Origin of the sequence: Burkholderia sp. 4M9327F10, assembly GCF_005503145.1 — a bacterium.
In the GTDB taxonomy this organism is placed as follows: Bacteria; Pseudomonadota; Gammaproteobacteria; order Burkholderiales; family Burkholderiaceae; genus Paraburkholderia.
Genome location: NZ_SCNV01000029.1, coordinates 1 through 55502, shown reverse-complemented (window position 1 = coordinate 55502; position 55502 = coordinate 1). Strand labels below are relative to the sequence as shown.

Annotated in this window: 53 protein-coding genes, 1 other RNA gene and 1 pseudogene (1 of these 55 running past the window's edge); 28 read left to right on the top strand and 27 right to left on the bottom strand. The window is 63.9% G+C overall.

The window, feature by feature from the left end:
* On the bottom strand, window positions 1-1673 hold the 5' portion of the coding sequence (recG, locus tag FFS45_RS23950) for an ATP-dependent DNA helicase RecG (protein ID WP_137957110.1). It extends 679 nt beyond the left edge of the window; only the first 1673 of its 2352 coding nucleotides appear in the window; the start codon lies at window positions 1671-1673; the stop codon falls past the left edge of the window.
* Window positions 1674-1829: 156 nt separating this feature from the next.
* Between recG and queA the strand changes: the two genes are divergently transcribed.
* The 5 genes from queA (at window position 1830) to secF (ending at window position 8001) form a co-directional block, all read left to right on the top strand.
* Window positions 1830-2879 (top strand): tRNA preQ1(34) S-adenosylmethionine ribosyltransferase-isomerase QueA, encoded by a 1050-nt coding sequence (queA, locus tag FFS45_RS23945; protein ID WP_137957109.1) that lies wholly within the window; start codon window positions 1830-1832, stop codon window positions 2877-2879.
* Between the two features lie 162 nt (window positions 2880-3041).
* Window positions 3042-4277, top strand: coding sequence for a tRNA guanosine(34) transglycosylase Tgt (tgt, locus tag FFS45_RS23940; protein ID WP_249362904.1), 1236 nt, complete (start codon window positions 3042-3044; stop codon window positions 4275-4277).
* A 252-nt stretch (window positions 4278-4529) separates the two neighbouring features.
* On the top strand, window positions 4530-4853 hold the full coding sequence (gene yajC, locus FFS45_RS23935) for a preprotein translocase subunit YajC (RefSeq protein WP_137957108.1): 324 nt from the start codon (window positions 4530-4532) through the stop codon (window positions 4851-4853).
* 139 nt (window positions 4854-4992) lie between these two features.
* Window positions 4993-7032: a protein translocase subunit SecD gene (secD, locus tag FFS45_RS23930; RefSeq protein WP_137957107.1), complete on the top strand. Its 2040-nt coding sequence runs from the start codon at window positions 4993-4995 to the stop codon at window positions 7030-7032.
* An 18-nt stretch (window positions 7033-7050) separates the two neighbouring features.
* Entirely contained in the window at window positions 7051-8001 is a 951-nt protein-coding gene (secF, locus tag FFS45_RS23925) for a protein translocase subunit SecF (protein ID WP_137957106.1), read from the top strand.
* Window positions 8002-8119: 118 nt separating this feature from the next.
* Here the strand turns inward: secF and FFS45_RS23920 are convergent, their stop codons facing one another.
* The 4 genes from FFS45_RS23920 to FFS45_RS23905 form a co-directional block, all read right to left on the bottom strand.
* Window positions 8120-9397, bottom strand: a complete 1278-nt coding sequence (locus FFS45_RS23920; protein WP_137957105.1) for an MFS transporter — start codon at window positions 9395-9397, stop codon at window positions 8120-8122.
* 125 nt (window positions 9398-9522) lie between these two features.
* The gene (locus tag FFS45_RS23915) at window positions 9523-10089 is read right to left on the bottom strand and encodes a YceI family protein (protein ID WP_137957145.1); all 567 of its coding nucleotides are present in this window, start codon (window positions 10087-10089) and stop codon (window positions 9523-9525) included.
* 76 nt (window positions 10090-10165) lie between these two features.
* Window positions 10166-10729 (bottom strand): YceI family protein, encoded by a 564-nt coding sequence (locus FFS45_RS23910; protein WP_137957104.1) that lies wholly within the window; start codon window positions 10727-10729, stop codon window positions 10166-10168.
* An 8-nt stretch (window positions 10730-10737) separates the two neighbouring features.
* On the bottom strand, window positions 10738-11298 hold the full coding sequence (locus FFS45_RS23905) for a cytochrome b (RefSeq protein ID WP_137957103.1): 561 nt from the start codon (window positions 11296-11298) through the stop codon (window positions 10738-10740).
* 445 nt (window positions 11299-11743) lie between these two features.
* Between FFS45_RS23905 and FFS45_RS23900 the strand changes: the two genes are divergently transcribed.
* The 6 genes from FFS45_RS23900 to FFS45_RS23875 all read left to right on the top strand — a co-directional run bounded on the left by FFS45_RS23900 (window position 11744) and on the right by FFS45_RS23875 (window position 19333).
* The gene (locus FFS45_RS23900) at window positions 11744-12451 is read left to right on the top strand and encodes a paraquat-inducible protein A (RefSeq protein WP_137957102.1); all 708 of its coding nucleotides are present in this window, start codon (window positions 11744-11746) and stop codon (window positions 12449-12451) included.
* Between the two features lie 7 nt (window positions 12452-12458).
* Entirely contained in the window at window positions 12459-13226 is a 768-nt protein-coding gene (locus tag FFS45_RS23895; protein ID WP_349292327.1) for a paraquat-inducible protein A, read from the top strand.
* On the top strand, window positions 13219-14877 hold the full coding sequence (locus tag FFS45_RS23890; protein WP_137957101.1) for an MlaD family protein: 1659 nt from the start codon (window positions 13219-13221) through the stop codon (window positions 14875-14877). The genes FFS45_RS23895 and FFS45_RS23890 overlap by 8 nt, the downstream gene beginning before the upstream one ends.
* Window positions 14874-15674, top strand: coding sequence for a PqiC family protein (locus FFS45_RS23885; protein WP_137957100.1), 801 nt, complete (start codon window positions 14874-14876; stop codon window positions 15672-15674). Before FFS45_RS23890 ends, FFS45_RS23885 begins: the two co-directional genes overlap by 4 nt.
* Before the next feature lie 204 nt (window positions 15675-15878).
* The gene (locus tag FFS45_RS23880) at window positions 15879-17978 is read left to right on the top strand and encodes a site-specific recombinase (protein WP_137957099.1); all 2100 of its coding nucleotides are present in this window, start codon (window positions 15879-15881) and stop codon (window positions 17976-17978) included.
* Window positions 17979-18049: 71 nt separating this feature from the next.
* Window positions 18050-19333, top strand: a complete 1284-nt coding sequence (locus tag FFS45_RS23875; protein ID WP_137957098.1) for a class I SAM-dependent RNA methyltransferase — start codon at window positions 18050-18052, stop codon at window positions 19331-19333.
* A gap of 81 nt (window positions 19334-19414) precedes the next feature.
* On the opposite strand, the gene FFS45_RS23870 is transcribed toward FFS45_RS23875, so the two are convergent.
* The 3 genes from FFS45_RS23870 to FFS45_RS23860 are packed head-to-tail and all read right to left on the bottom strand — an operon-like array spanning window position 19415 to window position 20647.
* Window positions 19415-19861, bottom strand: a complete 447-nt coding sequence (locus FFS45_RS23870; protein WP_137957097.1) for an SRPBCC family protein — start codon at window positions 19859-19861, stop codon at window positions 19415-19417.
* Window positions 19861-20337, bottom strand: a complete 477-nt coding sequence (locus tag FFS45_RS23865; RefSeq protein WP_137957096.1) for an SRPBCC family protein — start codon at window positions 20335-20337, stop codon at window positions 19861-19863. Before FFS45_RS23865 ends, FFS45_RS23870 begins: the two co-directional genes overlap by 1 nt.
* Entirely contained in the window at window positions 20330-20647 is a 318-nt protein-coding gene (locus tag FFS45_RS23860; protein WP_137957095.1) for a winged helix-turn-helix domain-containing protein, read from the bottom strand. Before FFS45_RS23860 ends, FFS45_RS23865 begins: the two co-directional genes overlap by 8 nt.
* Window positions 20648-20874: 227 nt before the next feature.
* On the opposite strand from FFS45_RS23860, the gene FFS45_RS23855 reads away from it, so the two are divergent.
* Together FFS45_RS23855 and FFS45_RS23850 are read left to right on the top strand one after the other, a co-directional pair.
* On the top strand, window positions 20875-21261 hold the full coding sequence (locus FFS45_RS23855; protein WP_137957094.1) for a VOC family protein: 387 nt from the start codon (window positions 20875-20877) through the stop codon (window positions 21259-21261).
* Between the two features lie 117 nt (window positions 21262-21378).
* Complete coding sequence (locus tag FFS45_RS23850) at window positions 21379-22065, top strand: YafY family protein (RefSeq protein ID WP_137957093.1); 687 nt, start codon at window positions 21379-21381, stop codon at window positions 22063-22065.
* Window positions 22066-22077: 12 nt separating this feature from the next.
* Here the strand turns inward: FFS45_RS23850 and FFS45_RS23845 are convergent, their stop codons facing one another.
* The 3 genes from FFS45_RS23845 to FFS45_RS23835 are packed head-to-tail and all read right to left on the bottom strand — an operon-like array spanning window position 22078 to window position 25024.
* Window positions 22078-23532, bottom strand: a complete 1455-nt coding sequence (locus tag FFS45_RS23845) for an NAD(P)(+) transhydrogenase (Re/Si-specific) subunit beta (RefSeq protein WP_137957092.1) — start codon at window positions 23530-23532, stop codon at window positions 22078-22080.
* Entirely contained in the window at window positions 23529-23870 is a 342-nt protein-coding gene (locus FFS45_RS23840; protein ID WP_137957091.1) for an NAD(P) transhydrogenase subunit alpha, read from the bottom strand. Before FFS45_RS23840 ends, FFS45_RS23845 begins: the two co-directional genes overlap by 4 nt.
* Before the next feature lie 11 nt (window positions 23871-23881).
* The gene (locus FFS45_RS23835) at window positions 23882-25024 is read right to left on the bottom strand and encodes a Re/Si-specific NAD(P)(+) transhydrogenase subunit alpha (protein WP_137957090.1); all 1143 of its coding nucleotides are present in this window, start codon (window positions 25022-25024) and stop codon (window positions 23882-23884) included.
* A gap of 204 nt (window positions 25025-25228) precedes the next feature.
* Here FFS45_RS23835 and FFS45_RS42445 point away from each other — a divergent pair, with 204 nt between their 5' ends.
* The 3 genes from FFS45_RS42445 (at window position 25229) to FFS45_RS23820 (ending at window position 28682) form a co-directional block, all read left to right on the top strand.
* Window positions 25229-25786 (top strand): NUDIX hydrolase, encoded by a 558-nt coding sequence (locus tag FFS45_RS42445; RefSeq protein ID WP_137957089.1) that lies wholly within the window; start codon window positions 25229-25231, stop codon window positions 25784-25786.
* A complete protein-coding gene (gene mnmA, locus FFS45_RS23825) occupies window positions 25783-26928 on the top strand; it encodes a tRNA 2-thiouridine(34) synthase MnmA (RefSeq protein ID WP_249362903.1) in 1146 nt (381 codons plus the stop codon). Before FFS45_RS42445 ends, mnmA begins: the two co-directional genes overlap by 4 nt.
* Window positions 26929-27071: 143 nt before the next feature.
* Complete coding sequence (locus FFS45_RS23820) at window positions 27072-28682, top strand: FMN-binding glutamate synthase family protein (protein ID WP_137957087.1); 1611 nt, start codon at window positions 27072-27074, stop codon at window positions 28680-28682.
* Window positions 28683-28807: 125 nt separating this feature from the next.
* Here FFS45_RS23820 and FFS45_RS23815 read toward each other — a convergent pair whose 3' ends face one another.
* Window positions 28808-29422: a glutathione S-transferase C-terminal domain-containing protein gene (locus tag FFS45_RS23815; protein ID WP_137957086.1), complete on the bottom strand. Its 615-nt coding sequence runs from the start codon at window positions 29420-29422 to the stop codon at window positions 28808-28810.
* 202 nt (window positions 29423-29624) lie between these two features.
* Between FFS45_RS23815 and FFS45_RS23810 the strand changes: the two genes are divergently transcribed.
* The 6 genes from FFS45_RS23810 (at window position 29625) to ruvC (ending at window position 36191) form a co-directional block, all read left to right on the top strand.
* The gene (locus FFS45_RS23810; RefSeq protein WP_137957085.1) at window positions 29625-31034 is read left to right on the top strand and encodes an aminopeptidase P N-terminal domain-containing protein; all 1410 of its coding nucleotides are present in this window, start codon (window positions 29625-29627) and stop codon (window positions 31032-31034) included.
* Window positions 31035-31052: 18 nt separating this feature from the next.
* The gene (locus FFS45_RS23805) at window positions 31053-32285 is read left to right on the top strand and encodes a UbiH/UbiF/VisC/COQ6 family ubiquinone biosynthesis hydroxylase (protein WP_137957084.1); all 1233 of its coding nucleotides are present in this window, start codon (window positions 31053-31055) and stop codon (window positions 32283-32285) included.
* A 264-nt stretch (window positions 32286-32549) separates the two neighbouring features.
* Window positions 32550-33614, top strand: coding sequence for a tRNA dihydrouridine synthase DusB (gene dusB, locus FFS45_RS23800; RefSeq protein WP_137957083.1), 1065 nt, complete (start codon window positions 32550-32552; stop codon window positions 33612-33614).
* The gene (locus FFS45_RS23795) at window positions 33611-33844 is read left to right on the top strand and encodes a Fis family transcriptional regulator (RefSeq protein ID WP_007180440.1); all 234 of its coding nucleotides are present in this window, start codon (window positions 33611-33613) and stop codon (window positions 33842-33844) included. The genes dusB and FFS45_RS23795 overlap by 4 nt, the downstream gene beginning before the upstream one ends.
* 56 nt (window positions 33845-33900) lie before the next feature.
* On the top strand, window positions 33901-35466 hold the full coding sequence (purH, locus tag FFS45_RS23790) for a bifunctional phosphoribosylaminoimidazolecarboxamide formyltransferase/IMP cyclohydrolase (protein ID WP_137957082.1): 1566 nt from the start codon (window positions 33901-33903) through the stop codon (window positions 35464-35466).
* 182 nt (window positions 35467-35648) lie between these two features.
* A complete protein-coding gene (gene ruvC / locus FFS45_RS23785) occupies window positions 35649-36191 on the top strand; it encodes a crossover junction endodeoxyribonuclease RuvC (RefSeq protein ID WP_137957081.1) in 543 nt (180 codons plus the stop codon).
* Window positions 36192-36255: 64 nt separating this feature from the next.
* Here ruvC and FFS45_RS23780 read toward each other — a convergent pair whose 3' ends face one another.
* Window positions 36256-36891, bottom strand: a complete 636-nt coding sequence (locus FFS45_RS23780; RefSeq protein WP_137957080.1) for a LysE family translocator — start codon at window positions 36889-36891, stop codon at window positions 36256-36258.
* A 213-nt stretch (window positions 36892-37104) separates the two neighbouring features.
* Here FFS45_RS23780 and ruvA point away from each other — a divergent pair, with 213 nt between their 5' ends.
* A complete protein-coding gene (ruvA, locus tag FFS45_RS23775; protein ID WP_137957079.1) occupies window positions 37105-37686 on the top strand; it encodes a Holliday junction branch migration protein RuvA in 582 nt (193 codons plus the stop codon).
* A 129-nt stretch (window positions 37687-37815) separates the two neighbouring features.
* Window positions 37816-38880, top strand: coding sequence for a Holliday junction branch migration DNA helicase RuvB (ruvB, locus tag FFS45_RS23770; RefSeq protein ID WP_137957078.1), 1065 nt, complete (start codon window positions 37816-37818; stop codon window positions 38878-38880).
* Between the two features lie 129 nt (window positions 38881-39009).
* Here ruvB and FFS45_RS23765 read toward each other — a convergent pair whose 3' ends face one another.
* The 3 genes from FFS45_RS23765 to tyrS are packed head-to-tail and all read right to left on the bottom strand — an operon-like array spanning window position 39010 to window position 41456.
* On the bottom strand, window positions 39010-39684 hold the full coding sequence (locus FFS45_RS23765; protein ID WP_137957077.1) for a histidine phosphatase family protein: 675 nt from the start codon (window positions 39682-39684) through the stop codon (window positions 39010-39012).
* 16 nt (window positions 39685-39700) lie between these two features.
* A complete protein-coding gene (dtd, locus tag FFS45_RS23760; protein ID WP_137957076.1) occupies window positions 39701-40162 on the bottom strand; it encodes a D-aminoacyl-tRNA deacylase in 462 nt (153 codons plus the stop codon).
* A gap of 46 nt (window positions 40163-40208) precedes the next feature.
* Complete coding sequence (tyrS, locus tag FFS45_RS23755; protein ID WP_137957075.1) at window positions 40209-41456, bottom strand: tyrosine--tRNA ligase; 1248 nt, start codon at window positions 41454-41456, stop codon at window positions 40209-40211.
* Between the two features lie 177 nt (window positions 41457-41633).
* Between tyrS and FFS45_RS23750 the strand changes: the two genes are divergently transcribed.
* Window positions 41634-42767, top strand: coding sequence for an anhydro-N-acetylmuramic acid kinase (locus tag FFS45_RS23750; RefSeq protein ID WP_137957074.1), 1134 nt, complete (start codon window positions 41634-41636; stop codon window positions 42765-42767).
* Window positions 42768-42899: 132 nt separating this feature from the next.
* On the opposite strand, the gene erpA is transcribed toward FFS45_RS23750, so the two are convergent.
* The 3 genes from erpA to rplM form a co-directional block, all read right to left on the bottom strand.
* Window positions 42900-43265, bottom strand: coding sequence for an iron-sulfur cluster insertion protein ErpA (gene erpA, locus FFS45_RS23745; protein WP_117335900.1), 366 nt, complete (start codon window positions 43263-43265; stop codon window positions 42900-42902).
* Window positions 43266-43500: 235 nt separating this feature from the next.
* Window positions 43501-43893, bottom strand: a complete 393-nt coding sequence (rpsI, locus tag FFS45_RS23740; protein WP_137957073.1) for a 30S ribosomal protein S9 — start codon at window positions 43891-43893, stop codon at window positions 43501-43503.
* An 11-nt stretch (window positions 43894-43904) separates the two neighbouring features.
* Entirely contained in the window at window positions 43905-44333 is a 429-nt protein-coding gene (rplM, locus tag FFS45_RS23735; protein WP_007587440.1) for a 50S ribosomal protein L13, read from the bottom strand.
* Window positions 44334-44937: 604 nt separating this feature from the next.
* Here rplM and FFS45_RS23725 point away from each other — a divergent pair.
* Window positions 44938-45360 (top strand): OsmC family protein, encoded by a 423-nt coding sequence (locus FFS45_RS23725; RefSeq protein ID WP_105509556.1) that lies wholly within the window; start codon window positions 44938-44940, stop codon window positions 45358-45360.
* A 77-nt stretch (window positions 45361-45437) separates the two neighbouring features.
* Here the strand turns inward: FFS45_RS23725 and rnpB are convergent.
* The 3 genes from rnpB to pyrC form a co-directional block, all read right to left on the bottom strand.
* Window positions 45438-45849: RNase P RNA component class A (gene rnpB, locus FFS45_RS23720), an RNA gene on the bottom strand.
* A 133-nt stretch (window positions 45850-45982) separates the two neighbouring features.
* Window positions 45983-46816, bottom strand: coding sequence for a DUF3025 domain-containing protein (locus FFS45_RS23715; protein ID WP_137957071.1), 834 nt, complete (start codon window positions 46814-46816; stop codon window positions 45983-45985).
* A gap of 25 nt (window positions 46817-46841) precedes the next feature.
* Complete coding sequence (gene pyrC, locus FFS45_RS23710) at window positions 46842-47903, bottom strand: dihydroorotase (protein ID WP_137957070.1); 1062 nt, start codon at window positions 47901-47903, stop codon at window positions 46842-46844.
* Between the two features lie 185 nt (window positions 47904-48088).
* Between pyrC and FFS45_RS23705 the strand changes: the two genes are divergently transcribed.
* The gene (locus tag FFS45_RS23705; RefSeq protein ID WP_137957069.1) at window positions 48089-49024 is read left to right on the top strand and encodes a class II glutamine amidotransferase; all 936 of its coding nucleotides are present in this window, start codon (window positions 48089-48091) and stop codon (window positions 49022-49024) included.
* Between the two features lie 139 nt (window positions 49025-49163).
* On the opposite strand, the gene FFS45_RS23700 is transcribed toward FFS45_RS23705, so the two are convergent.
* The 5 genes and pseudogenes from FFS45_RS23700 to FFS45_RS23680 form a co-directional block, all read right to left on the bottom strand.
* Entirely contained in the window at window positions 49164-49889 is a 726-nt protein-coding gene (locus FFS45_RS23700) for an amino acid ABC transporter ATP-binding protein (RefSeq protein ID WP_137957068.1), read from the bottom strand.
* A 4-nt stretch (window positions 49890-49893) separates the two neighbouring features.
* A pseudogene (locus FFS45_RS23695) lies at window positions 49894-50031 on the bottom strand (amino acid ABC transporter permease); the annotation flags it as partial.
* Between the two features lie 27 nt (window positions 50032-50058).
* Window positions 50059-50952, bottom strand: a complete 894-nt coding sequence (locus tag FFS45_RS23690; protein ID WP_137957067.1) for a glutamate/aspartate ABC transporter substrate-binding protein — start codon at window positions 50950-50952, stop codon at window positions 50059-50061.
* A 320-nt stretch (window positions 50953-51272) separates the two neighbouring features.
* Window positions 51273-52577 (bottom strand): Glu/Leu/Phe/Val dehydrogenase, encoded by a 1305-nt coding sequence (locus FFS45_RS23685; protein ID WP_137957066.1) that lies wholly within the window; start codon window positions 52575-52577, stop codon window positions 51273-51275.
* A 202-nt stretch (window positions 52578-52779) separates the two neighbouring features.
* Window positions 52780-53736, bottom strand: a complete 957-nt coding sequence (locus FFS45_RS23680; protein ID WP_137957065.1) for a LysR family transcriptional regulator — start codon at window positions 53734-53736, stop codon at window positions 52780-52782.
* A 199-nt stretch (window positions 53737-53935) separates the two neighbouring features.
* Between FFS45_RS23680 and purB the strand changes: the two genes are divergently transcribed.
* On the top strand, window positions 53936-55324 hold the full coding sequence (gene purB / locus FFS45_RS23675) for an adenylosuccinate lyase (RefSeq protein WP_137957064.1): 1389 nt from the start codon (window positions 53936-53938) through the stop codon (window positions 55322-55324).
* The last annotated feature ends 178 nt before the right edge of the window (window positions 55325-55502 follow it).

The window sequence follows — 55502 nt, the reverse complement described above, 5'->3', positions numbered from 1 at the left end:
CGCGCGTCGGAAACGAGCTTGGTGAGAATCGGCGTGCGGCCTGGCGGCAGCTCGTCGATGGTCGAGACGTCGAGGTCGGCGTAATAGGTCATCGCCAGCGTGCGCGGGATCGGCGTGGCGGACATCATCAACTGGTGCGGCTGAAAATCGCGCACGCCGTCCAGCGCTTTGTTCTCCGAAGGGGCGCCTCCCGGGGGACGCGCCTTGGCACGCAGCGCCAGCCGCTGGGCGACGCCGAAACGGTGCTGTTCGTCGACGATCACGAGGCCGAGCTGCGCAAACTCCACCGTGTCCTGGATGATCGCGTGAGTGCCGATCACCAGTTGCGCGGTGCCGAGCGCCGCGGCTTCAATTGCGGCGCGCTTTTCCTTGGTCTTCAGACTGCCGGCCAGCCATGCGACGCTGACGCCGAGCGGTTCCAGCCAGCCGCGCAGCTTGCGCGCGTGCTGTTCGGCGAGGATTTCGGTGGGCGCCATCAGGGCCGCCTGGTAGCCGGCGTCGATGGCCTGCGCGGCGGCGAGCGCGGCGACGATGGTCTTGCCGCTGCCCACGTCGCCCTGCAGCAGGCGCTGCATCGGATGCGGCTGGGTCAGGTCCAGCGCGATTTCTCCGCCCACGCGCTCCTGGGCGCGGGTCAGCGAGAACGGCAGCGCTTTCAGCAGACGCGCCACCAGCGAGGCGGGATCGTCCGCAGTCCGGCGCGGCATGCCCGGCGCCGCGCGGGTGCGCCGCTCGTCATGGGCACGCTTTAACGACATCTGCTGAGCAAGCAATTCCTCGAACTTGATGCGCACCCAGGCCGGATGCGTGCCGTCCATCAGCGCGGTTTCGTCCGAATCGACGCCGGGGTGATGCAGCATACGCACCGCCTGCAGCAGCGGCGGCACGCCAAGCGGGTCCAGATAGGTCCGCGCGACCGCTTCCGGCAGCAACTCCGGCAGCGCCGTGCGCGAGAGCGCGTTGTCGATCGCCTTGCGCAGATAGGCCTGGCTCACGCCCGCGGTGCTCGGATAGACCGGCGTCAGCACCTGCGGCAAGGGCGTGTCTTCATCGACCACGCGCACGGCAGGGTGCACCATCTCCATGCCGAAAAAGCCGCCGCGCACGTCGCCGCGCACGCGCAGCCGCGCGCCGATCGCCATCTGCTTGACCTGCGAGCCGTAGAAATTCAGAAAGCGCAGCACCAGTTCGTCACCGGCGTCGTCGCGTAGTTTGACCAGCAACTGGCGGCGCGGACGATAGGCAATTTCGTTGTCGAACACCACGCCTTCGGTCTGCGCGATGCCGCCCGGCAGCAGGTGCCCGATTGGCGTCAACGAGGTTTCGTCCTCGTAGCGCGTCGGCAGATGCAGGACCAGATTGATGTCGCTCGTGAGGCCGAGTTTGGCGAGCTTGTCGGCGGTTTTGGCGAGCGCCGGGGCGGCTTTGTCAGTTTTATCGGCCTTACCGGCCTTCTTGTCCGCCTTCTTGTCCGTCACCACGCCAGCTCTGTCCGCCTTGATGGCTTTGCCGGCTTCGGCCGCGCCAGCCGGCTTGGCTGATCGGGCGCCTCTGGCTGCGTTGTCCGGCCCGGCCTTGAGCAGTTCCCCACCCTTGCCGCGGGCGGCGGGGCGCTTCGGCTCGGCGCTCACTTCGTCGGTAGCGGAGGGCAAACGGCGGTCGGACAAAGGCATGGGTTGCTTCGCAAGTACAATATCGGCTTTCAGGGGTTTCGCGGCGCCGCAGCGGCGTCCCGCAATCATAGCCGCACGCCGTGAGGCTTCGGTGCAAATCCGCCCGGCTTCGGGCCAATTCAGTTTCGTTTCACGTCCAGTATCCAGTCAGTCCGCATGTTCACGCTTTCCGATTTCGATTTCGATCTGCCGCCCGAGTTGATCGCGCAAACCGCGTTGCCAGAGCGCAGCGCCAGCCGTCTGCTGGAAGTCGACGGCCTCGCCACGCCCACGCGTCTCACCGACCGCCGCTTTGCGGAGCTGCCCGAGTGCATCGCTCCCGGCGATCTGCTGGTGTTCAACGATACCAAAGTCCTGAAGGCGCGCTTCCTCGGTCAAAAGGCCAGTGGCGGCAAGATCGAAGTGCTGGTGGAACGCCTGACGGGCGCGCGCACGGCGCTCGCGCAGATTCGCGCCAGCAAGAGCCCCGCGCCCGGCACGACGCTGCGTCTGGCGGATGCCTTCGACGTAACGGTCGGTGAGCGCGTCGAGCCGTTCTATACGCTGCACTTCCCCGACGACTGCCTGACGCTGATCGAGCAATTTGGCCGCCTGCCGCTGCCGCCCTACATCGAGCACGACCCCGACGCGACCGACGAGACCCGCTATCAGACCGTGTTCGCGCAAAATCCGGGCGCAGTGGCCGCACCGACCGCGGGCCTGCATTTCGACGACGCGTTGCTGGCGCGCCTGACCGAACAAGGCGTGGAGCGTGCGACGCTCACGCTGCACGTCGGCGCCGGCACGTTCCAGCCGGTGCGGGTGGAAAACCTCTCCGAGCACAAGATGCACAGCGAGTGGTACCAGTTGCCGCAAAATCTGGTGGACCGGATCGCCGAGACGAAGGCGCGCGGCAACCGCGTGATCGCAGTCGGCACGACCTCGATGCGCGCGCTCGAAGCCGCCGCGCGTGACGCGGAAGCCGCCGGCCGGCCACTTGCCGCGACCGCCGCCGAAACCGATATCTTCATCACGCCGGGCTACAGATTCCGGGTGGTGGACCGGCTGGTGACGAATTTCCATTTGCCGAAGTCGACGCTGCTGATGCTGGTGTCGGCGTTCGCGGGCATCGAGACGATCCGCGCGGCTTACCGGCATGCAATCGAGGAGCGCTATCGCTTCTTCAGCTACGGTGACGCAATGCTGCTCACGCGCAACGACGGCTAAGGGCCAGTGCTGCGCATGGCAGTCATATGCTGTGGCAGCGTTGCATGCTGGCGCGGCTCACGGTAGTCTGCCGCACCTCGTTTTTCTTTACCCAGCCGCCGTGGCACGCCCGGCGGCATTCATTTGCGCCGGACTGTTTTCCGGTTGCACAGGAGTCCCCTCATGACCGAAGGTCATCACCACGGCACGGGCACGCCGGGCGCCGATTGCCCCGTTTGCGCCAATCACAACGACAACAGCGCCGAACGCCCTGCCAACGGCCTCAAGTTCGAACTGCTCGCCACCGACGGCCAGGCCCGTCGCGGCCGCCTGACGCTGAATCACGGCGTAGTCGAAACGCCGATCTTCATGCCGGTCGGCACCTACGGCACCGTGAAGGCGGTGCAGCCGCGCGAGCTTGAAGAGATGCACGCGCAGATCATCCTCGGCAACACCTTTCACCTGTGGCTGCGCCCAGGACTCGAAACAATCGGCGCGCACGGCGGCCTGCACCGCTTCATGGGCTGGAATAAGCCCATCTTGACCGACTCCGGCGGCTTTCAGGTATTTTCGCTAGGCGATCTGCGCAAGATTACCGAAGATGGCGTCACGTTCGCCTCGCCGATCAACGGCGACAAGCTGTTCCTGTCGCCGGAAGTGTCGATGCAGATCCAGAAGGTGCTGAACTCGGACATCGTCATGCAGTTCGACGAGTGCACGCCGTACGCCACCAACAACGTGCCCACGTCGCACAAGGACGCCGCCGACTCGATGCGCATGTCGATGCGCTGGGCCCAGCGGTCCATCGACGAATTCAACGGCCTCGGCAACCCAAACGCGCTGTTCGGAATCGTCCAGGGCGGCATGTTCGAGGACCTGCGCGACGAATCGCTGGCGGGTCTGGCGGAGATGGACTTCCACGGCCTGGCCATCGGCGGCCTGTCGGTCGGCGAGCCGAAGGAAGACATGATGCGCGTGCTCAACCATATCGGCCCGAAGCTGCCGGCTCACAAGCCGCACTACCTGATGGGCGTGGGCACGCCGGAAGACCTGGTGGCCGGCGTGGCGGCGGGCGTCGACATGTTCGACTGCGTGATGCCGACCCGCAACGCCCGCAACGGCTGGCTTTTCACCCGTTTTGGCGACATCAAGATCCGCAACGCGACCCACAAGAACTCGCTGCGCCCGCTCGACGAAAGCTGCGGCTGCTACACCTGCCGGAATTTCACCCGCGGTTACCTGCATCATCTGCATCGGGTCGGCGAAATTCTTGGCGCGCAACTCAATACGATCCACAATCTGCACTACTACCTCGAACTGATGGGCGAAATCCGCGCATCCATCGAGACGCAGTCGTTCGAGGCGTTCCGCAAGCGCTTCCACGAAAACCGGGCACGGGGTGTCGAGCAGGCCGTCTAGAGCGCGCCTACGAGAAAACCATCACAAAAAGAGCATTTAAATGCCCCGCTGAAGGCCCACAATAGCGCCCGCTGGCGGATTCTTCCGACGAATCCGCCAAGCCTGCAACCAAAACATTACAATTTTATTTCGCGATAGCCGGAAGGGGCTTTAACAGCTTGATCGGAAAGCCCATTTGCCGCGCCTTCGTACCAAATGCCGGTGGTAGAATAATCGGCTGATTTTTTTGATCGTTATAACGGAGAGACCAACGTGTCGTTCATTTCAAGCGCCTTCGCTCAAGGCTCAGGCGGTGCAGAATCGAGCCTGATGAGTTTCCTGCCGCTGATCCTGATGTTTGGCGTGCTGTACTTCATCATGATTCGTCCGCAAATGAAGCGCCAGAAGGAACATCGCAACATGCTCGCTGCGATGGCCAAGGGCGATGAAGTGGTGACGAACGGCGGCATCGTCGGCAAGGTGACCAAGGTTAGCGACGCGTATGTCGGCGTCGAAATTGCTGAAGGCACGGAAATCACCGTGCAAAAGGCATCGGTCACGACGATTCTCCCGAAGGGCACGATCAAGTCGCTGTAAGGCCTGCTCTCTCGCGTCCGGCGCGGCCTCGCGGAACTCAAGCCAGCATGCCTGCCATGCCCTTCATGCAAACAGGTATGCGGCCGCGCTCATCGCCGGACGCATCGCTTCCAAGCCAACCTTCCCGTTGGACCACTCCATGAATCGTTACCCCCTCTGGAAATATGTCGTGATGGTCGTGGCGCTTGCCATCGGCCTCATCTACACGCTGCCCAATTTCTTCGGCGAAGCGCCGGCGGTGCAGGTGTTGAGCGGCAAGGCAACGGTCAAGCTCGATTCGACAACGCTGTCGCAGATCGAAGCCGCACTGGCTGCCAATCAGATCACTGCTTCCGACGTGACGTACGACAACTCGTCGAGCAACGCGAACATCCGCGTGCGTCTGTCGGATACCGACACGCAGTTGCGCGTGAAGGATCTGCTGTCGAAGACGCTGAACAGCGACCCGACCGATCCGAACTTCGTCGTCGCACTGAACCTGCAAAGCGCCTCGCCGCGCTGGCTCACAGCCCTGCACGCGCTGCCGATGTACCTCGGCCTCGACCTGCGCGGCGGCGTGCACTTCCTGCTGCAGGTGGACATGGCGGGCGCGCTGAACAAGAAGCTCGATTCGGACGCCTCGGACGCGCGCACGCTGCTGCGCGACAACAACATCCGCGACGGTGGCGTGAACCGCGTCAACCAGACGGTGGTGATCAATTTCGCCGACAAGGACACCGCAGACGCTGCCTCCAAGCAACTGTCGCGCAGCGTCAGCGAACTCCAGTGGGCCACCCAGACGGCGCCTGACGGCAGCTATCAACTGGTCGGCACGTTCACGCCGGCGGTGCAGAAGACCGTCGAAGACGCCGCGCTCAAGCAGAACATCACCACGCTGCATAACCGGGTCAACGAACTTGGCGTGGCCGAGCCGGTGATCCAGCAGCAAGGCTCCGACCGTATCGTGGTCGAACTGCCGGGCGTGCAGGACACGGCGAAGGCAAAGGACATTATCGGCCGCACGGCAACGCTCGAAGCGCGCCTCGCCGATCCGGTCAACACCCACCCACAGCCTACAGACCCGGTGCCGCCGGGCGACGAACTGTTCACCGAAGGCAATCAGACGCCGGTGCTGTTGAGAAAGCAGGTGATCTTTACCGGCGACCGCATCATCGACGCATCGGCCGGTTTTGACGAGCACCAGCGTCCGTCGGTCAACATCCGCCTCGACTCGGCCGGTGGCCGCGCCGTGGCTGCGGTGTCGCGCGACAACATCGGCAAGCCAATGGCCATGGTGCTGTTCGAGAAGGGCAAGGGCCAGGTGCTGACGGTTGCGACGATCCAGTCGGAACTGGGCGACCGCTTCCAGATCACCGGCCAGCCGACCCCGCAAGCCGCCGCCGACCTCGCGCTGCTGCTGCGCGCCGGTTCGCTCGCCGCGCCAATGGACATCATCGAAGAACGCACGATCGGCCCGAGCCTCGGCGCCGATAACATCAAGAAGGGCTTCCACTCGGTGGTCTGGGGCTTTGCCGCCATCGCCGTCTTCATGATCGCGTACTACCTGCTGTTCGGCGTGATCTCGATGATCGGCCTGTCGGTCAACCTGTTGCTGCTGGTAGCCGTGCTCTCCATGCTGCAGGCCACGCTGACCTTGCCGGGTATCGCCGCTATCGCGCTGGCGCTCGGTATGGCCATTGACGCGAACGTGCTGATCAACGAACGGGTGCGTGAAGAACTGCGCAACGGCGCGCCGGCCCAACTGGCCATCCAGAACGGCTACGCCCATGCCTGGGCGACGATTCTCGACTCGAACGTGACCACCCTGATTGCGGGCCTCGCGCTGCTTGCGTTCGGCTCGGGCCCGGTCCGCGGCTTCGCGATGGTGCACTGTCTCGGCATTCTGACCTCGATGTTCTCCGCGGTGTTCTTCTCGCGCGGTCTCGTGAACCTCTGGTACGGCGGCAAGAAGAAGCTGAAGTCGCTGGCAATCGGCCAGGTCTGGAAACCGGCAACACTCGAAGGTGCCGGCGCTGCTGCGTATCTCGGCAACGACGACGCCGCAACCGACACGGCACGTGCGGTCAGTGCCGCCTCGGCCAAGCCGAAAGCCACGGCCCAGACCCGCCCCGGCAAGCCGACGGTGCGCCGTCGCAACAGCCCCGGCAACACGCCGCAAAAACCGGGTTCATCCCGCTGAGTCCCGGAGAACAAGACCATGGAATTTTTCCGCATTCGCAAAGATTTGCCGCTCATGCAGCGCGCGTTGGTGTTCAACGCGATCTCGCTGCTGACGTTTATCGCTGCCGTGTTTTTCCTGCTGCATCGCGGGCTGCATCTGTCGGTGGAGTTCACCGGCGGGACGGTCATCGAAGTCCAGTACCCGGCCACCGTGCCGCTCGAGCCGGTGCGTGGCACGCTCGCCAAGCTCGGCTATCCGGACGCCCAGGTGCAGAACTTCGGCACCTCGCGTGACGTGCTGATCCGTCTGCCCGTCAAGGCCGGCTTGACCTCGGCTCAGCAGAGCGATCAGGTGATGGGCGCCTTGAAGGGTGAAGATGCCCAGGTGCAGTTGCAGCGCGTCGAGTTCGTCGGCCCGCAGGTCGGCAAGGAACTCGTCACCAACGGCCTGCTCGCGCTCGCCTGCGTGGTGGCCGGCATCGTGATCTACCTGTCGTTCCGCTTCGAATGGAAGTACGCCGTGGCCGGCGTGATCGCCAACCTGCACGACGTGGTGATCATTCTTGGCTTCTTCGCCTTCTTCCAGTGGGAGTTCTCGCTGTCGGTGCTGGCTGCCGTGCTGGCGGTGCTCGGCTACTCGGTGAACGAGTCCGTGGTTATTTTCGACCGGATTCGCGAAACCTTCCGCCGCGAACGCAAGATGACGGTCATCGAAGTCATCAACCACGCCATTACCAGCACGATGTCGCGGACCATCATCACCCACGGCTGTACGCAGATGATGGTGCTGTCGATGTTCCTGTTCGGCGGCCCCACCCTGCATTACTTCGCTCTCGCGCTGACGGTCGGTATTCTGTTCGGTATCTATTCGTCGGTGTTCGTTGCGGCGGCACTGGCGATGTGGCTGGGTGTGAAGCGCGAAGACCTGATCAAGGACAAGAAGGAACGCCACGATCCGAACGACCCGAACGCGGGCGCGCAGGTCTGAGGCTAGAGGCAACAAAAAACAGACAGCCAAAAGCAGTCTCAACGAAAAGGCCGGTTCAGTCGAACCGGCCTTTTTCTTTACCGCCGCGCTACGCGCTCTCTGTCCTCGCGCACTCCGCTCAGCGAAACCCCAGCTTGTGACGCGCTGCAAGCAGCGCAATCAGGCTGATCACCGCAGCGAACATCAGGTAAAAACTCGGCGCCACCTTGGATGCCGTAGCACCGATCAACCACGTAATGATGAACGGACCGAAGCCGCCGAAAATCGTCACCGCGATGTTATAGGCGAGGGACATGCCCGTGGTGCGCGTCTGGACCGGGAATATCTCCGACAGCAAGCCCGGCAACGCAGCGAAATAGCCCGTCATCAGAAAACCGAGCACGATCTGCACGGCGATCAGCGTGCCGAAACTCGGATGCGCGACGAGGTAGACGAAGGCCGGATAGATCAGCACGAGCAGCAGCAGCGCCGACACCAGCATGATGCGAGTGCGGCCATGCCGGTCTGACAGATGGCCGACCAGCGGCGAAAGCAGCATCTGGATCACGCCGGTCAAAGCGATCGCAGCAAAAGCAACCCACGGGGCGAGGCCCAGTTGCTTGACACCGTAGGTCGGCATGAAGAGCACGAGATAAGTCGCCACGGTGCCCAGCACCACCACCCCGACCGCGATCAGCAGGCGCAGCTTCTGGCCGGTGAAGGTGTCGCGCAGCGGCGTCGTGGTGGTCTCGGCCGCAAGGAACTCCGGCGTCTCGTCGAGCCGGGTGCGGATATACCACGCCACCGGGCCGATCAGCAGGCCGAAGAAGAACGGCACACGCCACCCCCATGCCGCCATCTGCTCGCCCGAAAGATTGCCGGTCAGCAAAACCCCGAACCCCGCTGCCAGCAGCGTGGTCAGCCCCTGGCTTGCCACCTGCCAGCTCGCGAAAAAGCCGCGCCGGCCCGGTACGTGCTCGGCGAGAAAAGCCGTCGCGCTGCCGAATTCCCCGCCTGCAGAAAAGCCCTGCATCAGGCGCGCAATGACGAGGATCACCGGCGCCGCGAGACCGATAGTCTGATAAGTCGGCAGGATCGCGATAATCAGCGTGCCGCCCATCATCAGCAGGATCGACAGCGTGAGCGCAGCCTTGCGCCCGGCGCGGTCGGCATAGGCGCCGATCACAATCGCACCGAGCGGCCGCATGAAGAACGACACCCCGAACGTGCCAAGCGTCAGCAGTAACGACACCGTGTCGTTGCCGGTGGGAAAAAACAGCTTCGCAATCAGCACCGCGAAAAAACCGTAGACCACCAGATCGAACCATTCCAGCGCATTGCCGATCGAGGCGGCCACCACCACTCGCCACGAGTTTGGACGGCTCGCGGCAAGGCTTGCAGACGTCGTTGCGTTCATGCAGATCTCCGTTTGCGCGTGGAATAGTCGTGTGGGCTATCACCCCCGCCCTTGTGCGGCCGGACTGGATGCGCGCACAACCAGTCCGCTGCCGGAACTGCTTATTGAGTCGCTCGCTGGGTCGCTTACTGCTTGATGCCTTCCGCCTGGATATCCAGCTTGGTGTCCATGCTGAATCCGTACTTGCTGCCGAAGTCCATGCCGTAATCCGCACGGTTGAAATGGGCGCTCGCCTCCACGCCGCACACTTCGCGCTTGAGCATCGGATGCTGCATGCACTTGAACGAGTCGATCGTCAGGTTCAGCGGCTTGGTCACGCCGTGCATCGTCAGGCTGCCGATCACTTCAACCGGCTTGTCGCCGTCGAAGCGGATCTCCGTGCCTTTATACGTGACCGACGGGTATTTGGAGACATCGAAGAACGCGTCCGACTGCAGATGCTCGTCGAGCTTGGTATTGCCCGTCTGGACCGAAGCCGGGTCGACCGTCACGTCGACCGTACCGGTTTTGGCGGTGCGATCGAGCGTCACCGTGCCGGAGCTTTTCGTGAACTTGCCGCGCCACACCGAGAGGCCGCCGAGGTGGTCCGCCTCGAAACTCGGATAAGTGTGGGTCGGGTCGAGCATATAGGTGTCGGCCGCTACTGCGTTGAATGAGAACGCAGCGCTCAGGGCGGCAGCGGCAATCAGCAGGGTTGTCTTCAAGTCAGGCTCCTTTCAGGAAAGCACCGCACGCCTCGCGCCGGTGCGGGTCCGCAGTGCGTCTTTCTTATTTACGTGCTGCGACGATATGAAATTTGATGACGACGTCATCGGCCACCACCGAGGTGTCCTTCCACTCGCCCGTGCCGATATCGAACTGCGAGCGCTTGATTGTCAGCGCACCGTCGAAGGCCTGGCTTGGGCCCTGCTGCGTCACGGTCACCGGCACCACCACGGTCTGCGACTTGCCCTTGATGGTCAGCTTGCCGGTCACCTTGAACTGGTTGCTGCCCGCCGGCGCGATCGCGCTCGACACGAAGGTGGCCTGCGGGAACGTCTTCGCATCGAACCAGTCCTTGCCGCGCACCTGGTCGTTATAACTCTCGTCGCCCAGATCGTAGCTGCCCACGTCGACGCTGAACTGCGCGCTGCCGTCAGCGGGCTTCGCCGGGTCGAACTTCACATCTGCGCTGAACCTGTTGAACTTGCCCTCCACCGGCACGTTCATCTGCTTCGATGTAGCGGTAATGGTGCTCTTCGTCACGTCGACCTGGGCGAGCGCACTACCCGCCGCGCTCAGCGACGCGGCGGCAAACGCCGCCAGCATGTAGCGATAAAACGAAACTTTCATGGAAGTCCTTATTTGAGGAAAGGAAGCATGCGCGAGAGCAGCCCGTCGCGGTCCAGCCATTGATGCTTGAGCGCCGCCGCCACATGCAGCACGAACAGGACCAGCAGCGTGTAATTGAGCGTGATGTGAATATTCTTCAGCAGGACCTTGAGCACCGGATCGGGCGCGATCAGGCGCGGCAGCGGCACCAGCCCGAGATACACCACCGGCACGTTGGCGGCCGAGCTATACAGGTAACCGGACAGCGGAATCGCGATCATCAGCACATACAGCAGCAGATGTGTGAGGTGAGCCGCGGCCCGTTGCCAGGACGCCATGCGGCGCGGCAGCGCCGGTGCGCCATGGGTGGCCCGCCACAGGATGCGCAGCACCGAGAGCCCGAACACCGTCACGCCGATCCATTTATGCCAGGAAAAGTAGCGTAGTTTGGTGGGTGTGAAGCCGGGGATGTCGGTCATCACCCAGCCAAGCGCGAAGCCGCAGACGATCAGCAGCGCGATCAGCCAGTGAAACGCGATAGCGGTCCGGGTGTACGAGTCGCGCGCGCCGAAGTTAGGTTTGGGTGCCATGAAAGGTCAACGCAAGCTGAATGGTTAGCGGCGCATGCAGCGCCTGGGAACCCTGCACGCATCGAGCAGGGCTGCCCCGGCCGCTGCTGGTTGCCGCCTGCCGATTACGCCGGCCAGCAGCGAAGCACGCCAAGGCCGCCATGCTACCCCAAGCCGAAAAAGCCGGTTGGCGGAGTTCGATGTAAAGGCTTAAGCCGTTATTGATAGCGTAACCAGAAGGATTGAACAATTGGGGCCGGAAAATGTCCGACGCTTATCAGATTACGCCAGGCCGATGCCAAGGTCTTGCCTGACATACCTGACTTACGCCATGTTCATGTCCCGTGCCTGACCCATGCGCGCATGGCGGTGCGCGTTTGGTACTATTGGCTGCAGGCTTTCGCCAGACCTTACCGTGCAAGCCCACGTTGCACGACCCGCTCACGTCATTTTGCCCTTCTGCCGTATGGAACATGACAACCTGATCGCGTGCCACGAGTGCGACACCCTTTTCCAGAAGCCACGCCTGCTCGGCCGCCGCGCCGTGGCGCGCTGTCCGCGTTGCGGCGCGACGCTGTATCGCAGCGTGTCACGACGGCTGGACGGCATCAGCGCCATGACGCTAGCGGCCCTCTTCACCTTTCTGATCGCCCAGGCCTATCCAATCCTCGAACTGGACGCCAACGGCATTACCTCGCAAACGACCCTGTTCGGCGCGCTCGTCGCGCTCTGGAACGAGGACATGCAAATCGTCGCCGTGATGGTGTTTTGCGCCACCACGCTATTCCCGTTGACCGAGCTCGTTGCGCTGCTTTACGTGCTGATCCCGATCCGCTCGGGCCACGTGCCACCGGGCTTCAACCAGGTGCTGCGCGCCATCCAGTTCGTGCGGCCGTGGGGCATGATCGAGGTGTTCATGCTCGGCGTGCTGATCACCATCGTCAAGATGGTGAGCCTTGCCCGCGTGATTCCCGAAGCGGCGCTGTTTGCCTTCGGTGCGCTGACGTTGATGTTCGCGGTGGTCGTCACGTTCGACCCGCGCACCTTGTGGGATATCGCCGACGAACTGAACGCACGGCGCGCGCGACCCACGCCGCGCACAGCGGCCGACAGCGCGGCAACCGCGGTCGCCGCGAATATTCCGGGCCCGCCCGCCACCCCTCACCAGGGATAAGCGAACGATGAAATACGTTACCGCGCTGCGCGCGGGCCTGGTTTCCTGCCACGCATGCGGCCGCGTCGCCCCGCGCATCCGCTCGGTCACCCCGCAGCACTGCGAGCGCTGCGGTGCGTTGCTGCACCGGCGCAATCCGGACAGTCTGATGCGCACCTGGGCGCTACTGATTGCGGCCGCCTTGCTGTATATTCCGGCCAATCTGCTGCCCGTGATGCACACGACTTCGCTGCTCGGCTCGGAGGACGACACGATCATGAGCGGTGTGGTCTACTTCTGGACCTCGGGCGACTGGCCGCTTTCGGTGATTGTGTTTATCGCCAGCATCATGGTGCCGATGCTCAAGCTCACCGTGCTCGTGCTGCTCACCGTCACGGCCCAGCGCCGTTCGCGCTGGCGCCCCACCCAGCGCATGAAGCTGTACCGGATGGTGGAGCGCATCGGCCGCTGGTCCATGCTTGACGTGTTCGTCGTGACGCTGACGGTTGCGCTGGTGCGCTTCAAGTCGCTTGCCGTGATCACCGCCGGCCCGGGAGCCATTGCGTTCGGCTCGGTGGTGATCCTGACCATGCTGGCGTCGATGCAGTTCGATCCACGGCTCATCTGGGACAACGTGGAAGGCGCGGATCAGATGGAACACGCAAAACGCGCCCGGCGGGCGCAAAAGACCGACCCCACGCGGGACGCCACAGCTGTAACCGGCGCCAGGGGCGTGACAGGCGCACAAGACGCAACAGGCAGCATCCAACAATCTCAGGACCCCAAACATGACTAGCCCGCAAGGACCGACGCCCGCCCCCAGCGCGCCGCGCAACGATTCGAACGGACCCACGCTGCCTCCCAACCTGCCCGACCCCGAGATCGAACCGCGCAGCCACTGGCTGCCGTCGCTGGTCTGGGTGATTCCGCTGATCGCCGCGCTGATTGGCATTGCACTCGTGATCAAGTCGGTCACGGAGAAAGGCCCGGAGATCACCATCAGCTTCAACGACGCGGAAGGCCTGGAGCCCGGTAAGACCCAGGTCAAGTACAAGGACGTCGACATCGGCCTCGTGAAGGCCATCACGCTGTCGAAAGATCTCTCGCACGTGCTGATCCAGGTTCAGTTGACCAAGGAAGCCGAGAACTTTGCCGTCAAGGACACCCGCTTCTGGGTGGTGCGGCCGCGGGTCGGCGCAAGCGGCGTCTCAGGCCTGAGCACGCTGCTCTCGGGTGCGTATATCGGGGTGGACGCCGGGCGTTCGCAGGATAGCCAGAAGGAGTTCGTCGGGCTGGAAACCCCGCCGCCGATCACCGGCGGGCAGAAGGGCCACCAGTTCACGCTGCATGGCGATTCGCTCGGCTCGATCGATATCGGCTCGCCGATCTTCTACCGGCGTGTGCAGGTCGGTCAGGTCGTGGGTTTCTCGCTCGACAAGGATGGCACCGGCGTCACGCTGCAAGTGTTCGTATCCGCGCCGTACGACCAGTATGTCGGCATCAACACGCGCTGGTGGCATGCGAGCGGCGTCGATCTGCGGCTCGATTCGAGCGGCTTCAAGCTGAACACGCAGTCGCTCGCGACGGTGCTGGTGGGCGGCCTGTCGTTCCAGTCGCCGCCAGGCCAGGCGGTCGGCGCGCAGGCGCCGAACAACATGACGTTCCGCCTCGGCTCGGATGAAAGCGACGCGATGCGTGAACCGGACGGCGTGCCCCTGCGCGTGGTGATGAACTTCAACCAGTCGCTGCGTGGGCTGTCGGTCGGCGCGCCGGTCGACTTCCGCGGCATCGTGCTCGGCCAGGTGACCAACATTGGCATCGACTACGATCCGAAGACCAAGGACTTCACCATGCCGGTGACGATGAACCTGTACCCCGACCGCCTCGGCAAGCGTTTCCGCGAGAAGGCGCCGGAGCCGGGCAGCGTCGCCGGGCAGCAACTGCTGCAGCGTCTGGTCCAGCATGGCCTGCGCGGACAGTTGCGCACCGGCAACCTGATCACCAGCCAGCTGTATGTGGCGCTCGACATCTTCCCGAAAGCGGCGCCAGCGACGGTCGACGTCACGAGCGACCCGCTCGAGCTGCCGACGATCCCGAACACACTCGACGAATTGCAGTTGCAGGTGGCCGATATTGCGAAGAAACTCGATCAGGTGCCGTTCGACCAGATCGGGGCGAACCTGAACAGCTCGCTGAAGAACGCCGATCAACTGTTCTCGCGCCTGAACACCGAAGTGGTGCCGCAGGCTCGCGACACGCTGGCGGCCGCCAAGCAGACCTTCGGCTCGGCCGAGGCGACGCTGCAGCAGGACTCGCCGCTGCAGTCCGACGTCCATCAGGCGCTGCAGGAGCTGACCCGCACGCTGCAGTCTTTGAATGCGCTGTCGGACTATCTGGAACGTCATCCGGAATCGCTGTTGCGCGGAAAACCAGGAGATCAACCATGATGTTTGCCCAGCTCCCCCGTTCGCCGCGCGGCGTTGCCCGCGCCACCGCGTGCCTCGGCGTCTGCGCCGGACTGCTGGCGCTGGCGGCATGCTCTTCGTCGCCGGCGAGCCGCTTTTACACGCTCGGCGACGAGGCCGGCCCGGCCACGGCGCGCACGGCTGCCACACCGGCGCTGCTGATTGAAGTGCCGCCGGTCGACGTGCCGTCCCAAGTTGCCAAGAACCAGCTTGTGGTGCAAACCGGCCCGACCCAGGTGCAGGTGCTCGAACAGGAACGCTGGGCCTCGTTGCCCGGCGACGAGATTCGTCGCGCGCTGTCGTCCGATCTCACGCAGCAGTTGGGCACGATTGACGTGTACGGCACAGCGTATCCGGAAGGCACGCCTGTGTATCGCGTCAGCATGAACGTGCAGCGATTCGAATCGTGGCCCGGTTCGCATGCGCTGATCGACGCGGTATGGAGCGTGCGTGCCGTGCGTGGCGAAACGGTCATGACCTGCCGCAGCGTGGTGAGCGAGCCGGTGACGGGTAGCTATGATGCGCTGGCGGAAGGGCATCGCCAGGCGGTACAGCAGATCTCTACGCAGATCGCGGCTGGTATTCAGGCGCTGGCTGCGGCGGCGCCGCGTGTGCCGACTAGCGCTTCCGTCAAGGGCGCCTCCGGCACGCCGGCGCGGATCACCCAGCCTGGCGTGCCCTGCCCGCTGCCGGTTGGGCCAAGCGCGGCGCTCGACGGCGCGGGCACTGCTGCGGCTGCGCACCCTGGCAGCCACGCCAGCGCCGCCGCCAACGGCTGATTTGCCGGCATGACAAGGGCCGGCGCGCTTCGCCCGTCCGCCGCAGTTCTCCCATGCTTCGGCCCGGCGCGTGGCGTCGCCCGCTTCGCCGCGTGCACCGCGCAGGGCCCTATGCCATACGGCCAGCTTGCCGGATCCCTCCTGTTTAGCGATCCTGAGTGCTTCCGCGCACGTGATCGCGCCTCGCCACGCATTTAACAATTCATGCTTCGATCCATCAAAACCTTCGTCAAGAAATGGCGTGCGTCACGCAGCAGCGGGCATCAGCTCGACGCGCTGCTGGCCATCGCCGACCAGCACGCGCCGTATGCGGACCGCAGCGAATGGCTGATCGAGCTGTCACACTGGATCCATCGCGGCGGGGCCGTGCAGGCGGTCGCGCAGGATCCCGCGGAAGACGACACGCGCCGGCTCCCCGAGCACACACGTTTGCGTTACATGCTGCACGTGCTGGACCGCAACCCGGCGTGGAAGGCCAATGTCGCCGGCGTTCTGCGCGCGCTGCTGCGCGAGAGCGACGCCATCTCCTTGCTGTGCGATGCCGGCATGCCGGTGCACTCGGCCTTTTTCGGGGCGCTGTTCGAGCGCTTCGAGTCCTCGCTGATTCCCCCCGCGCCGAATCGCCGCGATCTCGCGGCAATCTTCACGCTGATGTTCACCTCGGAGCAGGACGCCGAGTGGATCGCCGCGCTGCCCACCGACCTGCTGGTGCGTATCCGCGACCTGTTTAGCTACGAACTGGACACCAGCGATCCGCGCGAAGCCGCGCCGTTCTCGCTGGACCTGCTCGCGGCCCTGCACAACCTGACCTGCCAGATCAGCTCCACCGGGCTGTCGCAAACCGTGCGCAGCCGCCTGGGCGACACCGACGTGCGGGTGGCAATGGAGAAGCAGCCGTTCTACCGGCTCACGCGCGCCATGCTGGCGGTAGAGGCAGCCCACCAGGCGGTCGAAGAAGGGGCCGAGCCCGGCAAGCTGCTGCACGAGGTCAACTATCTGCGCGTGCTGCTCGACGAATGCCGCATCGCCACCGACAACGTCTTTGCCCACTTGTACCGCAACGGCGTGAGCGTCGACATCGTGTTCCAGGTCGAGCGGATGCGCATGCGCATCCAGCGCGCCGAGCATCTGCTCGATGCGTGGATGGCGTCGGACGACCTGCATGCGGGTGCTCGGCTCACCGCCGAACTGGTGAATGCCAACCACGCGAGCCAGAGCGTGTCCCATCTGATGCGCAGCAATTTCTCACTGCTCGCGCGCAAGGTGGTCGAATACAGCGCGGATACGGGCGAACACTACATTGCCCGCGACCGCGCCGAGTATCTGAAAATGCTGCGCATGGCAGCGGGCGGCGGGCTTGTCACGGTGGTGACGGTGTGTGTGAAGTTTGCGATCACCGGCGCTCATCTGCAGTCCATGCTTGAGGGCCTGCTCTCCGGCGTGAACTACGCAGCCAGCTTCCTGCTGATGCACTTCCTGCATTTCTCGCTCGCCACCAAGCAACCCGCCATGACGGCGCCGACCATCGCCCGCGAGCTGGACGGCGCGGGCACGCCCGACGGGGTGGACAGCTTCGTGACCTCCGTGGTCGCGCTGATCCGCACCCAGGCGGCGGCCGTACTCGGCAACGTGACGCTGGTGTTCCCGGTATGCCTGGGCGTGCAGTTGCTGTGGCACGCGGTCTTTCACGCAAACATCATCTCCCCCGAAAAAGCGCATGCCACGCTGCATTCGTTCTCGCTTCTCGGGCCAACGCCGCTCTATGCGGCGCTGACCGGCGTGCTGCTATGGTCTTCAAGCCTGCTCGCAGGGTGGGCCGACAACTGGTTCGTGCTGCACCGGGTGGCCGACGCGCTCACCTACAACCGCCGCCTGCGTATGACGCTGGGCGCCGCCGGCGCCGCGCGCCTTGCCAGGTTCTGCCGCTCGAACGTGGCCGGCGTGGTGGGCAACATTACGCTGGGCCTGATGCTCGGCCTCGTGCCCGCGATCCTGACGGCATTTGCCTTTACCTTCGAGGTCCGGCACGTGACGCTGAGCTCCGGCTCGATCGGTGTCGCGCTCGGCGTGCTCGGCAAAGGCGCGCTGGATCTACCCGAGTTCTGGTGGGCCATCGCCGGCACATTCAGTATGGCGATCCTGAACGTCGCGGTCAGTTTCGCGCTCGCGTTTTATATGGCCGTGCGCTCGCGCGATCTGCGCCGCAACTATGTGCGCTCGCTGCGCGGCGCAATCTGGCGGCGTGTATTCAGGCGGCCGCTGGATCTGGTGTGGCCGGTGAGCGCATCGCGCGAAGGGCCTTGAACGGCGGTGCGCGGTCCGTACACCCCGACCGCGTACAATAGCGCCTTATTCAACGCCTCCCGGCAAGCTCAATGTCATTCGATTTTTTCCTTCCCTGCCCCCGCGGCCTCGAAGCCGCGCTTGCGGCTGAACTCGCCGAAATCGCCACGCGCCACCTGAACGGTGCCCCGTTCACGGCCGGCGCGCAGGTGCCGGGTGGTGTGCATTTCCGCGGCGGCTGGGCTGCCGGCATGGCGGCCAACCTGCATTCGCGTATCGCGAGCCGCGTGTTGCTGAAGATCGCCCATCGGCCGTATCGCAGCGAGCAGGACATCTATGCGCTCGCGCTCGAACAGCGTTGGGAACAGTGGTTTTCGGCGCATGAGACGCTGCGCGTCGACGTCACGGCGATCAAATCGCCGCTGCGCAGCCTCGAATTCACCACGCTGCGTGTCAAGGACGCGATCTGCGACCGTCTGCGTGAAGTGAGTGGCGCGCGCCCAAGCATCGACACCAGCGCACCGGACGTGCGCGTGTTTGCCTTCCTCACCGCGACTGACTGCACGCTGTACCTCGATACCTCGGGCGAGCCGCTCTTCAAGCGCGGCTGGCGTCTCGACAAGGGCGCGGCGCCGTTGCGCGAGAACCTCGCGGCCGGCATCCTGCGCCTGACCGGCTGGACGGCCGGCACTCCGCTGTACGATCCGATGTGCGGTAGCGGTACGTTCCTCGCGGAAGCCGCCCAGGTTGCGCTGAATATCGCGCCGGGCGCAGAGCGGCGCTTCGGCTTCGAGAAGCTCAAGCAGTACGACGCCAGGACCTGGCAGACGCTGAAAGCGGCTGCACTGGATGCGAAGCACGCGGCTCGCGCGTCGCGGGCCGATTTGCAGATTTTCGGCAGCGACATTTCGGGCGACATGCTGATCAAGGCGCGCGCCAACTTCGAGCGCGCCGGCCTGCCGGCTACCTCGCTCAAGCAGGTAGACGCGCGCAACATGACGCCGCCGTCGTCGGAGCCGGGCATCCTGGTCGCCAACCCGCCGTACGGCGAGCGGATCGAAGTGCGTGGCCGCAATGCGCGCGGCGAACTCCGCGAGCCCCGCGAAAGCCGTGAAGACGACAGCTTCCGCCGTGCCCAGGAAGAAGCGCCGGACAGCGAATTCTTCAAGTCGCTTGGCGATGCCCTCAAGCAGCGCTTCACCGGCTGGCACGCGTTTATCCTGACGTCCGATCGCAAGCTGCCGGGACAGTTGCGGCTGCGCGAATCGACCAAGACGCCGTTGTTCAACGGCGCGCTCGAATGCCGCCTGTTCCGCTTCGATCTGATTGCCGGCAGCGTGCGGCAACGTCCGGCGAACGATACGCCGGCAGATTGATGCCGGGTTGATCGCCCTAGCCGCGGCTCCACAGGGTCCGCGACTGCGGGCGATGCTGCCGCATTGCCCTCGTTCCTCCAGTTAGCGAGTCCAGCGCTGCCTGGTCATCTGCAAGGCATGACCGGTTTCCAGCAGCGACTTCAGACTCGACAGGATCGCCGGCCAGCCCTGCGCGATCCGCTTCACAGCTTGCTCGTCGTCGAGCTGATCGTGAGTGACGGTCAGACGCGTCACGCCAAACACCTCTTCCAACAGATAAGTGACCCGCGACTCGCTGCCCCCGCCCGGCTTCGCCCAGGTCACGGCAAGCTTGTGCGGCGGATCGCACTCCAGCACGGTGCCGGCTACCGCAATGTCCGACGCATCGTCATAGTGCTGATGTTCCCAGCGCGAGCCAGGCTGCCAGTCAGACACGTTGCGCGCACGTCCCCAATAGTCCTTGGTCATCTCAGGGTCGGTTAGTGCGTCAGACACTTTGTCGACCGGTGCGTTGATATAAGTCACGTAGACATATTCAGGTTTGCTCATCATTTTCTCTGGCTTGCATCCGGGTCATGCTCTGCGACAGCCAACTCTCCCGTTTCGAGCAACGACTTGAGGTTGGAGAGAATCTGCGGCCAGCCGCCGGAGACGGCTTCGATAAACTTCGAACCGCTACGCTCCATCACGTGAGTGACCGTCAGTTTGACCGCGCCGCCGGTCGGCTCGAGCACCATCGTGCAGCGAGAAAACCCTTCAGCCTTGAGTTCCGGCCTGAATTCGTTGCGCCATTTGATGGAAAGGCGCCGGGGCGGATCAGCCTCGACAATCTCACCGGTGTCCGCGATGCGGCCATCGGCAAACCTGATCTGCCACGGCGAACCCACCTGCCAGTCGGTCTCCTGCTCGATGCCGAACCAGTATTGCCGGGTGAACTCAGGACGCGTTAACGCTGCCCATAGCTGCTCGGGAGTCGTGCGAATGTAGGTCACGTAGACGAACGTGGAAACGGCTGCGTCAGTCATGATCATCTCCTTCAAGAGACTTCTTGAGGTCCGCGAGCGCATCGAGGCGCGCGCGCTCGAACTTGCCGATCCAGCGTTCGCTGATTTCATGGATCGGCACGGGATTGAGGTAATGCAATTTCTCGCGGCCATGCCAGACCGTTACGACCAGGTTGGCCGCTTCCAGCAGCGCCAGATGCTTGCTGACGGCCTGGCGGCTCATGGCCAGGCCCTCGCATAGCTCGCCGAGTGTCTGCCCGTTACGCGTGTAGAGCAGGTCGAGCAACTGGCGGCGGGTGGAATCGGCGAGAGCCTTGAATACGGTGTCCATGCGATCGGTGTGGTGGTGCGTTTTATTATGCAACCTTTTGGTTGCATGTCAAGCTCAAAGCTCGTTCAGCAGAACCCGGAGGCTACTGACAGAACGTTGTCAGTAGCCCCGCCGCACACTCCTCCTCACGCCATCCGGCGCATTGCAAAGGCCAACCCAGGCCGCCCCAAGCCGCACCCGCGCCGTCTCGGGCGGCCTGGATCCACCATCACCGCAAGGAGAGTGTCATGTCAGCAACCGCAAGCCACGTCGTTTCCTGGTTCGAGATTCCGTCCGTCGACTTCGAGCGCGCCGCGCGTTTCTACGAGACCGTGCTGGATACCTCGCTACGGCGTGAAAATTTCGGCGGCGAGCCGATTGGGATCTTCGCGTACACCGAGCCCGCTACCGGCGGCTGCATCGTCCACAACCCCGCAGTCAAACCTTCCGCCGACGGCGTAGTGGTCTATCTGAACGCGCAGCCGAGCGTCGATGCCGTGCTGGCCCGCGTCGAGAAGGCCGGCGGCAAGGTCCAGGGGCCCGCCGTCGAACTGCCGCAGGATATCGGCTATATCGGCTTTTTCATCGATACGGAAGGCAACCGCATCGGTCTGCATGCGCCAAAGCATGGCTGACGGATTGACCGGCGCGCCGCATGATGCGCATGCGGCGCCCACGGCCATCACAGAGCGCTATGATCACGGGACGCCCCGATCGCAAAACCGCCCGCCCCTCCCCACCAGACGCCCACGATGACGCGCCGCGCCGACCGCCTGTTCCAGATTGCCGAGTTGCTCCGCGGCCGCCGCCTGACGACCGCGCAACAGCTTGCGGACTGGCTGCATATCTCGCCGCGCACGGTCTACCGCGATGTACGCGACCTGCAGCTTTCCGGTGTGCCGATCGAAGGCGAAGCGGGCATCGGCTACCGCCTGAGCCGTTCGGCGAGCCTGCCGCCGCTCACCTTTACCGTCGACGAACTCGCCGCGCTCGCCGCCGGCGCGCGCATGCTCGAAACGTGGGGCGGCGCGAGCTTCGCCAAGGGCGCGCGCGGAGCGCTGGCCAAGATCGCCGCGGCGATGCCCGCCGACAAACGCGCGACGCTCGAACGGCTGCCGATCTTCGCGCCATCGTTTCACATCAAGGGGGAGTTCGCCGAGAAGGTCGACCAGCTGCACCTGGCGATAGACCGCAAGCGCGTCGTGAGTTTCGCCTATCGCGACCGCGCCGGTGCGCATACGGAGCGGCGCGTCTGGCCGTTGGGGCTGGTGTACTGGGGAGCGCGCTGGACCATCGGCGCGTGGTGCGAACTGCGTGAAGACTTCCGCAATTTCGACGTCGAGCAGATTCGCGATCTGGAGGTACACGAGCCGTTCCCCGATCAGGAGGGGAGACGGCTCGCGGATTATCTGCGCAGCGTCGAGGTAAAGCAGAAGTGATGGGGACCTCGCTCACTCCACCGACTTCACCATATCCTCAATGACCTTCTTCGCGTCGCCAAACACCATCATGGTCTTGTCCATGTAGAAGAGGTCGTTGTCGAGACCCGCGTAGCCGGCCGCCATCGAGCGCTTGTTGACGATCACCGTGCGCGCCTTATAGGCCTCGATGATCGGCATACCCGCAATCGGCGACTTCGGATCGTTCTTCGCCGCGGGATTCACCACGTCGTTGGCGCCGAGCACCAGCACGACGTCGGTCTGGCCGAACTCGTTGTTGATGTCGTCCATCTCGAAGACGAGGTCGTAGGGCACCTCGGCTTCCGCCAGCAGCACGTTCATATGCCCCGGCATGCGCCCGGCCACCGGATGGATCGCATAACGCACGTCGATGCCGCGCTCGATCAGCTTGTCGGTAAGCTCCTTGAGCGCATGCTGCGCGCGGGCCACGGCAAGGCCGTAGCCCGGCACGATCACCACCGATTCGGCATTGCCCAGCATGAACGAGGCATCTTCGGCGGAACCCGACTTCACCGGTCGCTGCTCCTGCGCCCCGCCTGCGGCGGCCGCGCCCGGTTCCGCCCCGAAGCCGCCCAGCAGCACGTTGAAGAACGAGCGGTTCATCGCGTGGCACATGATGTACGAAAGGATCGCGCCCGACGAACCCACCAGCGAGCCGGCAATGATCAGCATCGGGTTATTCAGCGAGAAGCCGATGCCGGCCGCCGCCCAGCCCGAGTACGAGTTGAGCATCGAGACGACCACCGGCATATCCGCGCCGCCGATCGGGATGATGATCAGCACCCCGAGCGCGAATGCGATCAGCGTCATGATGATGAACGGCAGCCATGATTGCGTGAGAAAGAAAATCACGCCAAAGCCGATCATGCCGATCGCCAGCATCAGGTTGATCAGATGCTGTCCCGCATACACCACAGGCGCGCCCTGAAACAGGCGAAACTTGTACTTGCCGGAGAGCTTGCCGAACGCGATCACCGAACCGGAGAACGTGATCGCACCGACGAACGTGCCGATGAACAGCTCGATACGGTTGCCGTAGGGCAAGAACCCCGGCACCGGATTGTCCGGATCGACAAGCCCAAACGCCGACGGCTCCGAGACCACCGCATAGGCGATGCACACGGCGGCGAGACCGATCAGCGAGTGCATGGCCGCGACCAGTTCCGGCATCTTGGTCATCTCGACGCGCGCCGCGACGAACGCCCCTACCGCGCCACCCACCACCAGCGCCGCGAACAGCAGCCCCAGACCGAGCCCGAGGTTCGAGCCGAGAGTGGCGGCCTGCTTGAAGATCAGTGCGATGGTGGTGAGGATCGCAATCGCCATCCCGGCCATGCCGAACGTATTGCCGATGCGTGCCGTCTTCGGATTCGAGAGGCCCTTGAGCGCCTGAATGAAGCAGACCGAAGCAACCAGATAAAGCAGCGTGACGACGTTCAGACTCATTGCTTGCCCCCTTCAATGCGCGCCGGACCGTCAGCGGGAAGCTTTTTGGGTTCTTTTTTCTTGAACATCTCCAGCATTCGCCGCGTCACGAGAAAGCCGCCGAACACATTCACTGCAGCAAGCGCGACCGCCAGTGTGCCAAAGAACTTGCCGGTATCGCCCACCGTCAGGCCAGCGGCAAGCATTGCGCCCACAATCACGATCGCCGAAATCGCATTGGTTACGGCCATCAGCGGCGTATGCAGCGCGGGCGTCACGTTCCAGACCACGTGATAACCCACGTAGATCGCCAGGATGAAGATGATCAGGTTGATGACGGTATGGTTGATGACTTCCATCGCCGGTCTCCTTATGCCTTGCGCGTAACTTCACCGTCGCGCGCCAGCAGCGTGGCCGCGACGATGTCGTCCGCGAGATCGATGTTGAGCGCGCCTTCCTTGTCGATGATCAGCTTCAGGAAGTCGAGCAGGTTGCGGGCGTAGAGCGAAGAAGCGTCGGCGGCGACCATCGACGCCAGGTTCGTGTAGCCGACAATCTGCACGCCGTGTTTCGTCACCACCTTGTCCGCCTCGGTGAGCGGGCAGTTGCCGCCGCGCCGGCCTTCATGCTCGGGGCCGCGGCCCGCGGCAAGGTCGACCAGCACGGAGCCGGGTTTCATGGCCTGCACGGTTTCCACGGAGATCAGGGTCGGCGCGGGACGGCCGGGAATCAGCGCGGTCGAGATCACCACGTCGGCCTGTTTGGCCCGTTCGTGAACCAGCGCAGACTGCCGCGCGAGCCACGATGGCGGCATGGGCCGCGCGTAGCCGCCCACACCCTGGGCGGCCTCGCGCTCCTCGTCGGTCTCGTAGGGCACGTCGAGAAACTTGGCGCCGAGCGACTCGATCTGCTCCTTCACCGCCGGACGCACATCCGAGGCCTCGATCACCGCGCCGAGGCGCTTGGCCGTGGCGATCGCCTGCAAGCCCGCCACGCCGGCGCCCAATATCAGCACGCGCGCCGCTTTCACGGTGCCCGCGGCGGTCATCAGCATCGGCATGAAGCGGGGGTACAGGTCGGCAGCCAGCAGCACGGCCTTGTAGCCGGCGATGTTGGCCTGCGAGGACAGCACGTCGAGGCTTTGGGCGCGGGTCGTGCGCGGCGCGGCCTCCAGCGCGAAGGCCGTCAGGCCTGCCGAGGCAAGCTTCGCCGCGTTGTCGGCATTGAAAGGATCGAGCATGCCGACCAGCACCGCGCCGCGCTTGAGCAGCGGCAATTCGGCTTCGGTTGGGGACTGGACCTTGAGAACGAGATCGGCGCCGAACGCGCCGGCTGCGTCGACGATCTCCGCGCCGACCGCGCTGAACGCTTCGTCAGGGAAGCTGGCGCCGCTGCCGGCGCCGCTCTGGATCGTGACCCGGTGGCCCTGCGACACGTATTTCTTGACCGTCTCTGGGGTGGCGGCAACGCGGGTTTCGTAGGCTCGCGTCTCGGCTGGCACTCCGATGTGCATCGTTGAATCCTCCTCGGCCTTCCTGTTATTACGACAGAGCTGCCGACGAGGCACGCCGGCTTGCAATTGCAACGGCTACGACACCACTTTAACCGAAACCGGGGGGCAGACCGAAATCAGGGACAATCCGGGGGCGAGCCGTGAGTCGTCCGGGGTAGCCAGATTCCCGGCAGCCGCCGGCCATAGACGGTAAAATACGGCCCCATGAATCCGGAAACTTGGGCTGCGCACGTCACCGTGGCCGCCATCGTCGAGCGCGACGGGCGCTTTCTCCTCGTCGAGGAGCATACGGACGACGGGCTGCGTCTGAACCAGCCCGCCGGCCATCTGGAGGCGGGTGAAACGCTCGCTGAAGCGGTCGTGCGCGAAACGCTCGAAGAATCCGCGCATCCGTTCACGCCCGAGGCCCTGGTAGGCGTATACATGACGCATTTCGAGCGCCGGGCCCGAAGTGATGCAAGCGGCACTGGCAGCGCAGACGGCGCAAGCGGTGCGGCACAAGCAGCCGGCGGCGTCACCTATCTGCGCTTCACTTATTGCGGCAGCGCTGGCCCGGCCGACCCGGACCGCGCACTCGATCCCGATATCGTCCGAACGCTGTGGATGAGCGCCGACGAACTGCGCGCCTGCCCCGGGCGGCACCGCACGCCGCTCGTGATGCGCTGTATCGACGATTACCTCGCAGGCCGGCGTTTCCCGCTCGACTTCGTGCATACGCATTCGGTCGGGCCCACCCGATCAAGCAAGTCAGGCAACCCATGAGCAAGCAGAAAGTCGTAGTAGGCATGTCGGGCGGCGTCGATTCGTCGGTTACCGCATGGCTGCTCAAAGAGCAAGGTTACGACGTGGTCGGCCTTTTCATGAAGAACTGGGAAGACGACGACGACGGCGAGTACTGCTCGACGCGGCAGGACTGGATCGACGTCGTGTCGGTGGCCGATCTGATCGGCATCGACGTCGAAGCGGTTAACTTCGCCGCCGAATACAAGGACCGCGTGTTCGCCGAATTCCTGCGCGAATACTCAGCCGGCCGCACGCCGAACCCCGACGTGCTGTGCAACGCCGAAATCAAGTTCAAGGCCTTCCTCGATCACGCCATGTCGCTCGGCGCCGAGACCATTGCGACCGGCCACTATGCCCGTGTGCGCGAAGTAGATGGCCGTTTCGAACTGCTGAAGGCGTTCGATCACACGAAGGACCAGTCGTACTTCCTGCACCGCCTCAATCAGGCGCAGTTGTCGAAGACAATGTTTCCGCTCGGCGAAATCCCCAAGACGAAGGTACGCGAGATCGCCGAGCAGATCGGTCTGCCGAACGCGAAAAAGAAAGACTCAACCGGTATCTGCTTTATCGGCGAACGCCCGTTCCGCGATTTTCTGAACCGCTACCTGCCCACCAGGCCCGGCCCGATGAAAACACCGGACGGCCAGGTGGTCGGCGAGCATATCGGTCTCGCGTTCTATACGTTCGGCCAGCGCAAGGGCATTGGCCTCGGCGGCAGCAAGGAAGGCAGCGGTGAGCCGTGGTTCGTGGCGGGCAAAGACATTCCGTCGAACACGCTGTACGTCGCCCAGGGCCACGATCATTCCTGGCTGCTCAGCCACAAGCTGAGCGCAGGCAACACCAGCTGGGTAGCCGGCCACCCGCCTGCGGAAGACTTCGCATGCGGCGCAAAAACCCGCTACCGGCAAGCCGACGCCGCCTGCACGTTCAGCACGGCGGGCGAGGCAAACGGCCACTTCGCGCTCAATTTCGAGGACGCGCAGTGGGCTGTCACACCGGGGCAATCGGCTGTGCTCTACGATGGCGACGTTTGCCTCGGCGGCGGCATCATCGAACATGCGGCTACCGCGCAGCCGGTGGTGCGGCAACCGCAAACCGCCGCGCTGCTCACTGCGAGATAAGTGATATGGCAAGCCGCGCGGCAGGGTCGAGGCAACATCGAGGCAACTGCCCGGCCAATGCGCGGCAACCATGCAGCCAATGCTCAGCAACATCGCGACGATAAAATAATCAGCGGTCAACCGCTCTCTGCAACGGAGTCCCCATGTTTTCTCGACGTTATCTGGCCATGTGGTGCGCGGTTGTGCTGCTCGTGGCCTGTGCAGCGCTGGCCGCGACCGGTCACCTGTCGTGGTTCTGGATCATCATTCCCGCGCTGCTGGTGGCGCTCGGCGTGTTCGATCTGAGGCAGCAGCGCCACGCGATCCTGCGCAACTATCCGTTGTGGGGCCACTTCCGCTTCATGTTCGAATTCATCCGGCCGGAGATCCGCCAGTATTTCGTCGAAGACGATACGGATGAAAAACCCTTCTCGCGCGCCCAGCGCAGCATCGTTTATCAGCGCGCCAAGAACGACGTCGACAGCCGCCCGTACGGCACCGAACTCGACGTGAAAGCGGTCGCGCACGAATGGATCAGCCACTCGCTCGCACCCACCAAGCTCGACGGCCACGACTTCCGCGTGGTGGTCGGCCCGGATCGCAAGCAGCCCTACTCGATGTCGATCTTCAACGTCTCGGCAATGAGCTTCGGCTCGCTGTCGGCCAACGCGATCATGGCGCTCAATCTGGGCGCGAAGAAGGGCAACTTCGCGCACGACACCGGCGAAGGCTCGATGTCGAAGTATCACCGCGAGCATGGCGGCGACATCATCTGGGAAATCGCTTCGGGCTACTTCGGCTGCCGCAACGACGACGGCACGTTCAATGCCGACAAGTTCGCGAAGCAGGCGCAGGAGCCGCAGGTGAAGATGATCGAGGTGAAGCTCTCGCAGGGCGCCAAGCCGGGCCACGGCGGCGTGCTGCCGGCCGCCAAGATCACGCCGGAGATTGCCGAGACGCGCGGCGTACCGATGGGCCGCGACTGCATTTCGCCCGCCACCCACTCCGAGTTTTCCACGCCGCGCGGCCTGCTCGAATTTGTCGAACGCCTGCGTAATCTCTCAGGCGGCAAGCCGACCGGCTTCAAGCTGTGTATCGGCCATCCGTGGGAATTCTTCGGTATCGCCAAGGCGATGCTGGACACGGGCATCCTGCCGGACTTCATCGTCGTGGACGGGGCGGAAGGCGGCACGGGCGCCGCACCGCTGGAATTCACCGATCACGTTGGCGTGCCCTTGCAGGAAGGATTGCTGCTGGTGCACAACACGCTCGTAGGCATCGGCCTGCGCTCGCGCATCCGCATCGGCGCGAGCGGCAAGATGATCACGGCATTCGATATCACCAAGACCCTGGCGATCGGCGCCGACTGGGTCAACTCGGCGCGCGGCTTCATGTTCGCGGTGGGCTGCATCCAGGCGCAGACCTGCCACACGGGCCGCTGCCCGACCGGCGTCGCCACCCAGGACCCGGTGCGTCAGCGCGCGCTCGTGGTGCTGGACAAGTCCGACCGCGTGTTCAACTTCCATCACAACACCTTGCATGCGCTGCAGGAGATCGTCCAGGCTGCGGGCCTCAAGCACCCGGCGGAACTGCGCGCGCATCACATCGTGCGGCGCGTGTCGTCGCATGAGGTAAGCCTGATGTCGGATCTGCTGAAGTACCTGGAGCCGAACGATCTGCTCAACGGCAACTACCGCTACAAGCTGTATGAGAAGTGGTGGCCGGTGGCGAGCGCTGATTCGTTCGCGCCGAAGGTGGAGCTGGCGGCCACCTGAATCTGAGGCTTCGGGTCAGGCTGCGGGTCTCTCGTCAGGCGCGGCCCCAGCGCAGGCCCGTTGATTGGGTCAATCCGGCCAGAGGCGCCCGCCCGGCCCAGGCGGGCGGCGCCGTGCCCCCGCGCTTAGTCCGCCGGCACCGTATCGATAAACGACTGCCGCTGCGACAGCTTCTGGAGGTGCTTGTCCAGATTCGGATATGGCTCGCGCCAGTTCAGTTGCGGCATGCGGAAATCGAGGTAGCCGAGCGCGCAGCCCATGGCGATATCCGCCAATGTATAGCGATTGCCCGCGCACCACGGATTGCTGCCCAGCCCCTGCGACATCGCCACGAGGCCGTCGTCGATCTTGCGCTGCTGGCGCGCCACCCAGGCCTCCGAGCGCTGCTCCTCGCGCCGCAGCGTCCCTTCGAGGCGAATCAGCACGGCCGCATCCTGCATCCCGTCCGCGAGCGCTTCCCAGCAGCGCACCTCGACGCGCTCGCGCCCCGACGGCGGAATCAGCTTGCCGACCGGCGACAGCGTATCCACGTACTCGCAGATCACGCGCGAGTCGAACACCGCCTCGCCGTCCTCCATCACGAGGCACGGCACCTTGCCGATCGGATTGAAGGTATGGATGGTGGTGTCCGGCGCCCAAACGTTTTCGAGCACCAGCTTGTAGTCGATCTTCTTTTCGGCGAACACGATCCGCGCCTTGCGGGTAAACGGGCTGCCGAGCGAACCGATGAGTTTCATCATCACATTTGCCTTTTCTGGAATTGGGCGGAAGTATACGTTGGTTGACGGCCATCCAGACTGCCCCACCCCATCTTCTGGGACAACGCCCACCGGAGCTGTGGACGGATTGCAACATTGCCGCGCGCCGCGCCGGGCGTCCATCTGACCGGATAACCAGGGTGCATGCAGGAAACGTATTCCAATTGGGCGCTACAATCTGACAATGAACCAGCCGAACGAACCCACTCTCGCCATCGACGTCTACCGCAAGCGCCGCGAGCGCGTGCTTGCCGCGCTTCGCGCGGCGGGCGGTGGTGTCGCCATTGTCCCCACCGCGCCCGAAGTGATGCGCAACCGGGACGCCGACTATCCCTACCGGCACGACAGCTACTTCTACTACCTGACCGGCTTCACCGAGCCGCAGGCGCTGCTCGTGCTCGACGCGAGCGCGGGCGGGAACGATCCGGCCTCGGTCCTGTTCTGCCGCGCCAAGAACGCCGAACGCGAGATCTGGGATGGCTTTCGCTTCGGCCCCGAGGGTGCGCGTGAGGCGTTCGGTTTCGACGCGGCCTTCGCCGTCGACGATATCGAAAGCCAGCTGCCGCTGATCCTCGCCGACAAGCCCGCTCTGCACTACGCGCTCGGCAGCTCGGCCGAACTCGACGCGCAGGTGCGCGGCTGGCTCGACGCGGTGCGCGCCAAAGGCCGCAGCGGCGTCGCTGCGCCAACGGCCGCGCACGACCTGCTGCCGCTGCTCGACGAAATGCGCCTGTTCAAGGACGCTCACGAAATCTCGATCATGCGCCGCGCCGGCGAAATCTCCGCGCAGGCGCATCGGCGCGCGATGGCCGCATGCCGGCCAGGCGTGCGCGAGTACGAACTCGAAGCCGAGTTGCTGTACACGTTCCGCAAACACGGCGCGCAAGGGCCGGCATACGGCTCGATCGTCGCCGCCGGCGCCAACGCCTGCGTGCTGCACTACGCGGCAGGCAACACGATTGCGCACGACGGCGATCTGATCCTGATCGACGCCGCCTGCGAACTGGACGGCTACGCCTCCGATATCACCCGCACCTTCCCGGCCAACGGCCGCTTTACGCCGCCTCAGCGCGAGCTGTACGACATCGTGCTGGCCGCTCAGGAAGCCGCGATCGCCGCCACCCGGCCCGGCGCCACCTTCGACGATCCGCACAATGCAGCGCTGCGCGTGCTGTCCCAGGGGCTGCTCGATACCGGCATCATCGACCGGGCGCTGTTCTCCTCGGTCGACGACGTGATCGCGGAGCGCGCCTATGCGCCGTTCTACATGCACCGTACCAGCCACTGGATCGGCATGGACGTGCACGACTGCGGCGACTATCGCGAACGCGGCGCGCCACGCGACGCGCAAGGCGCACTGCCCGCGCGGACCTTGCGTGCGTCGATGGCGCTGACCATCGAACCGGGCCTCTATATTCGCCCCGCCGAAAACGTCCCCGAGCGCTACTGGCATATCGGCATCCGGATCGAGGACGATGCAGTCGTCACGCCGGACGGTTGCGAACTGCTGACCCGCGACGTGCCCGTCAAGGCCGACGAGATCGAAGCGATGATGCAGGATGCGCTGGCAGCGGGCACCGCGCGTAGCGCCTGACGGACAGACCGCTCGCCCATGACTGACGTTTCCCAACCCGCCGGCGCGCCGCAAAGCGGCGCACCCGGCGCCGCTGACGCTGCCCCCGCGCCGTTCGATTTCGACGTGACCATTGTCGGCGCCGGGCCGGTCGGACTCGCGCTGGCCGGCTGGCTCGCGCGCCGCAGCGCGACCCAGCGGCTTTCGATTGCGCTGATCGACGCCCGCAAGCCGGAAGACTCACAAGGCGACCCGCGCGCGATTGCCGTCTCGCAAGGCAGCCGGATGATTCTGGAACCGCTGCGCTGGCCGGCGGACGCCACCGCGATTCACCACATACATGTCTCGCAGCGCGGACACTTCGGCCGGACGCTGATCGACCACAGCGAGCATGGCTTGCCCGCGCTCGGCTACGTGCTGCGTTACGGCTCGATCGTGCAGGCGCTCGCCGACGCCGTGCGGCCTACCCCGGTGCACTGGTTCCAGTCCACCACGGCGCAGACGCCGGTTCAGGAACACGATGGCGTCACGCTGCCGGTGCAAACCGGGCAAGTCACGCGTCATCTGCGCACCCGCATTCTGGTGAGCGCCGAAGGCGGCCCCTTCCATGAGCAGGAGAAAAGCGGCGGCGATACGCGTGACTATGGGCAAACCGCGCTCGTCGGTACCGTCAGTGTTTCGGCGCCGCGGCCGCACGTCGCGTGGGAGCGTTTCACCGAGCAAGGGCCGATTGCGCTATTGCCGACCGGCGGCGCACGCGATGCCGATTACGCACTCGTCTGGTGCTGCGCGCCGCAAGAGGCGGCCCGTCGCGCGCAGTTGCCTGACGACGCGTTCCTGCGCGAGCTCGGCGCCGCATTCGGCGAGCGCATGGGACGCTTTACGCAGATCAAGGGCCGCGCCGCCTTCCCGCTTGGCCTGAACGCGCTCGATACGCTCGTCAAAGGGCGCATCGCGGCAATCGGCAACGCGGCGCAGACACTGCATCCGGTGGCGGGCCAAGGGCTGAATCTCGGACTGCGCGACGCGCATGCGCTCGCCGACGCGCTTTCGCAGCATGGCCCAACACCGCTCGCCCTGGCCAGCTTCGCCCAGCGGCGCGCACTCGACCGGCGCCTGACCATCCGCTCCACCGATACGCTCGCCCGCCTCTTCACGGTCGACCTTCCAGCCCTCGGCACGCTGCGCGGGCTTGCGCTAACCGCGCTCGAATTCGTGCCACCGGTCAAAACCGCGCTGGCACGGCAAATGATGTTCGGACAGCGCCGCTAATCCGCCACCGAACCGCTGCGCATCATGCTGGCGCGGAGTGGCAGGATGCTCGTGCGCCGCTGCGGTGCACGGGCCGGCCCCGCAGCCCGCCGGGGCGATTCGCGTTCCGCGGGTCTATGAACCCGCGCACTTTCATAGAAGATTTAAAGGGTTACGACAGCCTCAAGTCGGGTGCCACCAATCCGTTAACGCTAAAATACAGGTTTTCCCTCGCGATTTGCGACCGTCCCCATCACTGCGATGCGCGGCGGCTGCGCCCCTGCCATGCCCACTCTCGGCCCCCACAATCTGCGCAACAACCTGTTCGTCGCCCCCATGGCGGGTGTGACCGACCGGCCGTTCCGCCAGCTCTGCAAGCGGCTGGGCGCGGGCTATGCCGTGTCGGAGATGGTCGCGTCGAACGCGCAGTTGTGGAAAAGCGAGAAGACCATGCGCCGCGCCAATCACACGGGCGAGGTCGAGCCGATCGCCGTGCAGATCGCCGGCGCCGATCCGGCCATGATGGCCGAAGCCGCGCGCTACAACGTCGCCAATGGCGCGCAGATCATCGACATCAACATGGGTTGCCCGGCCAAGAAGGTCTGCAACGTGGCCGCCGGCTCGGCGCTGCTGCAGAACGAGCCGCTCGTGCAACGCATTGTCGAGGCGGTGGTGGGCGCGGTGGGCGTGGGCCCTGACGCGGTGCCCGTGACACTGAAAATCCGCACCGGCTGGAATCGCGACAACAAGAACGCCTTGAGTGTGGCGCATCTGGCCGAAGACGCCGGCATTTCCATGCTGACGGTGCACGGCCGCACCCGCGCCGACCTGTATCACGGCGACGCCGAATACGAAACCATCGCCGCGGTGAAGGCCGCGGTGCGCATCCCGGTGGTCGCCAACGGCGACATCACCACGCCGCAGAAGGCGCGCGACGTGCTCGCCGCCACCGGCGCCGACGCCATCATGATCGGCCGCGCGGCGCAGGGCCGTCCGTGGCTGTTCCGCGAGATCGAGCATTTCCTGCAGACCGGCGAGCTGTTGCCGCCGCCGCGCATCGACGAGATCCAGCAGGTCATGAACGAGCATCTCGAAGATCACTACGCTTTCTATGGCGAATTTACCGGCGTGCGCACAGCACGCAAGCACATCGGCTGGTACACTCGCGGCCTTTCTGGCGCCAATGTGTTCCGGCATCGCATGAATACGCTGGACACGACGCGCGAGCAACTGCTCGCCGTCAATGAGTTCTTCGACGCCCAAAAGGCGCTCTCCGACCGCCTCGTCTACGTGGAAGAGGATGTCAACCCGAACGGCGAGCCGGACCATTCCGACCGACTAGCAGCATGAGCAAGAACAATATCGAACAATCTGTCCGCGACAGCCTGGGAATGTATTTCCAGGATCTCGACGGTTCCAATCCGCATGACGTGTACGACATGGTTATTTCGTGTGTCGAAAAACCGTTGCTCGAGGTGGTGCTCGAGCAGGCCGGCGGCAATCAGTCGCTGGCCGCCGAGTATCTCGGCATCAACCGCAATACGCTGCGCAAGAAGCTGCAACAGCACGGTTTGCTGTAGCTCATTGCAGTTTCCTGGCGCCCCTGCCACGTTTCCCTTCGGCTTTCGTCTTCATCATGATCAAGCAAGCGCTCATCTCCGTTTCCGACAAATCCGGCATCGTCGATTTCGCCAAATCGCTGTCGGACCTCGGCGTCAAGATCCTGTCCACCGGCGGCACCGCGAAACTGCTCGCTGACGCGGGCCTCGCCGTTACCGAAGTGGCCGACTACACGGGCTTTCCGGAAATGCTCGATGGGCGCGTGAAAACGCTGCATCCGAAAGTGCACGGCGGCATCCTCGCACGCCGCGACCTGCCGGAACACATGGCCGCGCTTGAAAAGCACGACATTCCGACCATCGACCTGCTGGTCGTGAACCTGTACCCGTTCGTGCAGACGGTGGCGAAGGAAGAGTGCTCGCTGGAAGACGCGATCGAGAACATCGACATCGGCGGCCCGACGATGCTGCGCTCCGCCGCGAAGAATCATCGCGACGTGACGGTGGTGGTGGACCCGTCGGATTACGCGGTCGTGCTCGAAGAGATGCGCGCAAACGGCAACTCGGTGGGCTACAAGACCAACTTCCGCCTGGCCACCAAGGTGTTCGCCCACACCGCGCAGTACGACGGTGCGATCACGAACTACCTGACGAGCCTGACCGAAGAGCTGCAACATTCGTCGCGCAACACCTACCCGGCCACCTTCAATCTGGCCTTCGACAAGGTGCAGGACCTGCGCTACGGCGAAAACCCGCACCAGAGCGCAGCGTTCTACCGTGACCTGTCGGTGCCGGCGGGCGCGCTGGCGAACTACGAGCAGTTGCAAGGCAAGGAACTCTCGTACAACAACATCGCCGATTCCGATGCAGCATGGGAATGCGTGAAGACCTTCGAAGTGCCGGCCTGCGTGATCGTCAAGCACGCGAACCCGTGCGGCGTGGCAGTGGGCGCAGATGCACACGAAGCCTACGCGAAGGCGCTGCAGACCGATCCGACTTCGGCGTTCGGCGGCATCATCGCCTTCAACCGCGAAGTGGACGAAGCGGCGGCACAGGCCGTGGCCAAGCAGTTCGTCGAAGTGCTGATCGCGCCGTCGTTTAGCACAGCCGCTCGCCAGGTGTTCGCAGCGAAGCAGAACGTGCGCCTGCTGGAAATCGCCCTGGGCGACGGTCACAACACCTTCGATCTGAAGCGCGTGGGCGGCGGTTTGCTGGTGCAATCGCTCGATTCGCGCAATGTGCAGCCGCACGAATTGCGCGTCGTCACGAAGCGTCACCCGACGCCGAAGGAAATGGACGATCTGCTGTTCGCCTGGCGCGTGGCGAAGTACGTGAAGTCGAACGCGATCGTGTTCTGCGGCAACGGCATGACGCTCGGCGTCGGCGCGGGCCAGATGAGCCGCGTGGATTCGGCGCGCATTGCGAGCATCAAGGCGCAAAACGCCGGCCTGACACTCGCCGGCTCGGCCGTGGCGTCGGATGCCTTCTTCCCGTTCCGCGACGGTCTCGACGTGGTGGTCAACGCAGGCGCGACCGTCGTGATCCAGCCGGGCGGCTCGATGCGCGACGATGAAGTGATCGCAGCGGCCGATGAGCACAACATCGCGATGGTGCTGACCGGCGTGCGTCACTTCCGCCATTGATTCAGGGTTGACCGGGGGCAAGCGCGCATGCGCCTCCTCTGAAGCAATCGCGCTGGCTTTGGCGGCCTGAACAAAACGGCCCGGCAGGGAAATCTGCCGGGCCGTTTTGTTTCTTCGCCCGGTGCGCCGCTGCGCGGCCCGTTCGTTGTAGTATCGCAAGCACTTAGTTCGCAGCGCATCTCATGAGAATTCTCGGCATCGACCCCGGCTTGCGTGTGACCGGTTTCGGCGTGATCGACCAGAACGGTCATCAGCTCAGCTACGTCGCAAGCGGCGTCATCAAGACCGCCGACGCGGACTTGCCGTCGCGCCTTGGCACCATCTTCGAGGGCATTTCGACGCTGATTCGCCAGCACGCTCCCGATCAGTCGGCGATCGAAAAGGTGTTCGTCAACGTCAATCCTCAATCCACGCTGCTGCTCGGCCAGGCGCGCGGCGCCGCGATCTGCGGGCTGGTGGCGGGCGGCGTGCCGGTGGCCGAGTACACCGCGCTGCAGTTGAAGCAGGCGGTGGTGGGGTATGGCCGCGCCACCAAGGAACAGATGCAGCAGATGGTGGTGCGTCTGCTCAACCTCACCGGCGTGCCCAGCACCGACGCCGCCGACGCGCTCGGCATGGCGATCTGCCACGCCCACGGCGGCAGCACGCTCAACACGCTGGGCGGTATTGCGCCGTCGCTCGCCAAGAAGGGGCTGCGGGTGCGGCGTGGGCGGCTGGTGGGGTAGGACGGGCCCCGGCCATTCGCGGCGCGGCGCATGCCAATCCGGGCGGCTCGCAAATCGGCCGCTCTCAGTGACGGCTTGCCAACGCCAACCGGCAAGCCAAGCCCGCAAACACTGATCCCAGCAGATATTGCGGTAACCGCGACACGCCCCGGCGCCCGGCCGACAGTCTGCGGCTCAGCTTGCTAGCAGTCAGGATGACGGCGCCGTTCACGCACAGGCCGATCAGGTTCAGCACTGTCGCCAGCAACAGGATCTGCAGCGCCACCGAGCCCGCCTCCGGACGCACGAACTGCGGAAACAGCGCGAGCACGAACAACGCCATTTTCGGGTTGAGCAGGTTGGTGAAGAGCCCTTGCCGGAAGATCTTCGCGACCGGATAGCGGCTCATAGACGCGCTCGGCGACAGCACTGTCGCCTCGGCACGAAAAGTCTTCCATGCCAGATATAGCAGGTAGCCGGCGCCCGCGAAGCGCACGACGTCGTAGGCCATCGGCACGGCGAGAAAGAGCTGGGACAGACCGAAGGCCGCGGCCAGCGCATGGCAGTAGGTGCCGGCCTGAATCCCGGCGAGCGAAGCGAAGCCTGCCGCGCGGCCCTGGCTGACGCTGCGCGAGGCGATCAGCAACATGTCGGGACCGGGCGTGGCAGTGAGTGCAAGGCACGCACCGGCAAAGAGAGCGAGAGTCGCAAAGCTCAGCATGAGATGTCCTTTTGGTCAGGGTCGGTTCGGAGCTGGCGCGAACCGTCCAAAAGGGAGGTCAGTGTATTTGACACCCCTCGAAGGGTCAATCCGTGCCACTGAGCCGTCCCAAAGCAAGCCCCTCTGGCCTGCCGCACACAATCACCCGCGCGACCAGGCCGCATACCGGCGCGCTGCGCTACACTCGCCCTTTCTCTCACGATTGAACCCGCCATGATCGGTCGCATTGCCGGCGTCCTGCTGGAAAAAAACCCGCCACACCTGCTCGTCGACTGCAACGGCGTGGGCTACGAAGTCGACGTGCCGATGAGCACGTTCTACAACCTGCCCTCGACCGGTGAACGGGTGGTCCTGCTCACCCAGATGATCGTGCGTGAGGACGCTCACCTGCTGTACGGCTTCGGCACCGCCGAAGAGCGCGCAACCTTCCGCGAGCTGCTGAAGATCACCGGCATCGGCGCACGGATGGCGCTCGCCGTGCTCTCCGGCATGAGCGTGCACGAACTGGCGCAAACCGTCACGCTGCAGGACGCGGCACGTCTCACGCGGGTGCCGGGCATCGGCAAGAAAACCGCGGAGCGGCTGCTGCTCGAACTGAAGGGCAAGCTCGGCGCCGACCTGGGTTCGATGGCTGGCGCAGTGTCGGCCTCCGACCACGCTTCCGACATCCTCAACGCCTTGCTCGCCTTGGGTTACTCGGAAAAAGAAGCCTTGGCAGCCGTCAAGAACGTACCGGCCGGCACCGGGGTATCCGAGGGCATCAAGCTCGCCCTGAAGGCGCTTTCCAAGACCTGACGGGGCGCGGCGCCAGCCCGCCTCCCCGGCCCGGCGTGCGACGGTTAAAGCTTCGCACACCGCGGCCTAAAGCGCACCCTGGCCGTTCGGCCAGCTTCGGCAACGGGCGCCGCGCGGTACAATGCATCCATGATCGAAACCGACAAACTCGCCGCTGAGCGCATCATCGCTGCCACGCCCGTATCGCCGAACGAAGAAGCGTTCGAGCGTGCGTTGCGTCCGCGTCAGCTCGACGAGTACGTCGGGCAGGAAAAGGTGCGCGGCCAGCTGGAAATTTTTATCGAGGCCGCCAAGCGCCGCTCCGAATCGCTCGACCACGTGCTGCTGTTCGGCCCGCCGGGGCTTGGCAAGACCACGCTGGCGCACATCATCGCGCGGGAAATGGGTGTCAATCTGCGGCAAACGTCCGGCCCGGTGCTCGAGCGCGCGGGTGACCTCGCGGCGCTGCTCACCAACCTCGAAAAGAACGACGTGCTGTTCATCGACGAAATCCACCGGCTCTCGCCGGTCGTCGAGGAAATCCTGTACCCGGCGCTCGAGGATTATCAGATCGACATCATGATCGGCGAAGGGCCCGCCGCCCGCAGTGTGAAGCTCGATCTGCAGCCGTTCACGCTGGTCGGCGCCACCACGCGCGCGGGCATGCTGACCAATCCGCTGCGCGACCGCTTCGGCATCGTCTCGCGGCTCGAGTTTTACAACCCCGAGGAACTGGCGCGCATCGTCACGCGTTCGGCGTCGCTGCTCCACGCACAGATTCATCCGGACGGCGCGTTCGAAATCGCCAGGCGCGCCCGCGGCACGCCGCGGATTGCCAACCGCCTGCTGCGCCGCGTGCGCGACTTCGCCGAGGTCAAGGCGGACGGCAATATCACCGCGTCAGTGGCCGACGCCGCGTTGAGAATGCTGGATGTGGACCCGGTCGGCTTCGACCTGATGGACCGCAAGCTGCTTGAAGCGATCCTGCACAAGTTCGACGGCGGTCCGGTGGGGGTGGACAATCTGGCCGCAGCGATCGGTGAAGAGCGTGACACGATTGAAGACGTGCTGGAGCCATATCTGATCCAGCAAGGTTTCTTGCAGCGCACGCCACGTGGCCGCGTCGCCACGCTGCTGACCTATCGTCACTTCGGCCTCGCTGCGCCGGACTCGTCGAGCCCGGTGGCAGGCCTGTGGGATTCGGGCACGCCCTGAATCAGGCGCGTATCGGGCACGCGGAGCGCCTGCACGATATCCGTCCAGACTTCGACGAAGCCGTTCGGCAAAACGGGCCCAGCGCGAGCCCGGCGGCCGTGCGTTTGTCAGTCAGGCCGGCTCCGTCGTTCAAAGCCCGGGCGTGACGATCCTGCGCAGCGTGTCGTCCTCGCTCGGCGCGTCCAGATGCGAGACATCGGCCCACGACTTCACCGTGGCCTTGCCACCGCCATCGAACTCCACCACGTTGACGCTCGTATTGAGCAACGCATAGTCACGCGGCACTTCCAATGAGAGATCGCGTGCAAAGCGGTACACACAGTCGAGCACGCCGCCATGCGCGACGCACGCCACTCGCCCGCCACGGTGTGCCGAGACGATCGGCGCAATCGCATCCATGACGCGACGGTAAAAGGCCCGCATCGACTCGCCTTCCGGCGGCGCGAAACCGGCGTCACGTGTTTGCCAGTGGTCGTACTCGTCGGGGTAGCGCTCCGCGATCTCGTCGCGGTCATAGCCCTGGAACGCGCCGTACGAGCGCTCGCGCAAGCTTTCGCGCAGAGTCAACGGCAGGCCGAGCGCATCGGCAATCGGCTGGGCGGTCTGCTGAGCGCGCTGCAGGTCGCTCGAATAGATTGCGTCGATCCGGCCACCCTGCTGGGCCTCGTCCGCGAGCCGGCGTGCCAGACGTCCGGCCTGCTCGAGGCCGCTTGCGGCGAGCGGAATGTCGATGTGCCCCTGAATGCGCTTGATGCGGTTCCAGTCGGTCTCGCCGTGCCGGATGAAAAGAATCTGTGTGGACATAAGGAGGGAGTGAGCTTCAGGAAGCCTGGGTCTGTAGCCAGAACGTCACAGGCCCGTCGTTGACAAGCGAGACCTGCATATCCGCTCCGAATTCGCCCGTTTCGACAATCGGATGCTTCGCACGGGCCGCGGCGACGAAGTAGTCGAACAGGCGCTTGCCCTCATCGGGCGGCGCCGCCGGCGTGAAGCTCGGGCGCAGGCCGCTGTTGGTATCGGCAGCCAGCGTGAATTGCGACACCAGCAGCAGACCGCCGGCACGCCCAGCTCCGTCGATGTTCTGCACGGACAGATTCATCTTGCCGGCCGCATCGCTGAACACCCGGTAGCCCAGCACCTTGGCGAGCAGCCGGTCGGCCGCCGCTTCGGTGTCGCCACGCTCGGCACACACCAGCGCCAGCAGTCCCGCTTCGATGGCGCCGGTGACACGCTCGCCGACGCGCACTTCCGCGCGCCTGACCCGCTGGATCAGCGCGATCATGCGCGGCGCTCCGGCAGACCAGGCCCGAGACACATGCCGCGGCCCATCAGGCCGTCAAGGTCACGCGTGCGAAGCGGCGCTTGCCGACCTGCACGACATACTCGCCGGCTTCGACCTTCAGCCCCTTATCCGACACGGTCGCGCCGTCGATCTTCACGCCGCCCTGCTCGATATTGCGCAGCGCCTCGCTGGTCGACGGCACCAGGTTTGCCTGCTTGAGCAACTGACCGATCGCGAGCGGTGCACCCGCCAGCGTCACCGCCGGAATATCGTCCGGCACGCCGCCCTTCGCGCGGTGGTTGAAGTCTTCGAGCGCCCGCTCGGCGTCAGCCGGCGAATGGAAGCGCGCGACGATTTCCTGTCCGAGCATCACCTTGAAATCGCGTGGATTGCGCCCCGCCTCGATTTCTTTCTTATAGCCGGCGATCTCGTCCATCGGGCGGAACGACAGCAGTTCGAAGTAACGCCACATGAGGTCATCGGAGATGCTCATCAGCTTGCCGAACATATCGTTCGGCTTTTCGCTGATACCGATGTAGTTGTTCTTGGACTTCGACATCTTCTCGACGCCGTCCAGCCCCTCGAGCAACGGCATGGTCAAGATGCACTGCTGTTCCTGGCCATACTGCTTTTGCAACTCGCGGCCCACCAGCAGGTTGAATTTCTGGTCGGTGCCGCCGAGCTCGAGATCGGCATTGAGCGCAACCGAGTCGTAACCCTGCATCAACGGATACAGGAATTCGTGAATCGAGATCGGCTGGCCGCCTTGATAGCGCTTGGTGAAGTCTTCGCGCTCGAGAATGCGCGCCACCGTGTAGCGCGAGGCCAGCTTGATCATGCCGTCTGCGCCGAGCGGCATCGACCATTCGCTGTTGTAGCGGATCTCGGTCTTCTCGCGATCCAGCACCAGCGCGGCCTGTTCGAAGTAGGTCTTGGCGTTCGACTCGATCTGCTCGCGGGTGAGCGGCGGACGGGTCGCGTTGCGGCCCGACGGATCGCCGATCAGCGAGGTGAAATCGCCGATCAGGAAGATCACCGTATGACCGAGGTCCTGCAACTGGCGCATCTTGTTCAGCACGACGGTATGGCCGATGTGAATGTCGGGCGCCGTCGGGTCGAGACCGAGCTTGATACGCAGCGGCGTGCCGGTGGCCGCGCTCTTCGCGAGCTTCTGTGCGAATTCTTCCTCGATCAGCAGTTCGTCGACGCCGCGCTTGGTGACGGCGAGCGCGTGACGGACTTCGTCGGTGATCGGGAAGGCGGGACTGGGCTTGGAGGTGGGCTCGGTGCTCATGCTGGAACGGGAGGTCGCAAAAACAGAGATTGTCCCATAGATGCGCGCCGCCGCGTCCGCCGATGGCTGCGGAGAGCCGCCGCCGTGTTTAATCATGCCTGCGGGGCTACCTCGTCCGCCGCTGCGCTGCTAATCTGCCAACACGGTTCACAGCGAACGACTGACAGGAGCAGCAACGTGGCGCAAGACAGTACGGCAGACGGCGTCTATCTGGGATTGATGTCGGGCACGAGCATGGACGGCGTAGACGGCGTCGCCGTCGAGTTTGCCAAGGGTAAGCCGCCAGTCGTACTCGCGGAGGCCTTTGTCGGCTTCGCGCAAGGGCTGCGTGAGGCGCTGTTCGGCTTGCAGCACCCCGGCGAGAACGAGATCGAGCGCGAAGCGCTGGCCGCCAATGCGCTCGCCACGCGCTACACGGTGTGCTGCCACGAGCTGCTGCGCGCCGGCAACCTGTCCGCGGGCGAGGTCCGGGCGATCGGCGTGCACGGCCAGACCGTACGGCACCGTCCCGAGAAGGGATACACGCGCCAGATCAACAACCCGGCGCTGCTGGCGGAAATGGCCCACATCGACGTCATCGCGGATTTCCGCAGCCGCGACGTCGCCGCGGGCGGCCAGGGCGCTCCTCTGGTACCGGCGTTTCACGCCACGGTGTTCGGCGCGCCCGGAGAAACGCGCGTGGTATGCAACCTGGGCGGGATCAGCAACATCACGATTCTCAATGCCGCGGGCAGCGTGCGCGGCTTCGATTGCGGGCCGGCCAACGCGCTACTCGACGAGTGGGCGCACCGGCACCTCGGCAAGCCCTATGACGAGAACGGACACTTTGCAGCGGGCGGTCAGGTCAATCGGCCCTTGCTGCACGCACTGCTGGACGAACCGTTCTTTGTAGAACAGCCGCCAAAGAGCACTGGCCGTGACCTGTTCAATCCCGCCTGGCTCGACGCCCGATTGCAGGCGTTCCCTGGCGTGGCGCCCGCCGATGTGCAGGCGACGCTCGTCGCCCTGACGGCTATCACGGTCGCACGGGAGATCGAGCGGCATGCGTCGGATGTCCGCGCGGTCTACGTCTGCGGTGGCGGGGCGCGCAATCCGGTATTGATGGCAGCCATCCAGGCGGCGCTCGAGGACAGCGGCGTGAGCGGCGTTCCGGTGCTGACCACCGAGGCGCTCGGCGTGCCGCCCCACCAGGTGGAACCGCTGGCGTTTGCCTGGCTGGCGATGCGCTGCGTGGCACGCGAACCGGGCAATCTGGCGAGCGTCACAGGCGCCGCCGGCGAGCGCGTGCTAGGTGCGATCTATCCGCGCTAAGAGGCGCTGGAGGGCTCAGCGGGACGCGGTGGAGCGAAGCGAACTCATGCAGCAGAACGGGAGGTATCAAAGAAAAACGGGGCCAAAGCCCCGTTTTCGCATACGACCACTGGTCGAGACTTCTTCGACCGCTTAGACCGAGAACGACGAGCCGCAACCGCAGGTGGTGGTGGCGTTCGGGTTCTTGATGACGAACTGGGCGCCGTTGATGTCGTCCTTATAGTCGATCTCCGCGCCAACCAGGTACTGGTAGCTCATCGAATCGATCAGCAACTGGACGCCGCTCTTGTTCATCACGGTGTCGTCTTCGTTGATGGCTTCGTCAAACGTAAAACCGTATTGAAAGCCCGAGCAGCCGCCACCCTGCACGAATACGCGCAGTTTCAGCTCCGGGTTGCCTTCTTCGTCGATCAGCTGCTTGACCTTGTCAGCCGCTGCGTCGGTAAAAACGAAGGGGCTAGGCATCTCGGTCACGGGGGTGTCGGTGACTGCGTTCATTCGAACTCTCCAAAAAAGCTTCTAGCCGCTATTGTAGGGCCGATCTGAATATCGTGCCGAAGCCCACAAAATCAATGGGTTCTCTTCAGCAAAGACGCCACGCCAAGGCGGCCGACACAGCGCTGCCTTCAGGTACAAGCCGGCGCCACGCGCCAATATGAAAAAAGCCGCCAACGCATACGCGCCGGCGGCTTTTGCAGCGGCCCGGTCCAAAAACCAGGGCGCGCCGAAGCGATTAACGCTTCGAGAATTGCTTCCTGCGGCGTGCCTTGTGGAAGCCGACCTTCTTACGTTCGACTTCACGAGCATCACGCGTGACGAAACCGGCCTTCGACAGTTCCGGCTTCAGCGTTGCGTCGTAGTCCATCAGCGCGCGGGTGATGCCGTGGCGAACCGCACCGGCTTGACCCGTTTCACCGCCACCCGACACGTTGACCTTGATGTCGAACGTGGCTGCGTGGTTCGTGAGTTCCAGCGGCTGACGCACGATCATCAGCGACGTTTCGCGCGAGAAGTAATCGGCGATGGGCTTGCCGTTCACAACGATATCGCCCTTGCCTGCCTTGATGAAGACGCGTGCGACGGCGCTCTTGCGGCGGCCCGTGCCATAGTTCCAGTTACCGATCATGTGGGCTCCCCTTAGATCTCGAGCGCTTTCGGCTGTTGTGCCGAATGCGGATGCGTTGCTTCAGCGTAGACCTTCAGCTTCTTGATCATCGCGTAGCCGAGCGGGCCCTTCGGCAGCATGCCCTTGACCGCCTTCTCGAGCGCACGGCCCGGGAAGCGTTCTTGCATCTTGCCGAACGTCGTTTCATAGATACCGCCCGGGTAGCCCGAGTGGCGATAGTACTTCTTGTCCGTGGTCTTGTTACCCGTGACCTTCAGCTTGCCGGCGTTGATAACGATGATGAAATCACCGGTGTCGACGTGCGGAGTGAATTCAGGCTTGTGCTTGCCGCGAAGACGGTGTGCCACTTCGCTGGCGACACGCCCGAGAACCTTATCCGTCGCGTCAATCACGTACCATTCACGCGTAACCTCATGGGCTTTTGCGGAAAACGTCTTCATGATCGATCCAAAAATAATTGCTGCGCCCTGTGTTTTTTCCTGCTTGTAATGTGCGCATCGAGGCGCGTGCAGGCTCTCCCTGTTCTTCCTCCGCGGGCACGAATGCGGAAAAGCCTTGAATTATAGAGGAAATTCCCGTCCCAAGTCAAAGCCTGAGACAACCGGCGAGAGCGGGCGAAAAAAAACCCGAACGAGCGGTTCGGGTTTAATCCACCAATGGAGGAGGGTGGAGGAGACATGCGGAGGTTGCCGAACTGCGACAACCAATGGAACCGATTATATGAGCCGACCTTGTGCGACGCAAGAATATTTGCATTACGAAATGCAACACCACAATATGAAATCTCCGCAACCAACAAAAATCTTTCGAAAACTCAATACAAATCAATGATATAGACGCGGAGCACCGCGCTTTTTTCATCAAAAAACTAGAGTAAAACCCCTAACTACATCAGGGCAATCCCGCACCGCCAAACCATGCCGCACCGCAACACGCAAGGCATCAACGAGCATAACGGCGCGCCGGAGTGCCCTCGGGCGAACACGCAGGCATCGGGCTACAATGCCATCTCGAATACAAGGCAATGCGAGCTGGGGTATAGGCATGGAATGCAAAGTAAGCTGGATGGGGCAGGACGGCATGGCGTTCGCCGCCGAAACGGGTAGCGGCCATCTTGTCGCCATGGACGGCGCACCGGAAGGCGGCGGCCGCAATCTGGCCCCGCGGCCGATGGAAATGGTGCTGCTCGGCACCGGCGGCTGCACCGCGTACGACGTGGTGATGATCCTGAAGAAGAGCCGTCAGGAAATCGCCGGCTGCTCGGTGACGCTGAAGGCCGAACGGGCCAGCGAAGATCCGAAAGTGTTCACGAAGATCCACTTCCATTTCACCGTGACCGGCAAGAACCTGAATCCGGCCACGGTCGAACGGGCGATCAACCTTTCGCACGACAAATACTGCTCGGCGTCCATCATGATCGCCAAGACCGCCGAACTGACGCACTCGTTCGATATCGTCGCGGGCTAAGCCGCCCGGCGGCATGGAACTGCGGTACCAAAAGGAAATGCCGGCATCCTCACGGATGCCGGCATTTTTCTGTTCAGCGGCAAAGCAGGCCGATAAGCCGGATTCTGTGCACACGCCGCGCCGAAGCGCCGCGCGCGTGGCAGCCATTCCTCTAGGCGCGCCATTGCTGACGCGCTCAAGCTTCCTACCCGCAGACGTGACGGGGGCCCCATCCTGCATCTCGAAGATGCTAGCCTGCCTACTTGGAATTGCTCCGGGTGGAGGTTACCGTGCCGGTCTGCCTCACAGCAGCCGCGGTGCGCTCTTACCGCACCGTTTCACCCTTACCTGATCCCGGCTTGCGCCGGGCCATCGGCGGTTTGCTTTCTGTTGCCCTGTTCCGCGTGTTGCCACGGATGGCCGTTAGCCATCACCCTGCCCTATGGAGTCCGGACTTTCCTCGCCCTCTTTGACCGAAGCCGCAGAGGCCGCGACTGCCTGACCTACTTTGCTGGCGGCGATTTTAACACTACCGGTCCAACGGGCCGTGGGCGGCGATGAAATAGCCATGCTGCGCCTCGGCCCGTGGAAGCGCGCACGTTTCGCGCCACGCGCCCCAGGGTTGCCGAATACTGCTTGCGGTCTAACGCGTGCGGCGTCCCGCGCGAAACACAGCAGGGTCGTCGTAGAACGATGGCGCTTCGTTTTCGGGCCACCAGCCTGGAATGCCCAGTACCGGAAGCGGCGCGAACACGCGGCCAGTCAATTGCTCCGTGGACAAAAGCTCAGCGCTGACCGCTTTGTCAAGCCACGCATCGCGCACCTCCGTGGGCCATGAGAAGTATTCAGGAGGTACGTCGACCATCCACGTATGGCCGGTGCACGCCTTATATGGCGAGATCAGCTTTTCCAGCAGCGCATGGCCGAAGCAGCGCACCTCGCAACGTGCGCCCCACGCCGCACGATTGGCGATCAGCAACGTTGGCCAGTCAAAGCCTCGCAATGCATTGCTGAGCGCTGGGTCGGCGCAGGCGAAGAGCAGCGCATTCTCGTCGAACAGGGTCAGCGCGTCGCGCACGCCGCCACGCGTCGGGCCGACGCCCAAGGTGTCGATGGCCGCGGACTGCCGCGTATTCAGCGCCGCCTTGATGCGCGGGAACGCGAACCAGACCGATGCGTTGAAGAAGTCGTGCAGGTTATGACGGGTCGGCACACAGCCAGTAGCCGCAATGTGCGCCTCATAGGCGGCGCCTTCCGGCAAATCGTCCTGAGCGATGAACGCGAGCCGCTGTCCACGGCCCGTGATCTGACAGGACTGCTGCGCATCGGCATTCATTTCAGCAAGCAGCGCGGCGTAGCTCGTCAGTGCAGCCTGTTGCCAGCGTTCGCCGCGCGCGGCGAACTGGGCAAACCACGGCTGCGACCAGTCGATATCAGCAAAACCGCCTGGCTTGCGTGCCGCGTCCTGCGCCCTCACCCGCCTCTCCGCCCCTGCCCCGGCCTCAGACCAGCCGCCAGCCGATCGTCTCGCCGCCGCGCAACGGCACGACCGGCGTATCGCCGACCGGTAGTTCCGCCGGCAAAGTCCATTGCTCGCGGCGCAGCGTCACCTGCTCACTGGCGCGCGGCAGACCGTAGAAATCCGCGCCGAAGAAGCTCGCGAAGCCTTCGAGCTTGTCGAGCGCGCCGGCGTGATCGAACGCTTCCGCGTACAGCTCAAGCGCATGCAGCGCCGTGTAGCAGCCGGCGCAGCCGCAGGCATGCTCCTTCAGCCCCTTTGGATGCGGCGCGCTATCCGTGCCGAGGAAGAAGCGCGGATTACCCGAGGTTGCCGCCTCGACCAGCGCCACGCGATGCGTTTCGCGCTTGAGCACAGGCAGGCAGTAGTAGTGCGGACGAATGCCGCCCTGGAAGATCGCATTGCGGTTGTACAGCAGATGGTGCGCGGTGATCGTCGCACCCAGCAGCCCCGGCGCCACGCCGGCTTCGCGGATATAGTCCACCGCGTCTTTGGTCGTGATGTGTTCGAACACCACCTTCAGCGCCGGGAACGCGCGGCGCAGCGGCGTCATCACACGGTCGATAAACACTTTCTCGCGGTCGAACAGGTCGATCGCGGCATCCGTCACCTCGCCATGCACGAGCAGCGGCATGCCGGTCTCCTGCATGACTTCAAGCGTCTTCGCGCACTTCATGATGTCGGTGACGCCCGCGTCCGAATTGGTCGTGGCGCCCGCCGGATACAGCTTCACCCCATGCACGAAGCCGCTTTCACGCGCCCGGCGGATTTCGTCGGGCGGCGTGTTGTCGGTGAGGTACAGCGTCATCAGCGGCTCGAACTTCACGCCGGCCGGAATCGCGGCCACGATACGCTCGCGGTAAGCCTGCGCCATTGCCGTGGTGGTGACCGGCGGCTTCAGGTTCGGCATGATGATCGCGCGGCCGAACTGGCGCGCGGTGTGCGGCAGGACCGCAGCCAGCATCGCGCCGTCGCGCACGTGCAAATGCCAGTCGTCGGGGCGGGCGAGCGTCAGGGAATCGAGAGAAGCAGTGGAGGCAGTCATGGCGTGAAGTTGACCAACCCGGCGCCGCGGCAGCAGCATTGACGTGGACAAACCGCAACGTTGCGGCATATACATAGGTCAATTTAGCTATTTGACGCGCCTGGCTCGGTGATATGCTTGGAAATCATCATTGTAACGGCTTGCGCCCAGACGGGCCGGCCGTTAAAACGCTCCGCTTCAGCATCATGTGCCAACTTCTCGGAATGAACTGCGCCGCGCCGACGGACGTCACGTTCTCGTTCACCGGCTTTGCGGCGCGCGGCGGCGTCACCGATCACCACGCCGACGGCTGGGGGATCGCCTTCTTCGAAGACAAAGCTTGCCGCCTCTTCATCGACCATCAATCGTCGGCCACCTCGCCGATCGCCGAGATGGTCAAGCGCTACCCGATCAAGTCGAAAAACACCATTGCGCACATTCGCAAGGCGACGCAAGGGCACATCCAGCTGGAAAACTGCCATCCGTTCATGCGCGAGCTGTGGGGCCGGCACTGGATCTTTGCGCACAATGGCGACCTGAAAAACTATTCACCGTTTCTGACCGGCGTCTACCAGCCGGTCGGCACCACCGATAGCGAACTCGCGTTCTGCGCGTTGCTGCAAGGTCTGCGTAAGGCCTTCCCCACCACGCAGCCGCCTCTCGACGAACTGTTTGCGGTGCTCGGCACGCTCACGCGCGAGATCACCCAGTTCGGCGTGTTCAACTTTTTGATGTCAAACGGCCAGGCGCTGTTTGCGCATTGTTCGACCAACCTGCACTACATCGTGCGCCGCTGGCCGTTCTCGACGGCGCATCTGGTCGACGCGGACGTGTCGATCGATTTCGCCAAGTACACCACGCCAGAAGACCGCGTCGCTGTCATCGCCACCCAGCCGCTGACCGATAACGAAGTGTGGACCGCGTTCAAACCCGGCGACCTGCTGATGTTCCAGCACGGCGAAGTGGTCGGCCGCGTGAATGTGCCGGTGCCGCCGTGCGTGCTCGATAAGCTGCGTAACCCGGCCCTGGACGCGTCGGCCTCGGCATCCGCTGTGACGGCGTCCATTCATCCCACGCCGGTGCTTGAGCCGGTCACGCTCGACGTAGAAGCGGCAGATGACGCCGCAGCGTTTGAGTCCTGACTGAGTCCCGACTGCCTGACTGACCTGCGCGTGCAACGCACGCGATTGGCAAGTACTTGCCTGATATGGAAAAGCCGCTCACGGAGCGGCTTTTTCTTTCTTGTCCTACGCGCCCGGCCCGGCAGCACCCGAGCCTTGCTCAGTGCAGGATCTTCGCCAGAAAATCCTTGGCCCGATCCGACTTCGGATTGGCAAAGAAATCTTCCTTGCGGTCGTCTTCGACGATCAAGCCCTTGTCCATGAAGATCACGCGGTGCGCGACTTTCCTGGCAAAACCCATTTCGTGCGTCACGCACATCATGGTCATGCCTTCCTGTGCCAGTTCGACCATCACGTCGAGCACTTCGTTGATCATCTCCGGATCAAGCGCCGAGGTCGGTTCGTCGAACAGCATGGCGATCGGGTCCATGGAAAGCGCGCGGGCAATCGCCACGCGCTGCTGCTGACCACCGGACAACTGGCCGGGGAACTTGTCCGCATGCGCACGCAGTCCGACGCGGTCCAGCAGCTTGAGCGCCTTTTCCGCTGCTTCGTCCTTCGAACGGCCCAGCACCTTGATCTGCGCAAGGGTCAGGTTTTCCGTGATCGACAGATGCGGGAACAGTTCGAAATGCTGGAACACCATGCCGACTTTCGCACGCAGCTTCGACAGATTGGTTTTCTTGTCGCCAACCGATTGTCCATCAATGGTGATCTCGCCTTTCTGGAACGGCTCGAGGCCGTTGACCGTCTTGATGAGCGTGGACTTGCCCGAGCCGGACGGGCCGCACACCACCACCACTTCACCCTTTTTGACTTCCGTCGAGCAGTCGGTCAGTACCTGGAACTGGCCGTACCACTTCGAAACGTTCTTGATCGAAATCATCTTGCTACCTTTTCTGAAGACCTTTGACGAAGCTTGACGCGATCACGCAGACCGCGAAATAACACGCGCCCACGAACAGTACCATTTCGATGTCCGTGCCGTCACGGTCGCCAATATTAGCGGCAGCGCGGAAGAAACCGGCGCGGGGCTTACCGGGCACGGCTTCCGGCTAGTCAATGGGCTTGTCGTTCGGGTTTTTGAAGAGCGCCCTGATCTCGTCGTTTTCCGGAAAGTTCAGGTTCAGGCCTTTGGGGGGAATCGGCGACTCGAACCACTTCTTGTAGATCTGGTCAGCCTCACCCGAGGTTTCGACCGTCGCGATTGCACCGTCAACCACTTTTTTGAACTCAGGATCGTTCTTGCGCATCATGCAACCGTACGCCTCACGCGACTGTGGCGCTCCGACGATCACGAATTCGCCCTGATTGCTCGATTTCGCACGCTCGCCCGCGAGCAGCGCATCGTCCATCATGAACGCGGAGGCGCGGCCCTTGGCGAGCGTCTCGAACGCCTCCTCGTGGTCCTTCGCGCTGATGATATTCATGCCCATGCCCTTCTCCTGGTTCATCTTGCGCAGGAGACGCTCCGAGGTCGTGCCGGCCGTCGTCACCACTGTCTTGCCCTTGAGGTTGGGCCAGTCCTTGATGCCCGAATCTCTCCTGGTCATCAGGCGGGTCCCAATCACGAAGATCGTGTTCGAAAACGCGACCTGCTGCTCACGTTCGGTGTTGTTGGTGGTCGAACCGCATTCGAGGTCGACGGTGCCGTTCTGCACCAGCGGAATACGGTTTTGCGGTGTGACCGGGGTCAGCCTGACGTTCAGCTCAGGCATACCGAGCTTCTGCCTGACCGCGGCCACGATGTTCATCATGAACTCATGCGAGTAACCAATGACGTTCTGCTGGTCGTCGTAGTACGAAAATGGGATCGATGATTCGCGATAGCCAAGGGAAATAGCGCCCGTATCCTTGATTTTTTTCAGCGTACCGGTTTCCTGCGCATGCGCGCCAACTGCGAACATTCCTAGCATCGCAACCAGCAGCGCAGCTTTCCTGACCTTCATTGATGATCTCCTGTCGACCGCAGTTGGCGCTTTAGCGCTTACTCTGCTCCCATGCAAAGCTCGGCAAAGAACCCGTACCTGCCCGGTACCGTAATTGAATTGAAAATTTCACTGCTGCACAACTGCTGACAGGGTACCTTGCCAAGCCCTTCACGCGCATCTATGTCTCGCATCTATGTCCATACCCGGGGCCAATGCACGAATAAAAAAACGGGCGGCATCTTTGCGATGCCGCCCGCCGACAAGATCCGCAGTCCTGTGAACCGCGTTAGCTACAAGGGAAACTAAAGGGAACCTGAGGGGAAACCGAAACTAGACGATCACGGATACAGGCCGCGCAGCTCGCGCGCTTCGAGGATGCGCTTGCAAGCCACGATAAACGCCGCCGTGCGCACCGAAACCTTCTGTTCGCTCGACACTTGCCACACCGCGGCAAACGCTTCGCGCATCACGCGCTCAAGACGCTGGTTGATCTCGTCTTCGGTCCAGAAGAAGCTCGAGAAGTCCTGCACCCATTCGAAGTACGACACGGTCACGCCGCCGGCATTCGCCACCACGTCCGGGATCACGAGGATGCCCTTGTCGTGCAGGATGTCATCCGCGGCCGTCGTGGTCGGGCCGTTTGCGCCTTCAACCACAATCTTCGTCTTGATCTTGCTGGCGTTCTTTTCGGTGATCTGGTTTTCCAGCGCGGCCGGAATCAGGATGTCCGATTCGACGGTCCAGAAATCTTCGCTCGCAATCGCGTCCGCTTCCGGGAAGCCACCCACGCCGCCGTGCTTGGCCACGTGGTCGAGCAGTGCAACCGCGTCGATACCCGTCGACTTGTGGATCGTGCCCGTGTGGTCCTGCACCGCGACGAGCTTCGAACCGGCTTCCTGGAACAGGCGTGCCGCAATGCCGCCCACGTTACCGAAACCTTGCACGGCGATGCGTGCGCCTTCGATGTCGACACCGATGCGGCGCGCCGCTTCCGATGCCACCACGAACACGCCGCGGCCGGTTGCTTCGCGACGGCCGAGCGAGCCGCCGAGCGTGATCGGCTTGCCGGTCACCACGCCCGTAGCCGTTTGGCCCTGGTTCATCGAGTACGTGTCCATCATCCACGCCATGATCTGCTCGTTCGTGTTCACGTCCGGCGCGGGGATGTCGGTGTTCGGTCCGATGATGATGCCGATTTCGCTGGTGTAGCGGCGCGTGACGCGCTCGAGCTCACCACGCGAGAGGGTGCGCGGATCGACGCGGATACCGCCCTTGGCGCCACCGTAAGGCACGTTCACGGCTGCGTTCTTGACCGACATCCATGCGGACAGCGCCATCACTTCCGACAGCGTCACGTCCTGGTGGTAACGCACGCCACCCTTGCCCGGACCACGCGACACGTTGTGCTGCACGCGATAGCCTTCGAAGTGAGCCACCGTGCCGTTATCGAGTTCGATAGGCACGTCGACCACGAGGATGCGCTTCGGGCGCTTGAGGGTTTCGAGCCAGCGCGACAGCGAACCGAGATACGGCGCGACGCGATCGACCTGACGCAGGTAATTGCCCCAAGGGCCGAGGTTGTCGCTATTCAGATACGACGGGACGGATTGCAACGACGATGCGGACTGCGGTTGGGATGACATGAACGCTCCAAGCGTTTTGACCGAATGCCGCCATTGTCGAAAAAGGCCAATTTGAAATCCAATGCCGTTTGGTCATCCCGTTATGTCTTTCTTGCATAACGTTAAAATTCTGCAAAAAGCTGTCGCATAAGGCGCAAGAATGCGCCAGGCCCGCGCCGCGCGATTCGGCGTGCATGGCGTATGCAATGGGCTTGCGGCGGGCTTACGCCGCGCCTTGGGCCAGCTCGCCAGTAACCGTGTCCCAGAGCTTGCGCACCAGCACCTGGCGCGGATCGTCGCCCTGCGCCGCGAGCTTGTCGCGATACAGGCGGATCTCCATGGTCAGCGTGAACTGCCCTTCGGTCGTGCCGCGCGCCGCGCGATCGAGACGGATCAGCTTGCCGTCGGCCACCGCATCTTCAACCGCGCTATGCGGCAGGAAAGCGATACCGTGGCCCGCCAGCGCCATCGCCTTGAGCCCCTCGGCCATGTCCGTTTCATAGAGACGATCGAGCGACAGGCGGGCCGGCGCATTGGCGATAATCACCTCGGTCATGCGGCCGAGATAGGCGTTCGGTGTGTACGAGAGATAAGGCACCGGCTCGTCGGGCGCGCCCGGCAAGGTGTAGCGCGGCCGCCCGGAGCGGCCCGGCGCCGAGAACGGGCTGATCGGTTCGAGGCCGAGCGTGAGCATGTCGTAGCGGGCCGGGTCGAGCGCGACCGGATGGCTCGGATGATGATAGCCCATCACCAGATCGCAGCCGCCCTCCACCAGCGAGAGCACCGCGTCATGCACGTTCAGCGCGCGCAGACGGGTATGCACGGGCCCCAACTGCGCCTCGATGCGTTGCAGCCAGCGCGGAAAATACGTCAGCGAGAGCGTGTGCGGCACCGCAAACTCAATCGTCGCGGCCGGCGTCGCCGTGTGGCCGCGCAACAGCGTGCGCGCTTCATGGAACTGCGAGAGCATCGCCAGCGCCTGCTCATAGAACACCTGGCCGGCCGCCGTGAGGCGCGTCGGATAAACCGAGCGGTCGATCAGTTCCGTGCCGAGCCAGGCTTCCAGCGCCTGGATCCGCCGCGAGAAAGCCGGCTGCGTGACGTGCCGCAATTCCGCGGAGCGGCTAAAGCTGCGGGTTTCCGCGAGCGAAACGAAGTCTTCGAGCCATTTCAGTTCCATGCGGAGCGTGCGGCCGGCAGGAGAGGAGAAGACAGCATTCTAGCGGGGCGGTGCCCGGGCCGCGAGGTTCGAGGCTTCGGGAGCCGACCGGACCGGTCCATCCGTCCGCCCTGCGGAATCAGGGCCTGGCGCCGCCCAGTGGTAAAATTCGAGATTCCCCCCGTTTTCGATCTGCTCACCGAGCGCTCACGCCTCCATCATGTCCGACACCCGCCCCGATACCCTGTTCGCGCTGACCGCGCTCTCCCCGCTCGACGGCCGCTATGCCTCGAAAACCGAAGCCCTGCGTGACTGGCTCTCGGAAGCCGCGTTCATGCGTCATCGTGTGACGGTCGAAATCCATTGGCTGATTGCACTGTCGCACGCCGGCTTCGCCGAAGTGCCGCGCTTCTCCGAAGCGTCCGAACAGTTCCTGCTGCAACTGGCCGAGCGCTTCACCGCGCACGACGCCGCACGCATCAAGGAAATCGAACGCGTCACCAATCATGATGTGAAGGCTGTCGAATACTGGCTCAAGGAATCGGTGAAGGGTCAGCCGGAACTGGAACGCGCAAGCGAATTCATCCACTTCGCCTGCACCTCGGAAGACATCAACAACACCTCGCACGGCCTGATGCTGGCCGGCGCCCGCGAACATGTGATCGTGCCGGCGCTGCGCTCGGTGCATGCGCGCCTCGTCGCACTGGCGCACGCGCAAGCCGAGCAGCCGCTGCTCTCGCGCACGCACGGCCAGCCCGCCAGCCCGACCACGCTCGGCAAGGAAATCGCCAACGTCGCGGCGCGTCTCGCACGGGCAATCGAGCGCATCGAAAAGGTGGAACTGCTTGGCAAGATGAATGGCGCAGTGGGCAACTTCAACGCGCATCTGTCCGCCTATCCTGACTTCGACTGGGAAGCGTTCTCGCGCAACGTGGTCGAGCAGCGCCTGAAGCTCACGTTCAACCCGTACACGATCCAGATCGAACCGCACGACTACATGGCCGAGCTGTTCGACGCGGTGTCGCGTGCCAACACGATCCTGCTGGATCTGGACCGCGACGTGTGGGGCTACATTTCGCTCGGCTATTTCAAGCAGCGTCTGAAGGCCGGCGAAATCGGCTCGTCGACGATGCCGCACAAGGTCAACCCGATCGACTTCGAAAACTCCGAAGGCAATCTGGGTCTCGCGAACGCGACGTTGCGCCATCTGGCCGACAAGCTGCCGATCTCGCGCTGGCAACGTGACCTGACCGATTCGACGGTGCTGCGCAATATCGGTGTTGCGTTCGGTTATTCGCTGCTCGCGTACGACGCGCTGATCCGCGGTCTGGACAAGCTCGAAGTCAACCCGGCCCGTCTGAACGAAGACCTGGACGAGTGCTGGGAAGTGCTGGCTGAGCCGGTGCAAACGGTGATGCGTCGCTATGGCATCGAGAATCCGTATGAGCAATTGAAGGAACTCACGCGCGGCAAGGGCATTACGCGCGAGGCGCTGCAGGCGTTCATCGGCGGGTTGAGTATTCCTGCCGATGCGAAGGAGCGTCTGCTGGCGATGACGCCGGCTTCGTATGTTGGTAAGGCGATTGAGTTGGCGAAGCGGATTGCTTAAGTGGACTGCCTAAGTGGATTGCCTAAGCGGACTGCCTAAGCTGAGCCGTCACCGCTGCAGTTAGCCCAGGCGTCAGAGGTACTAGCCCGGGAGTCAATGCCGTTCAGTCAAAAACTGAACGGCATTTTTGTTTCCGGCGCGGCCTGTTCGCTGCGCCCCGCCCCGCCCAGGTATTTCC

What these genes read in the sequence shown, in the direction of transcription:
- queA (WP_137957109.1), top strand. Translation starts at nt 1,830, where the DNA reads ATGTTCACGCTTTCCGATTTCGATTTCGATCTGCCGCCCGAGTTGATC.
- tgt (WP_249362904.1), top strand. Translation starts at nt 3,042, where the DNA reads ATGACCGAAGGTCATCACCACGGCACGGGCACGCCGGGCGCCGATTGC.
- secD (WP_137957107.1), top strand. Translation starts at nt 4,993, where the DNA reads ATGAATCGTTACCCCCTCTGGAAATATGTCGTGATGGTCGTGGCGCTT.
- secF (WP_137957106.1), top strand. Translation starts at nt 7,051, where the DNA reads ATGGAATTTTTCCGCATTCGCAAAGATTTGCCGCTCATGCAGCGCGCG.
- FFS45_RS23920 (WP_137957105.1), bottom strand. Translation starts at nt 9,397, where the DNA reads ATGAACGCAACGACGTCTGCAAGCCTTGCCGCGAGCCGTCCAAACTCG.
- FFS45_RS23910 (WP_137957104.1), bottom strand. Translation starts at nt 10,729, where the DNA reads ATGAAAGTTTCGTTTTATCGCTACATGCTGGCGGCGTTTGCCGCCGCG.
- FFS45_RS23905 (WP_137957103.1), bottom strand. Translation starts at nt 11,298, where the DNA reads ATGGCACCCAAACCTAACTTCGGCGCGCGCGACTCGTACACCCGGACC.
- FFS45_RS23900 (WP_137957102.1), top strand. Translation starts at nt 11,744, where the DNA reads ATGGAACATGACAACCTGATCGCGTGCCACGAGTGCGACACCCTTTTC.
- FFS45_RS23895 (WP_349292327.1), top strand. Translation starts at nt 12,459, where the DNA reads ATGAAATACGTTACCGCGCTGCGCGCGGGCCTGGTTTCCTGCCACGCA.
- FFS45_RS23890 (WP_137957101.1), top strand. Translation starts at nt 13,219, where the DNA reads ATGACTAGCCCGCAAGGACCGACGCCCGCCCCCAGCGCGCCGCGCAAC.
- FFS45_RS23885 (WP_137957100.1), top strand. Translation starts at nt 14,874, where the DNA reads ATGATGTTTGCCCAGCTCCCCCGTTCGCCGCGCGGCGTTGCCCGCGCC.
- FFS45_RS23880 (WP_137957099.1), top strand. Translation starts at nt 15,879, where the DNA reads ATGCTTCGATCCATCAAAACCTTCGTCAAGAAATGGCGTGCGTCACGC.
- FFS45_RS23875 (WP_137957098.1), top strand. Translation starts at nt 18,050, where the DNA reads ATGTCATTCGATTTTTTCCTTCCCTGCCCCCGCGGCCTCGAAGCCGCG.
- FFS45_RS23870 (WP_137957097.1), bottom strand. Translation starts at nt 19,861, where the DNA reads ATGAGCAAACCTGAATATGTCTACGTGACTTATATCAACGCACCGGTC.
- FFS45_RS23865 (WP_137957096.1), bottom strand. Translation starts at nt 20,337, where the DNA reads ATGACTGACGCAGCCGTTTCCACGTTCGTCTACGTGACCTACATTCGC.
- FFS45_RS23860 (WP_137957095.1), bottom strand. Translation starts at nt 20,647, where the DNA reads ATGGACACCGTATTCAAGGCTCTCGCCGATTCCACCCGCCGCCAGTTG.
- FFS45_RS23855 (WP_137957094.1), top strand. Translation starts at nt 20,875, where the DNA reads ATGTCAGCAACCGCAAGCCACGTCGTTTCCTGGTTCGAGATTCCGTCC.
- FFS45_RS23850 (WP_137957093.1), top strand. Translation starts at nt 21,379, where the DNA reads ATGACGCGCCGCGCCGACCGCCTGTTCCAGATTGCCGAGTTGCTCCGC.
- FFS45_RS23845 (WP_137957092.1), bottom strand. Translation starts at nt 23,532, where the DNA reads ATGAGTCTGAACGTCGTCACGCTGCTTTATCTGGTTGCTTCGGTCTGC.
- FFS45_RS23840 (WP_137957091.1), bottom strand. Translation starts at nt 23,870, where the DNA reads ATGGAAGTCATCAACCATACCGTCATCAACCTGATCATCTTCATCCTG.
- FFS45_RS23835 (WP_137957090.1), bottom strand. Translation starts at nt 25,024, where the DNA reads ATGCACATCGGAGTGCCAGCCGAGACGCGAGCCTACGAAACCCGCGTT.
- FFS45_RS42445 (WP_137957089.1), top strand. Translation starts at nt 25,229, where the DNA reads ATGAATCCGGAAACTTGGGCTGCGCACGTCACCGTGGCCGCCATCGTC.
- mnmA (WP_249362903.1), top strand. Translation starts at nt 25,783, where the DNA reads ATGAGCAAGCAGAAAGTCGTAGTAGGCATGTCGGGCGGCGTCGATTCG.
- FFS45_RS23820 (WP_137957087.1), top strand. Translation starts at nt 27,072, where the DNA reads ATGTTTTCTCGACGTTATCTGGCCATGTGGTGCGCGGTTGTGCTGCTC.
- FFS45_RS23815 (WP_137957086.1), bottom strand. Translation starts at nt 29,422, where the DNA reads ATGATGAAACTCATCGGTTCGCTCGGCAGCCCGTTTACCCGCAAGGCG.
- FFS45_RS23810 (WP_137957085.1), top strand. Translation starts at nt 29,625, where the DNA reads ATGAACCAGCCGAACGAACCCACTCTCGCCATCGACGTCTACCGCAAG.
- FFS45_RS23805 (WP_137957084.1), top strand. Translation starts at nt 31,053, where the DNA reads ATGACTGACGTTTCCCAACCCGCCGGCGCGCCGCAAAGCGGCGCACCC.
- dusB (WP_137957083.1), top strand. Translation starts at nt 32,550, where the DNA reads ATGCCCACTCTCGGCCCCCACAATCTGCGCAACAACCTGTTCGTCGCC.
- FFS45_RS23795 (WP_007180440.1), top strand. Translation starts at nt 33,611, where the DNA reads ATGAGCAAGAACAATATCGAACAATCTGTCCGCGACAGCCTGGGAATG.
- purH (WP_137957082.1), top strand. Translation starts at nt 33,901, where the DNA reads ATGATCAAGCAAGCGCTCATCTCCGTTTCCGACAAATCCGGCATCGTC.
- ruvC (WP_137957081.1), top strand. Translation starts at nt 35,649, where the DNA reads ATGAGAATTCTCGGCATCGACCCCGGCTTGCGTGTGACCGGTTTCGGC.
- FFS45_RS23780 (WP_137957080.1), bottom strand. Translation starts at nt 36,891, where the DNA reads ATGCTGAGCTTTGCGACTCTCGCTCTCTTTGCCGGTGCGTGCCTTGCA.
- ruvA (WP_137957079.1), top strand. Translation starts at nt 37,105, where the DNA reads ATGATCGGTCGCATTGCCGGCGTCCTGCTGGAAAAAAACCCGCCACAC.
- ruvB (WP_137957078.1), top strand. Translation starts at nt 37,816, where the DNA reads ATGATCGAAACCGACAAACTCGCCGCTGAGCGCATCATCGCTGCCACG.
- FFS45_RS23765 (WP_137957077.1), bottom strand. Translation starts at nt 39,684, where the DNA reads ATGTCCACACAGATTCTTTTCATCCGGCACGGCGAGACCGACTGGAAC.
- dtd (WP_137957076.1), bottom strand. Translation starts at nt 40,162, where the DNA reads ATGATCGCGCTGATCCAGCGGGTCAGGCGCGCGGAAGTGCGCGTCGGC.
- tyrS (WP_137957075.1), bottom strand. Translation starts at nt 41,456, where the DNA reads ATGAGCACCGAGCCCACCTCCAAGCCCAGTCCCGCCTTCCCGATCACC.
- erpA (WP_117335900.1), bottom strand. Translation starts at nt 43,265, where the DNA reads ATGAACGCAGTCACCGACACCCCCGTGACCGAGATGCCTAGCCCCTTC.
- rpsI (WP_137957073.1), bottom strand. Translation starts at nt 43,893, where the DNA reads ATGATCGGTAACTGGAACTATGGCACGGGCCGCCGCAAGAGCGCCGTC.
- rplM (WP_007587440.1), bottom strand. Translation starts at nt 44,333, where the DNA reads ATGAAGACGTTTTCCGCAAAAGCCCATGAGGTTACGCGTGAATGGTAC.
- FFS45_RS23725 (WP_105509556.1), top strand. Translation starts at nt 44,938, where the DNA reads ATGGAATGCAAAGTAAGCTGGATGGGGCAGGACGGCATGGCGTTCGCC.
- pyrC (WP_137957070.1), bottom strand. Translation starts at nt 47,903, where the DNA reads ATGACTGCCTCCACTGCTTCTCTCGATTCCCTGACGCTCGCCCGCCCC.
- FFS45_RS23705 (WP_137957069.1), top strand. Translation starts at nt 48,089, where the DNA reads ATGTGCCAACTTCTCGGAATGAACTGCGCCGCGCCGACGGACGTCACG.
- FFS45_RS23700 (WP_137957068.1), bottom strand. Translation starts at nt 49,889, where the DNA reads ATGATTTCGATCAAGAACGTTTCGAAGTGGTACGGCCAGTTCCAGGTA.
- FFS45_RS23690 (WP_137957067.1), bottom strand. Translation starts at nt 50,952, where the DNA reads ATGAAGGTCAGGAAAGCTGCGCTGCTGGTTGCGATGCTAGGAATGTTC.
- FFS45_RS23685 (WP_137957066.1), bottom strand. Translation starts at nt 52,577, where the DNA reads ATGTCATCCCAACCGCAGTCCGCATCGTCGTTGCAATCCGTCCCGTCG.
- FFS45_RS23680 (WP_137957065.1), bottom strand. Translation starts at nt 53,736, where the DNA reads ATGGAACTGAAATGGCTCGAAGACTTCGTTTCGCTCGCGGAAACCCGC.
- purB (WP_137957064.1), top strand. Translation starts at nt 53,936, where the DNA reads ATGTCCGACACCCGCCCCGATACCCTGTTCGCGCTGACCGCGCTCTCC.